Source organism: Pseudomonas sp. PME37.24/025 (assembly GCF_055556615.1).
Window position 1 is genome coordinate 230686 of record NZ_JBVHNK010000005.1, and the last position, 57269, is coordinate 287954.

Below are 57269 nucleotides of genomic sequence, written 5' to 3' on the forward strand. Positions count from 1 at the left end.
GACTGGGTGCAGGCACCGGAGCGCCTGGAACACTGGCTCAGGCAACTGGATCGCGACAGTTACGATTTGCTGCACTGGCTGGCCCAAGCCAGGACCCGACGCCTGGGTCTGTACTACGAGCGCCTGTGGCAATATGCCGTGCGGCATGCGCCGGGTATCGAGCTGATTGCCGCCAACCTGCCGATCCGCCGTGAAGGCCACACTTTGGGTGAGTTGGATATGCTGCTGCGTGATCGCGACGGCGTGCATCACCTGGAACTGGCGATCAAGCTCTACCTTGGGCCACAGAACGGTGACGGCCATGACACCGCGCAGTGGCTCGGACCGGGTTGTCATGATCGGCTCGACCGTAAACTGAAGCACCTGAGCCAGCATCAATTACCGATTTCCGCGCGGGCGGAAAGCCGTGCAGTGCTGGCGTCGCTGGATATCCAGCAGTTCAGTGCGCATCTGTGGCTGGGCGGTTATCTGCTCTATCCGTGGCCGGGACAGTCCGAGCCCCCCAGCGGCGCGCACCCTCAGCATTTGCGCGGTAGCTGGCTGCATCAGAAAGACTGGGCGGACTTTGTCGTGCAGCGCCCGTTCGGTCGCTGGCAACCGCTGCCCCGCCATGCCTGGCTGGCACCGGCGCACTATCCCGAGGAGCAGACCTGGAACACTGAACAGCTGAGTGCATGGCTGAGCGATCTGGACCCGCTGGCACCGGCGCAATTGATGGTTCGGCTGACAGAAAGTACGAATGGGGATTGGGAAGAAGCCGAGCGGTTGTTTCTGGTGTCCGATCTTTGGCCGAATGTGCCGGGTAGTGGTTGAGTTTATGTGGTGAATGGATGGGCCCTATCGCGGGCAAGCCCGCTCCCACAGGGTTTAGTGTGATCCTGTGGGAGCGGCCTTGCCCGCGATAGCGGTATGTCAGGCGACATCAATGTTGACTGTACCGCCGTCTTCGCGAGCAAGTCGAATCGTCGCACCGCCGCTCCCACAGGGATTGTGACTGGCCTCAGGAACTAATTAATGCAACGTAAACGGATCATTGCTTTTTATGCTGCTCAACCCACAACGCATACGCATCGATGAATTTCTGCAAGAACGGCTTCACCGACTCCGACAACTTGCCCGCCTCGTCGAACGCTGAGCCGGCGCCGCCCAGGTAGGCTTCCGGTTGCTGCATGCACGGCACATTGAGAAACACCATGGACTGGCGCACGTTGTGATTGGCCCCAAATCCGCCGACGGCGCCCGGTGAAGCGCTGATCACCGCACCCGGCTTGCCGTTCCAGGCGCTCTTGCCATAGGGGCGCGAACCCACGTCGATCGCATTCTTCAACGGCGCCGGCACCGAACGGTTATATTCCGGGGTCACGAACAGCACCGCGTCGGATGAACTCACTTGTTGTCGGAAAGTGCTGTAGGCTGCCGGCGGTGATTCGCCATCGATGTCTTCGTTGTAAAGCGGCAAATCGCCGATTTCGACGATAGTCAGTTTCAGATTGGCAGGCGCCAGTTCGGCCAGCGCCAGCGCGACTTTGCGGTTGATCGACGCTTTTCTCAGGCTGCCGACCAGAACGGCGATCTCGTAGACATTGCTCATGGAAGATTCTCGACTGTCCGATGGAAAGAGCTTCTAGTTATAGATTTCAAATGACGATTCAACCAGTGAGCGACGGAAATCGCCGCCCCTGACTATTTTTTTCCTGTAGGAAAACTTACCTCGCCCAACCACGGTCTACAGAGCCGCAAATTGAGTGATTTATCTCCAGAGGTTCTAAGCAGATGGCAGCAGTACTCGTCGGTCAGTTCCATGCAAGAGACGCGGAAGGCCGCGTTTATTCCGTGCATGAGTTCCAGGAATCCACCCCGTCGCACGACGGCCTCGCCGGCTCGGCGCCTGTCACCACCTATAAGCTGGCCATTGGCGACCGGCTCAACAAACTCGACGAGAACGAATTTGTGCTGGTGCAATCAGGCGTCACCCTCACTCGCGAACCTGAAACGAACGTAGCCTCATAACCCGCTGTTATGAGCAGAAGTCATATGCACGCACTTGGGTTAGGATTCAGTAACTGACTCCCTCACCTGCTGAACATGGACTTCACGCATGCGTTTACGTCATATCGAAGTAATCCAGGCGCTCCTGCAGACCGGTCACCTTGGCACCGCCGCCGAATGGCTGCAACTGCCGGTGGCCGAGGTTGAACGCACCCTGCGTGATGCCGAGGATCAGTTGGGTTTCATGCTGTTTGCCAGCGTGCGTGGTCGCCTGCAAGCCACGCGCGAGGCGCGGGAGTTGCAGGTCGAGATCGCCCACGTCTACGAAGCCCTCGAGCCGGTCCAGCGACTGGCCAGCAGCCTCAAGCAATATTTGGCCCCGCCCCTGCGAATCATCTGCACCCCGCCTTTGGCGCAACAACTGTTGCCACACAGCATCGCGGCCCTGCGCCGACGCCTCCCAGACGCTCCGTGCTCCCTCCTGAGCCAGCCGACCCGCGAAATTGTCAGAAGCCTGCTGCTGCGTGAAAGCGATCTGGGCCTGAGCCTGCATGACCCGGACCACGCCGATATCCATTGCCAGGTCATCGCTCAAGGCAAGCTCCAGCTGCTGGCGCCCCATGGCTGGCTGCAACCGAAACAGAAGTACATCTCGCTGCAAGACCTGGCCGGCCAGTCGATGGTTGGCCTGGAAGGTCACGATCCGTTAAGCCCGGCGCTGGACAACAAGCTGCACGCGCTTCGCCCTGCCCCGGTCATTCAGACCCGGGTTCAGACTCATCAAATGATGCGCAGCATGGTCGAGGCCGGTGAAGGCCTGGCGATCGTCGACCCGTTTACCGCCCTCGGCGCCAAATCGGCCGGGCTCGATGCCTGCCCGCTGGCGCCTGCCGTGCCGATCAGCGTCTATGCCTTGACGCTGAAGGGTGCCGAGCCCTCTTCGGCGGTTCAGGCGCTGCTGGACATCATCACGGAACAAGCCGTGGCGATGTTGGCGAACTGAGCGGGTTTTCCAGCGGATTATCGAACAGTCGATACCAGAACAGCGCCACTTCGGCGGTGTTCGGGTCGATCCCCCGATAACGCAGATGATCGATCCCGCCGACCGTGTAACCGCTACGCTCATAAAGCCGACAGGCGCCCAGGTTGTTGTTCTGGGTTTCCAGCATGATGCCCGGCAGTTTTTTCTTGCGGCTCCAGAACTGCGCCACGTCCAGCAGCGCCTTGGCCACACCATGACGGCGCGCCGGAGCATGCACCGCCAATTCGTCGATATGGGCGAAGCCGTTCCAGTTGGTGCTGACCACCAAATGCCCCACTGGCTCGTCATCCAGATAGGCCATGAAAATCGCGCTGTCAGCGGCGTCGCGAAAACTGCTGAACTCCTCGGGATCGATGCCGTAACACTTGCGATACGGGGTGATTGGCGTCACCGGCCACTGCGCCACCGGCTTACCAATTTGCGCGGCACCATAGGCGGCGACTTCAAAACTGAAATCACTGCCCCAGATATAAGCCGCAAACCCCTCATCGGCGACACGCACCGAGAGGCCTGGGTATTTGGGATTCATGACTGGTTGCATACTCGGAAAGGTCCTCATTCCTTGATGCAATCGACGGTGTAGTGCCGTCCATTGCCCTCGTCTTCGTGTTGCAAGCCATGCACATCGGCGACAAATCCGGGGAAGCTGCTGTCGAACGTACGGGCAAACTTCAGGTAATCGATGATCGAACGGGTCGACTCGGTGAAACGCTCGCCGGGCATGATCAACGGGATCCCCGGCGGGTATGGCACCAGCATTACCGCTGCGATCCGCCCGTCCAGAGCATCGATCGAAACAGCCTCAACCTCCCCGCGTACCAATTGATCATAGGCGTCCGCCGGCTTCATCGCGACTTCTGGCAGTACGGTGTACATGCGTTTGAGGTGTTTGGCCGTGGCATTGCTGCGATAACAGGCGTGCAATTGATCACACAGATCGCGCAGGCCCATGCCTTGATAGCGGGCAATATTGGGTTGCGCCACGCACGGCAGGCAGCTGGCCAGGCTGACATTGGCGTCATAACTGCGCTTGAACTCCAGCAGCTCGGTCAGCAGCGTGCTCCATTTGCCTTTGGTGATGCCCATGGAGAACAGCACCAGGAACGAATACAGGCCGGTCTTTTCCACGACCAGCCCGCGTTCCCAGAGGAATTTACTGACCACCGCCGCCGGAATCCCCCGCGCGCTCAGGGCTCCGCCCGCCGTCAAACCCGGCATCACCAGCGTGACCTTGATCGGATCGAGCAGCACGTAGTCGTCGGTCACCCCGCCAAAGCCGTGCCAGTCGGCGTCGGGTTGCAGCAGCCAGTCTTCGGTGACCACCTGCTCGATACCTTCGGCCGAGGGTGGTTGCCAGATGGAAAACCACCAGTCGTCGGCAGCGATGTGCTGGCGCAGATTGGCCAGGGCCCGGCGAAAACTCAGGGCCTCGTCGAACATTTCCTGCAACAGCGAACGACCGGCCGGCCCTTCCATCATCGCCGAGGCTACGTCCAGCGAGGCGATGATGCTGTACTGCGGCGAGGTCGAAATGTGCATCATGAACGCTTCGTTGAAACGGTCGCGATCGAGTTGCCGTGCACCACCGTCCTGAACGTGAATCATCGACGCCTGACTGAACGCCGCCAGCAATTTGTGCGTGGAGTGCGTAGTGAACACCAGCGGGCTGTCTTTGCTGCGAGAGGTGCCCATGCCGTAGCGGCCGGCGAAGAACTCGTGGAACGCCGCGTAGGCGTACCAGGCCTCGTCGAAATGCAGCACCTCGACGCTGTTGCCCAGGCTCTGCTTGATCAGCTCAGCGTTGTAACAGAGGCCGTCGTAAGTCGAGTTGGTCACCACCGCCAACTTGACCTTGGGCTCGCGACCCTGGGTCAACGGGCTGGCATCGATCTTGGCCTGGATCGATTCGCGGCTGAATTCACTCAACGGAATTGGGCCGATAATTCCCAGTTCATTGCGCTCCGGGCACAGGTACAGCGGGATCGCGCCGGTCATGATGATCGAGTGCAGCACCGACTTGTGGCAGTTGCGATCTACCAGCACCAGATCATCACGGGCCACCATGGAATGCCAGACGATCTTGTTGGCGGTTGAGGTGCCATTGATCACGAAAAAGGTGTGATCGGCGCCGAAATTGCGCGCGGCTCGCGCTTCCGCCTCGGCCAATGGTCCCGTGTGATCGAGCAGCGAACCGAGTTCCGGTACCGATACCGACAAATCCGAACGCAGCGTATTTTCCCCGAAGAACTGGTGAAACGCCTGCCCCACCGGGCTCTTGTGATACGCCACGCCGCCGCCATGACCGGGGGTGTGCCAGGAATAATTGGAGTCGGCGGTGTGCTGCACCAGCGCCTTGAAGAACGGCGGCAATAGACCGTCCAGATATTTGCGCGCCGCGCGGGCGACCTGACGGGCGAGGAATGGCACGGTGTCTTCGAACAAATAAAGAATGCCGCGCAGCTGATTGAGCTCGGCCATGGCGTCGGCGGGAGCATTTTCCAGGGTGACCTGCTCGCCCAGGGCAAAGATCGGCAGGTCCGGCGCCCGAACCCGTGCCAGGCGGATCAGCTCGGCCATGTTATGCAGAAGATGAGCATGGGTGCTGGCGTCTTCGGCGGCAATCAACATGCAAGAGAGGCCGTGATGAGTCGAGGCGACCAGACGCCCTTCGTTGTAATCGACCGCCGAGACGATGCTGAAGCCTTCCTGCTCCAGCTCCCGGGCAATGCCACGCACACGATCACCGGCAACGGTGTCGGCTTTGATGTCGCGGTGGACGATCAGGACCGGGAATTTCAAATCTTTATACATGGGGCTCGGTGTCCTGAGGCGGCAGACCGTAGCCTGCCAATAACCTCAGGGTAGAGGGTTGGAGCGCATGTGGCGAGCGGGATGCCCTGAAGTGGGTCGGCGGGCGCACCAGCATGTGGCCAGCAAACCCATTGTTCAGAAAGTTTACCTGTGGCGAGGGAGCTTGCTCCCGTTGGGCTGCGAAGCGGCCCCCTGCATTCGCTCAGATACACCGTGCTGGCAGGATTTGCGACTGCTGCGCAGCCGAGCGGGAGCAAGCTCCCTCGCCACAAAAGCCCTTCCGCTCGAAAGGGCTCAGGCCTGAGCCTTGGCCTCAGCCAATTGCTGCCACAGCGACGGAGCGCCGGCGGATTTGGCGATGGCTTCGAGGCGCGCAATGTGCTGGGCCAGATCGTCTTCACTGGCGCGGATGATCCGGATCGGCTGACGATCGGCCGGCAGACGACGGATTTCGGTGGCGGAGTTATCCGCGCCTTCACCTGAACCATTGCCATCTGACGCGTTACCGGCCAGCGACAGACTGGTCTGGCCACCGGTCATGGTCAGGTAAACGTCGGCGAGAATCTCGGAGTCGAGCAAGGCGCCGTGCAGCTCACGGCCGGAGTTGTCGACGCCATAGCGTTTGCACAAGGCGTCGAGGCTGTTGCGCTGCCCCGGGTGACGTTCCCGGGCCATCATCAGGGTGTCGAGGATCGAGCAGTGCTGCGTGATGTCCGCGCGATCGTGGTGGCCCATCAGGGCGAATTCGTTGTTGATGAAGCCAACGTCGAACGCCGCGTTATGGATGATCAGCTGCGCGCCCTTGATGAACTCGAAGAACTCATCGGCCACTTCAGTGAAACGCGGCTTGCCCACCAGGAATTCGTTAGTGATGCCGTGGACGCCGATGGCGCCTTCGTCACTCTCGCGATCCGGTTGCAGGTAAACGTGGAAATGCCGGCCGGTCAGGCGCCGACCGATCAACTCGACACAACCGATTTCGATAATCCGGTGGCCGTCGGTCACCGGCATGCCGGTGGTTTCGGTATCGAGTACAACGGATCTGGTGGCCATCAGTGCTCAGCTCTCAACGGGTCAATCGTGCAAAAGCGGCGATGTTAACACGCTCACCGGGGTCTTTCAGATACACCGTGTTGCCCCCATCGCGAGCAGGCTCGCTCCCACATTGAATTCGGGGGTTCACAGAATTTGTGCTCAGCGAAGATCAAATATGGGAGCGAGCCTGCTCGCGATGGGCCACGACGCCGTACATCAGCAGTCCGGAATCAAGCCTGCTTGTACCCACGCACTTCATCCACGCCACGGTTGGCCAGTTGGTCGGCCCGTTCGTTGCCGTGGTGGCCGATGTGCCCGCGCACCCATTTCCAGGTGACGTTGTGGCGGTTGACCTGCTCGTCGAGCAGTTTCCACAAGTCGGCGTTTTTCACCGGTTCCTTCGCCGCGGTTTTCCAGCCGCGCTTCTTCCAGTTGGCCATCCACTCGTTGATGCCTTTCATCACGTACTGGGAGTCGGTCACCAGCAGTACGTCGCAGGAGCGTTTGAGCTCTTCCAGGCCACGGATCGCGCCCATCAACTCCATGCGGTTGTTGGTGGTATTGGCTTCGCCGCCCCAGAGTTCTTTTTCAACGCCCTTGCACACCAGCAACGCGCCCCAGCCGCCCGGGCCAGGGTTGCCCTTACAGGCGCCATCGGTAAAGAGTTCTACGCTATCGCTCATGCCAATCTATCCAGAAAATGCGGTGGCTCGCCGATCGGTGACCGACGATGCCCGAGGCCGGGGCGAACCCGGCCGGGAAAATAAAATGTGTATTACGGTTCGAGGTGACGACGGTTGACCTTGGCCATCGGCAACGGAATCAGCTTGCCCATCGGTTCGCGCCGCTCCTGACGCACCGGCCGCAGGCCCACGACGATCTTGCGCGCGACCAATAAATAGAAGCCACCACCCGACAATTGCCAGTCACCTGCCTTGCGCTCCCAACCGGTCAGACGGGCCTGCCAGGCGGGCGACGCAAGCGGCGGACGATAGCACCCGAAGCGGCGTTTCTCCAGCGCGAAGCCCAGCAGGTTCAGCCAGTCGCCAACCCGCGACGGCGAAATACAACGGGCCTTGCGCAAGGCGTCATGGGCGAATACATGACGCAGGCCCCAGCTGCTCCAGGGGTTGATCCCGATAATCAGCAGATGCCCGCCAGGCCGCACGCTGCTCGCCGCTTCGCGCAGCAAACCGTGGGGTGACAGGCAGAAATCCAGCCCGTGCTGCAACACCACCACATCGGCGGCGTGCTCGCTCAACGGCCAGGCCTGCTCTTCGCAAACGATCTCGACCCCCGGCAACGGCGCACCGAGCCGCACATTGCGCTGGACCTGCGGTGCCGACGGCGGTGTCTGCGCCGAGGGGCCGTAATGCACCAGGTAGCCGCCGAAGAAGCGCCCCAACTCGTCTTCGAGCATGCGTCGTTCTTCGTCCAGCAGAAATTGCCCGATGGGCCCGGACAGCCATTCACGGGCCGCGCTGATCAATGTCAGCCACTCAGGATCGGCCTGAGCGAACGCTTTATCGGTCATTGCATTCTCCAACGCGCCAGGAAGTTCTAAGATGCGCCAATGTTTTCCGCTTGGCGAATCCGACGATGATACAGATCAGTGCCCTGCCCGCCTTCACCGACAACTACATCTGGTTGTTACAAGACCACAGCACCCAGCGCTGCGCCGTGGTCGATCCGGGCGATGCCGCGCCAGTACAAGCCTGGCTCGCGGCGCACCCGGGTTGGGTGTTAAGCGATATTTTGATCACTCATCACCATCATGACCATGTCGGCGGCGTCGAGCGGCTGAAAAAAGCGACAGACGCGACAGTCTACGGCCCGGCCAGCGAAAGCATTCCGGCGCGGGACGTGGCGCTCAAGGACAATGACCGCATCAACGTGCTGGGCTGGGACTTCGACGTCATGCAGGTGCCGGGCCATACCCTGGGGCACATCGCCTTTTATCACCAAGGCCATTTGTTTTGCGGTGACACCTTGTTCGCTGCCGGTTGCGGACGGTTATTCGAAGGCACGCCCGAGCAAATGCATCACTCGCTGAGCCGCCTCGCAGCGCTCCCCGAAGACACGCTGGTCTACTGCACCCACGAGTACACCCTGAGTAATCTGAAGTTTGCCGCAGCGGTCGAACCGGGCAACCCCGATACCCTCGAACGGCTGGCCAAAGTGACCCGCCAACGTGAAGCCGGAATCATGACGTTGCCTTCGACGCTGGCACTGGAAAAGCTCACCAATCCGTTTTTGCGTGCCGGCGAAACATCCGTTAAAGAAAAAGTGGACGAACGGAACGGAACCGATAACCGGGCTCCGAGTGCGGTTTTTGCTGCCCTTCGAGCTTGGAAAGATACGTTCTAGGGAGACTGCTTGACGATACAAAAATTCTGAATGGTTGACCGCAGGGGGTGCGCTTTCTAGAATCGCCCGACATTTTTGCCCGGAACTTACTTCCAGCCAATGTCGTCACCTATTCGTAAAGCCATCAATTCAGACGCATTGACCCGCTTGGCTCAAGCCATCGCGGTGGCTGTGTCCGCCACTTTGGCGGGCTGTTCCAGCCATGTGCCGCAGACCGAAGCGACGCACACTCCGAATATTGCCGCTCGAGCCAAGCAAAAACCCATTTGGCTCAGCGAAAAACCAACACCGCAAATTCCACAGGACGTCTGGGAGCGCATGCGCCAGGGCTTCCAGTTGCAGGACAACCTGGGCGTCAACCCGCGCATCGAGCAACAGCGCCTGTGGTTCGCCAGTAACCCGTCCTTCCTCGAAAATGCCGGCGAACGCGGCAGCCTCTACATTCACTACATCGTCGAACGCCTTGAAGAGCGCAACATGCCGCTGGAACTGGCGCTGTTGCCAGTGATTGAAAGCGCCTACAACCCGATGGCCTATTCCCGGGCCGACGCGGTGGGTCTTTGGCAATTCATCCCGTCCACCGGGCGTTACTTCAACCTGCGTCAGACCCGCTTCTATGATGGCCGTCGCGACATCACCGCCTCGACCACCGCGGCCATGGATTACCTGAGCCGCCTGCACGACATGTTCAACGGCGACTGGTTGCTGGCCCTGGCGGCCTACAACGCTGGCGAAGGTACGGTCAGCCGGGCCATCGAGCGCAACGAACGACTCGGCCTGCCGACCGACTACTGGAACCTGCCGCTGCCAGCGGAAACCCAGGCCTATGTGCCTAAGTTGCTGGCCCTGTCGCAAGTGGTCCTGGCGCCCGAAGCCTATGGCGTGAACCTCAACCCGATCGCCAACGAACCGTACTTCCAGGTCGTCGAAATCAACCAGCGCATGGACCTGTCCAAGGTTGCCGCGGTGGCCAACATCGACGAAGACGAACTGTTCCAGCTCAACCCGGCCTTCAAGCAGCGCACCACCATCGACGGCCCCCAGCATCTGCTGGTGCCAACGTCCAAGGCGCAACTGCTGACTGCCAGCCTGTCGACCATGCGCCCTGACGAGCTGATCAGTCAGCGATCGCTCAAGCCTGTGTTCGAAGGGGCAGACGAGAGCGAAATCGCCAGCCTCAAGCGCGCCTATCGGGTCAAACGTGGCGACAATCTGGGCACCATCGCCAAGGCCAACAAGGTCGACATCAAGGACCTGCAACGCTGGAACAAACTGACGGGCAAAGACCTCAAGGTCGGCCAGACCCTGGTGATGCAGGACACCACCAAGCGCAAATCCGGGCGCGTCAACACTGTGGTGGCGGCGAACAGCAAGACGAATGGCAAGGTAACCAACAAGACGCAACAGACCCAGTACAAGGTCAAGCAAGGCGATTCGCTGTACATGGTCGCCAAACGCTTCAACGTTGAAATGCAGCACCTCAAGCGCTGGAACCCTCGGGTTGGCCAGGCGCTGAAACCGGGGCAGATGCTGACGGTTGCTTCGCCGAATTAAGCAGCACGCCCTGTCGAGGGGCTTTTGTGGTGAGGGAGCTTGCTCCCGTTGGGTTGCGAAGCAGCCCCAAAACCTGAAACCCGGTGATTTTTGACACACCGCGTATTTCGGTTTGCGACTGCTTCGCAGCCGAGCGGGAGCAAGCCCCCTCGCCACAGGTTCTGCGATCCGCCGGACCTTCACCTGCACAATTAACCACGCATTAACCCTCCGTCTTTTTCCTGTCGATACAAGCTGTTACTGTACGGCCCACAAAGCCCAAGCCGCCTGGATCGGATCTCTGACTTGAAGCGTCCCCTCCTCCTGCTCCTGATCAGCCTGGCCTTGAGCTCCCCCGCAAGCGCGACGATCAGCGAAAGCCATGGTTATGCGCAGTTCGGCACGCTCAAGTACCCGGCCAGATTTACCCACTTCGACTGGGTCAACCCGCTAGCGCCCAAGGGCGGTACGTTGCGGGTGATGGCGTTTGGCACCTTCGATACGCTCAACCCTTACACATTCAAAGGCTCGAGCCCGGTTTCCACCGCCAACTTCCTGCAGTACGGCATCAACGAACTCAATGAACCGTTGATGGTCGGCACCGGCCAATACGCGCCGTCCGGCGATGAGCCGACCTCCAGTTATGGCTTGATCGCCCAATCGGTGGAATACAGCGAAGACCGCAGCTGGGTGGTGTTCAATCTGCGCCCCGAAGCGCGTTTCCACGATGGCACGCCGATCACCGCTTATGACGTAGCGTTCTCTTACCGTTTGCTGCTCAAGGAAGGTCACCCGCAGTACCGCACCAACCTTCAGGAAGTGTCGCGGGTGGATATCCTCAACCCACGGCGCATCCGTTTCGTCTTCAAACGCGCCGGCAATCCGCTGCTGATCCTGCGCCTGGGCGAGTTACCGGTGCTGCCCCAGCATTACTGGGAAGGTCGCGATTTCAAAGCCACCACCTTCGAGCCGCCATTGGGCAGCGGGCCGTATCGCATCACCTTGGTAACGCCCGGGCGGCAGATCGTCTTCGAGCGGGTCAAGGATTACTGGGGCAAGGACCTGCCGGTCAATCGCGGCAAATACAACTTTGATCGCATGGAAGTCGAGTTCTACCGTGACAGCGACGTGGCCTTCGAAGCGTTCAAGGCCGGCGAGTTCGACATCTACATCGAGCATCAGGCGAAGAACTGGGACAACGGTTACAACTTTCCGGCCGTGCGCCGTGGCGATGTGATCAAGGCGCAGATCCAGCACCAGATCCCGACCCAGAGCCAGGGCCTGTTCATGAACACCCGGCGACCAACTTTCGCCGAGGCCAAGGTCCGCGAAGCGCTGGGGCTGATGTTCGACTTCGAGTGGACCAACCGCACGCTGTTCAGCGGCGCCTACAAGCGCGCCATGAGTTACTACCCCAACAGCGAGTTCTCCGCCACCGGGCTACCGGTCGGTCATGAGTGGCTATTGCTCAAGCCCTATCGCGATCAGTTGCCCGCCAAGCTGCTCACCGAGCCGTTCAGCCTGCCGCAGACCGAAGGCCGCGGCATTCCGCGGGAAACCATGCGCAAGGCCCTGGAGCTACTCGCCGAGGCCGGCTGGAAGCTCAACGGTCAACGGCTACAGAACACCATCGGCCAACCGTTGCGTTTCGAGGTTCTGCTGGTCAACCCGAACCTGGAGCGCATCCTTCAGCCTTACGTCGAGAACCTCGCCAGCATCGGCATCGACGCACGGCTGCGCACGGTCGATCGCGCCCAGTACAAACAACGCCTCGATCAGTTCGATTTCGACATGATCCTGATGACCCTCAACCAGACCCTCAGCCCGGGCCTGGAACAATGGCAGTACTTCCACTCCAGCCAGGTCGGGATCAAGGGCAGCAAGAATTACGCAGGTATCGCCAACCCGGTGGTCGACCATTTGCTCGAACAACTGCTCGCCGCCCAGACCCGCGATGCACAGGTCGCCGCCGGCAAGGCGCTCGACCGGGTGCTGCTGTGGCAGCACTACATCATTCCCAACTGGTACCTCAATTATCACCGTCTGGCCTACCGCAACCGGTTCGCCTTCGTCACCACGCCGCCCTACACCCTGGGCCTGAGCGCGTGGTGGCTGAAATCTTCGGAGAAAGATCGATGAAACCCGTACGCGCCCTGCTCTTGCAGGCCAGCGGTTTGTTGTTCGCCGGGCTGGCCTGCGCCGCCCCGCAACATGCCCTGACCCTGTACAACGAGCCGCCGAAATACCCGGCCGATTTCAAACACTTCGATTACGTGAACCCCGACGCGCCCAAGGGCGGGATCTTCCGCCAGGCCGGGTTCGGAGGCTTCGACAGCCTCAACCCGTTCATCAACAAAGGCGTGCCGGCCGACGACATCAGCATGATCTACGACACCTTGGCCAAACAGGGTCTGGATGAGCCGTTCACTCAATACGGTCTGATCGCCGGCAAAATCGAAAAAGCCCCGGACAACAGCTGGGTGCGCTTCTACCTGCGCCCCGAAGCACGTTTCCATGACGGCCACCCGGTGCGTGCCGAAGACGTTGTGTTCAGCTTCCAGACCCTGATCAAGGACGGCACACCGCTCTACCGCGGCTATTACAGCGACGTGGAGGAAGTGGTCGCCGAAAACCCGCTCAAAGTGCTGTTCAAGTTCAAGCACACCAACAACCGCGAACTGCCGCTGATCCTCGGGCAACTGCCGGTACTGCCCAAGCATTGGTGGGCCACCCGCGATTTCAACAAGGGCAACCTGGAACTGCCGCTGGGCAGCGGCCCGTACAAGGTCAGCGAAGTGAAGGCCGGACGTTCGGTGCGCTATGAGCGGGTCAAGGATTATTGGGGCAAGGACCTGCCAGTCAATCGTGGCTTCTACAATTTCGACGTAATGACCACCGACTATTACCGTGACAACACCGTCGCGCTGGAAGCGCTCAAGGCCGGTCAGTTTGACTATTGGCTGGAAATGGCCGCGAAAAACTGGGCCAAGGCCTACAACATTCCGGCGGTGACCGAAGGTCGGCTGATCAAGGAAGAGATCGCCAACGGCAACCCCACCGGCATGCAAGGCTTCGTGTTCAACCTGCGCCGTCCGGTGTTTCAGGATGTGCGCGTGCGCCACGCGCTGACCCTGTTGCTGGACTTCGAATGGACCAACAAACAACTGTTCAACGGCGCCTACGCGCGCACCCGCAGTTTTTTCGAGAACTCGGAAATGGCCGCCACCGGCCTGCCGGACGCCGATCAACTGGCGATCCTCGACCCGTTCCGCGGCAAGATCCCCGAGCAAGTGTTCAGCGAGGCGTTCCAGAACCCGGTGACCGACGCCAGCGGCATGATCCGCGTCCAGCAGCGCCAAGCCTATCAATTGCTGCAAGAGGCCGGCTGGCGGATCGTCGACGACAAAATGGTCGACGCCACCGGCAAACCGGTGACCCTCGAATTTCTGCTGGCCCAGACCGAGTTCGAGCGGATACTGCTGCCGTTCAAGCGCAACCTCAGTGATTTGGGCATTGATCTGGTGATCCGTCGGGTCGACGTCTCGCAATACATCAACCGCGTGCGCTCCCGGGATTTTGACATGATCGTCGGCAGCTTCCCGCAGTCCAACTCGCCGGGTAACGAACAGCGTGAGTACTGGATGACCGACGCCGCCGACAAACCCGGCAGCCGCAACTCCATGGGTTTGAAAGATTCGGTGGTGGACCAATTGGTCGAGCAACTGATCAACGCCGATTCACGCCAAAGCCTGGTGGCCCATGCCCGGGCGCTGGACCGGGTGCTGCAATGGGGCTATTACGTGATCCCCAACTGGCACATCAAGACTTGGCGCGTGGCGTACTGGAACCACATCGGCCACCCGAAGGTTTCGCCCAAATATGACATCGGCATCAATACCTGGTGGGTCAAGCCCAACGCGACATTGCCGATAGAAGTCGAAACCAAACTGCTAGCCGACCCTGCGGGCACGGAGTAATCAGATGCTGGCGTATATTTTTCGGCGACTGCTGCTGATCATTCCGACCCTGCTCGGCATTTTGCTGATCAACTTCGTGATCATCCAGGCGGCCCCCGGCGGGCCGGTGGAACAGATGATCGCCAAGCTCGAAGGCTTCGAAGGCGCCACCAGCCGCATTGCCGGTGGCGGCGCCGAAGTGTCGGTGGCCGGCTCGGCCTATCGTGGGGCGCAAGGCCTGGACCCGGCGCTGGTCAAGGAAATCGAGCACATGTACGGCTTCGATAAATCGGCGCCGGAACGTTTGTGGATCATGATCAAGAACTACGCCACCCTGGATTTTGGCGACAGCTTCTTCCGCGACGCCAAGGTCATCGACCTGATCAAGGAAAAGATGCCGGTGTCGATCTCCCTAGGGCTGTGGAGCACGCTGATCATGTACCTGGTATCGATCCCGCTGGGGATCGCCAAGGCGACGCGACACGGTAGCCACTTCGACGTCTGGACCAGTTCGGCAATCATCGTTGGTTACGCGATTCCGGCGTTCCTGTTCGCCATCCTGCTGATTGTGGTGTTCGCCGGCGGCAGCTATTTCGACTGGTTCCCACTACGGGGCCTGACCTCGAACAACTTCGATGAGCTGAGCACCGGCGGCAAGATCCTCGATTATTTCTGGCACCTGGCGTTACCGGTGACCGCATTGGTAATCGGCAACTTCGCAACCATGACGCTGCTGACCAAGAACAGCTTCCTCGATGAAATCAACAAACAGTATGTGGTCACTGCCAAGGCCAAGGGCCTGACCCGCCACCGCGTGCTCTACGGCCACGTATTTCGCAACGCCATGCTGCTGGTGATTGCCGGTTTCCCTTCAGCCTTCATCGGGATCTTTTTCACCGGCTCGTTGCTGGTGGAAGTGATTTTCTCCCTCGACGGCATGGGCCTGATGAGTTTCGAAGCGGCGATCAACCGTGACTACCCGGTGGTGTTCGGCACGCTATTCATCTTCACCCTGCTGGGGTTGGTGGTGAAGCTGATCGGCGACCTCACGTACACCTTTGTCGATCCGCGCATCGACTTCGAAAGCCGGGAGCATTGAGATGAACTTGTCCCCTCTCAATCGCCGGCGTTTCGAGCTGTTCAAGGCCAACAAGCGTGGCTGGTGGTCGCTGTGGCTGTTTCTGATTCTGTTCGGCGCAAGCCTCGGTGCCGAACTGATCGCCAACGACAAACCGCTGGTGGTGCACTACGACAATGCCTGGTACTTCCCGGCACTCAAGCGCTATCCGGAAACCGCGTTCGGCGGCGAATTCCCGCTGGAAGCCAACTACAAGAGTCCGTACATCCGCGAACTGCTCAAGGCCAAGGACGCTTGGGTCTTGTGGGCGCCGATTCCCTACAGCTACCAAAGCATCAACTACGACCTGAAAGTTCCGGCCCCTGCGCCACCGTCCTCCGATAACCTATTAGGCACCGACGATCAGGGCCGTGACGTGCTGGCCCGGGTGATTTATGGCTTCCGGATTTCGGTGCTGTTCGCTTTGACGCTGACCATTCTCAGCTCGATCATCGGCGTGATCGCCGGGGCCTTGCAGGGCTTTTATGGCGGCTGGGTCGATCTGGCCGGGCAGCGTTTTCTGGAAATCTGGTCCGGGCTGCCAGTGCTGTACTTGCTGATCATCCTCGCCAGTTTCGTGCAGCCGAACTTCTGGTGGCTGCTGGGGATCATGCTGCTGTTTTCGTGGATGAGCCTGGTGGATGTGGTGCGCGCCGAGTTCCTGCGCGGTCGCAATCTGGAATACGTGCGCGCGGCCCGGGCGCTGGGGATGCGCAATGGTGCGATCATGTTCCGCCACATCTTGCCCAATGCCATGGTCTCGACCATGACCTTCATGCCGTTCATCTTGACCGGCGCCATTGGCACCCTGACCGCCCTGGATTTCCTCGGCTTCGGCCTGCCGCCGGGCGCGCCGTCACTGGGTGAACTGGTGGCCCAGGGCAAATCCAACTTGCAAGCGCCGTGGCTCGGTATGAGTGCGTTTGCGGTGCTGGCGCTGATGTTGAGTCTGCTGGTGTTCATCGGCGAGTCTGCTCGCGATGCCTTCGACCCGAGGAAGTGAAATGAATCAGGACAATCTGATCGAAGTGCGCGACCTGGCCGTCGAATTTATCGTCGGCGAGCGTGTTCAGCGGGTGGTCGAAGGCGTGAGCTTCGATATCAAGCGCGGCGAAACCCTGGCGCTGGTGGGTGAAAGCGGCTCCGGCAAATCGGTGACCGCCCACTCGATCCTGCGACTGCTGCCCTACCCGCTCGCCCGGCATCCGTCCGGAACCATCACTTATTCCGACCGGAATCTGCTGGACCTGAAAGAGAAAACCATCCGCCATATCCGCGGCAACCGGATTGCGATGATTTTTCAAGAGCCGATGACCTCGCTCAATCCGCTGCATTCGATCGAGAAGCAGATCAACGAAGTCTTGGGCATCCACAAAGGTCTGACCGGCAAAGTCGCGACCAAACGCACGCTGGAACTGCTGGAAATGGTCGGCATCCCCGAGCCCGAGAAGCGTCTCAAGGCCCTGCCCCACGAATTGTCCGGCGGCCAGCGCCAGCGGGTAATGATCGCGATGGCCTTGGCTAATGAGCCGGAATTGCTGATCGCCGACGAACCGACCACGGCGCTGGACGTGACCGTTCAACTGAAAATTCTCGAACTGCTCAAGGAATTGCAGGCCCGTCTGGGCATGGCGTTGTTACTGATCAGTCATGATTTGAACCTTGTACGAAGAATTGCGCATCGCGTATGTGTCATGCAGCGCGGTTGCATCGTCGAACAGGCATCGTGCGAAGAATTGTTCCGCGCGCCGCAGCATCCGTACACGCGGGAACTGCTGGCAGCGGAGCCCAGCGGCAAACCGGCGACCAACGTGATTGGCCCGCCATTGCTGCAGGTCGAGGACCTGAAAGTCTGGTTCCCGATCAAGAAAGGCTTTCTGAAAAAGACCGTGGACCATATCAAAGCGGTAGACGGCATCAATTTCAGCCTGCCCCAGGGCCAGACTCTGGGGATTGTGGGAGAAAGCGGTTCCGGCAAGTCGACGCTCGGCCTGGCGATCTTGCGGCTGATCGGTAGCAAAGGCACCATCCGTTTTGAAGGCAAGCAGCTAGACTGCCTGACGCAGAGTGAAGTTCGACCGCTGCGGCGGGAGATGCAGGTGGTGTTCCAGGACCCCTTCGGCAGCCTGAGCCCACGGATGTGCGTGAGCCAGATCGTCGGCGAAGGCCTGCGAATCCACAAGATGGGCACTGAGGCAGCACAGGAACAAGCGATTATTGCGGCACTCAAGGAGGTAGGTCTGGACCCGGAAACCCGGCACCGCTACCCCCACGAATTTTCCGGTGGGCAGCGGCAGAGAATCGCCATTGCCCGGGCATTAGTGCTAAAACCGGCGTTGATTCTGCTGGACGAGCCGACTTCGGCCCTCGACCGCACCGTGCAACGCCAAGTGGTGGAGCTGCTACGTTCACTGCAAACCAAGTACAACCTGACGTATTTGTTTATCAGCCATGACCTGGCTGTCGTCAAAGCGCTGAGCCACCAGTTGATGGTGGTCAAGCATGGCCAAGTGGTCGAACAGGGAGACGCGCAAAGTATCTTTGCCGCCCCCCAACATCCGTATACACAGCAGTTGCTGGAAGCCGCTTTTCTGGCACCAGCCACTGCGCAATAAACCTGAAAAGAGGAGCAACACATGGGTTTTCTCGCCGGTAAGCGCGTACTGATCGTCGGTGTCGCCAGCAAGCTGTCCATCGCATCCGGCATCGCTGCCGCCATGCATCGCGAGGGCGCTGAGCTTGCCTTCACTTATCAGAACGACAAACTCAAGGGTCGTGTCGAAGAATTCGCACAAGGCTGGGGTTCGAGCCCTGAGCTGTGCTTCCCGTGCGACGTGGCCAGCGATGAAGAAATCGCCAAGGTCTTCGAAGCACTGAGCCAGAAGTGGGACGGCCTGGACTGCATCGTGCACTCCGTCGGCTTCGCCCCGGGCGACCAACTGGACGGCGACTTCACCGAAGCCACCACCCGTGAAGGTTTCCGCATCGCTCACGACATCAGCGCCTACAGCTTCGTGGCCCTGGCCAAGGCTGGCCGCGAAATGATGAAAGGCCGCAATGGCAGCCTGCTGACCCTGTCGTACCTGGGCGCCGAGCGCACCATGCCGAACTACAACGTGATGGGCATGGCCAAGGCTTCTTTGGAAGCTGGCGTTCGTTACCTGGCCGGCTCCCTGGGCCCGGATGGCACCCGCGTGAACTGCGTATCGGCTGGCCCGATCCGTACCCTCGCCGCTTCCGGCATCAAGAACTTCCGCAAGATGCTGGCCGCCAACGAAGCGCAAACCCCGCTGCGTCGTAACGTCACCATCGACGAAGTCGGCAACGCCGGCGCCTTCCTGTGCTCGGACCTGGCGTCCGGCATCAGCGGCGAAATCATGTACGTAGACGGCGGCTTCAACACCACCGCCATGGGCAACATCGAAGAGTGATCTTCGGTTAGCCAATAAAAAACCCGCCTCTTCAGGCGGGTTTTTTTATGCCCTCAATTCCAGTCTTGATGCGCTCAAATGTGGGAGCGGGCTTGCTCGCGAAGGCGGTGTTCGGCATACAGAAAGTGTCGACTGGCACACCGCTTTCGCGAGCAAGCCCGCTCCCACAGGGGTTAGCGTTTAGTCATCGATCTGTGTCAAACACCTCGCAAACAACTGCTGGATAGGTTGTGTGCGCTGGCTATAGCGCTGCAACAGCACGATCTCCCGGTAGAACGTCAGCTCACCCAACGGGATGATCCGCACCTTCGCCCCATGCTCAAGCCACAGTCCCGCCTCGGGCAATAGCGAAACACCCAGCCCGCATTCGACCATTTTGACGATGGCTTCCAGCTCATCCAGCTCCAGAGCCACCTGCACATCAATCTGCTGCTCACGTAAAAAGCGGGTCACCAGGCGACCACCGAAAGAATTACGGTCGTAGCGTACGTGGGGATGGTTGGCGAGCAACTGCAGCGGGTCGTCGCCCTCAAGATCTGCCGGCACGATCAGCACAAACGGCTCCCGGCGAATGACTTGCACCGACAATTCCTTGGGTAATTCAAACGGCGGCTTGATCAGTATTGCCAAGTCCACTTCGCCGGTGTCCACCTGACTCAACAGATTCAGGGACACCCCGGGCACCAGCTTCGCCTCCAGCAACGGTGCCTGTTGCCGGAGTCGCAATAACGCTCGCGGCAACAACCCGGTCTGGACGGTCGCCACCGCGCCGATCTTCAATTCGCCACGAAACTCGCCGACGCTATCACTGACAGCCATGCGGCTGAAGGTCTCAAGGATTTCCCGAGCCATCGGCAACGCCCGCTGCCCCGCCGCGTTGAGAATCGCCTGACGGCCGGTGCGATCGAACAGGCGAATGCCCAAGGCCTGTTCGAGATTGCGAATCTGCGCGCTGACCGCCGACTGGGTCAGGCCAATATGCATGCCTGCCGCAGCGAACGTGCCATGACGTGTCACGGCAATGAAGGTTTTCAATTCCCGCAGCATGGGCTCTCCAATTGATCGAAATAATTTGAGCTCGCTGCAAAAACTATCGTCTTTCAATCAAAAAGCACAGGACTAAACTCGGTCTTAACTCTCAACCGTCGAGGCACGCCCGATGCAACTGTCCCCTTTTCACTTGGCTATCCCGGTTTACGACTTGGCCGCTGCCCGGCGCTTCTATGGTGAGGTGTTCGGTCTGGAGGAAGGTCGCTCCAGCGACCACTGGGTCGATTTCAACTTTTTCGGCCATCAACTGGTGATTCATCTGGCACCGAAAAACGCTTCTCAGGAAGCCGCTCATACCAACGCCGTCGATGGCCACGACGTACCGGTACCGCATTTCGGTGTGGTTTTGGGGATGGAGGAATGGGAGACGCTGGCCGAGCGCTTGAAAGTCCTTGGCACCCGCTTCGTGATCGAACCGGGTATCCGCTTTCAGGGATTGGTGGGCGAACAAGCGACAATGTTTCTCTTCGACCCCTGCGGCAACGCTCTGGAGTTCAAAGCGTTCAAGAATATCGATCAGTTATTCGCCAAATGATCCGCCCGACCGTTGACGCCAGCTCCATCTTTCAACAATGACGAGCATCGAATTCCCGGGCGCACAGCGCCTTATCGGCCAAAGCCAGCAAGTCTTCCGCCGTCTGGTGCAGCCGAGAATCAAACTCGATCTGCCCGATACTGAAGCGAATGTCATAGCCACGATGCGCCGTGGCATTACGTTCATCGAGTATTTCTTCGAGGCGCGCTCTGATCGCGGCGATTTCCACGGCGTCGGCGCCGGTCAGCAAGGCAGCAAACTCATCGCTGCCGAGCCGGCCGATCACATCGCTTTCACGAAAGGCGATGCGTAGCACATCGGCGAAAGTTTTCAGGGCATCGTCGCCCTCGGCGCGACCGTACAGCTGGTTGATGCGCTTGAAGTCATCAAGGTCGAAAAACAGCAGGGTCGCGGGTTTGCCCAACTGCTGACAGGCCTCCAGCCCTAACTGAGCCAAAGCCTCGAAGCCGTGACGATTGGAGAGCAGCGTCAATTCATCCATGCTCGCCATCTGCACGCCCATCAGCGCTTGTTCGGCCTTGCGCGCCAGATCGCGCAGTACATCGCGATCTGCGCTGTCGAGTGCATTCGGCGAACGCATGTCTGCGCCAGCGCCGGGTTTGAGCGGTTTGCCTGGGGTTAACATCACTCACTCCTTGATGGGTATGAACGTTAGAGTCGCTCATACCCGGTATGACTCCCTATAAACGTGCCGCTGGTCAGCTACCTGCCAGCGGACACGGCCCTCCAGCATCGGCCCAGAGTTTGAACTGGGTGACGAAGATGTCGTGAGGTACCGGCACCGGCGCCCGCCCCTCACCTGGATTCCAGCCCCAAAGCACCAGTTTATCGTCGCTGACGTGCTTGATCAGCGCCGCAAAATCACGGTCGCCATTACTGGAACGGTCCTTGATCATCGCGCACAACTTGTCGGCCGGCAGGCCGATCCAGGCCATTTTGTGCGCGGCCGGCGGCAGGCTCCAATGCGGCGCTCCGGGCGGCGCGTGAGGGCCATAACTGGCCGGCGGATTGCTTTCGGCATGACACGTAGCGCACGGCAAACCGGCCGCGCCCTTGCCATCCATTCCGCGAACCACATTCATTGCGTGAGGAATGCCCGCATTGAACTGCAACGGCGAATCGCCGGGGATATGACAGTTCTGACAACGCGGGCTCTGGAACACTTTCTGCACCGTGTCGAACGCCTTCACCGCCTCTTTATCATCAGCGAACAGGTCCGAGGCATAGCCACTCAGACCGATCAGCACCACCGCGCCCAGAATCAGATGTCGTCTCATCTCACACCCCCGACAGTTGCAGCGGCAGTTCCCGCAGACGCTGCCCGGTCAGGGCAAACACCGCGTTCGCCACGGCCGGTGCCACGGGCGGTACACCGACCTCGCCGATGCCACCGGGCTTGTCGCTGCTGGGGACGATATGCACCTCGACCACCGGCATCTCGTTCAGGCGCAGGACCTGATAATCGTGATAATTGGACTGCTGCACCTGACCGTTCTTGAACGTCAGTTTGCTGTGCAAGGTAAATCCCAGACCGAAGGTGATGCCCGATTCCATCTGCGCGGCGATGCTCTGCGGGTTGACCGCAATGCCGCAATCCACCGCACACACCACCCGATGCACGCGAATCGCCAGGTTATCCTGCGACACCTCGGCCACTTGGGCGACATAACTGCCAAAGGACTCATGCACCGCCACGCCCAATGCGTGACCGTCCGGCAAGGGCGCTTTCCAGTTGGCTTTCTCCACCGCCAGATTCAGCACGCCCAAATGCCGTGGATGCGCCTTGAGCAAGGCACGTCGATACTCCACGGGATCCTTGCCGGCGGCGTCTGCCAGCTCATCGATCAACGACTCCATGACGAATGCAGTGTGGGTGTGCCCAACCGAACGCAACCACAGCACGCTGATGCCGGTTTGCGGTGAATGCAGTTCGACCTGGTGGTTGGCCAGCCCCTCAAGATAGGGGCTGTCGGCCACGCCTTCGACGGAGGTTTTGTCGACGCCATCCTTGACCATGGTCGCCGCGAACGACGTGCCCGTCAGGATCGACTGCCCGACCAGCACATGCTTCCAGGCCATTGGCATGCCGTCGGCACCCAGCCCGATGCGCGCCTGATGCAAGAACGCCGAGCGGTAGTAACCGCCCCGAATGTCATCCTCTCGGGCCCAGACGGTTTTCACCGGCCCGCCCGCTGCCTTGGCGACGTACACGGCTTCGCTGACAAAATCCGAGGTCGGATTGGCCCGACGCCCGAAGCCGCCGCCGAGGAATTGGGTGTGGATCTCGACCTGTTCGGGTTTGAGCCCGGTGATCTTCCCCGCGATCATCTGATCCAGCGTTTGAAACTGCGTGCCGGTCCAGATTTCGCATTTGTCCTTGGATATTTTCACCGTGCAGTTGAGCGGCTCCATCGGCGCGTGAGCCAGATACGGCACGCTGTATTCAGCCTCAATCGTCTTCACCGCTTTGCTTAGCGTCGCCGTCGCATCCCCGGCCTGACTGGCGGAAGTGCCGGGCGTGGCGGCGAGTTTGCGAAAGCTCTCCAGCAACTGTTGGCTATCCAGCCCGGCGTTCGGCCCCAGGTCCCATTCGACCTTCAGCGCATCGCGCCCCAGTTTCGCCGCCCAATAATGATCGGCAATCACCGCGACACCCGTGGGCACCTGCACCACTTTGTGCACGCCCGGCACCGCCAGTGCCTCGGCGCCTTCAAAGGATTTGACGCTGCCGCCGAACACCGGTGGGCGAGCGACCAGCGCCGTCATCAGCCCGTCGAATTGCACGTCCATGCCGAACTTGGCCTGCCCGGTGATTTTCTCCGGGGTGTCGAGGCGCTTGGTGGGTTTGCCGATGACCTTCCAGTCTTTGGCGTCCTTGAACTTGATCGAGGCCGGATCCGGCACCGGCAGCTTGCCGGCGTCATCCGCCAGTTCGCCGTAAGTGGCGCGTTTGTCGCCGGCAATGACCACGCCCGATTCGGTGCGAATCTGTGAAGGCGCCACGTCGAATCGCTTGGCCGCCGCCTCAACCAGCATCAAGCGCGCCGCCGCTCCGGCCTGGCGATAGCGGTCGAACTCCATCCAGGTCGAAGTCGAACCACCGGTGATCTGCATTCCGCCAAACGCCGGCAGGCCATAATCGGCCGCCGAGGCCGGTGCATGTTCGACGCGGATTTTCGACCAGTCGGCGTCCAGCTCTTCGGCGATCAACATGGTCAGGCCAGTCCAGATGCCCTGGCCCATTTCCGAATGGCCGAGCAGCACAGTGATGCTGTTGTCATTGCCAATGCGTAAAAAGGCATTGGGTGCGAAGACGTTTCCTTGATTCTCGGCACCAAGGGCAAAGCGATTGGCACCCGGAATGACAAACGCCACCACCAGACCACCGCCCAACACTGCGCTGCCCTTAAGAAATCCGCGACGCGAGACAGGGTTGATTCTGTTCATGGGTCAGCTCCCTTCGACGTGGTATCAACCGATCTCTGCGGCGCGTTTGACCGCTGCGCGGATTCTTGGGTAGGTGCCGCAGCGGCAGATGTTGCCGGACAGCGCCTGGTCGATGTCGCTGTCGGTGGGCTTGGGGATTTTCGCCAGCAAGGCTGCCGCCGACATGATCTGCCCCGACTGGCAATAACCGCACTGAACCACGTCGAGTTCGGCCCAGGCTTGCTGGACCGGGTGCGAGCCATCGGCGGACAAGCCTTCGATGGTGAGAATTTTCTGCCCGTGGGCCACCGCCGTGGCGGGCGTGATGCAGGAACGCAGCGGCGCGCCGTCGACGTGTACGGTGCAGGCGCCACACTGGGCCATGCCGCAACCGAACTTGGTGCCCGTCAGGTGCGCGACATCGCGCAGCACCCAGAGCAACGGCATGTCCGCCGGGACATCCAGTTCCTGGTCCTTGCCATTGATATTAAGGGTCAGCATTGCGGGTTTCCTCAGACTCACGGTGTTCTGAAGGGGCGCCTCGTGGCGAGGGGGCTTGCCCCGTTCGGCTGCGAAGCAGTCGCAAATCCAGTGCATACGGTGTGCTTGGCAGAACGAGATTGCAGGTTTTAGGACAGCTTCGCAGTCCAACGGGGCGGTGCGGCGTTCCGACAAGCCCCCTCGCCACAGGGTTATCCATACAGCTAAGCGCAATTTGACCCACAAGCCATGTTCATCGACCACCGGTCGCTGCTACGAGCACCTAAAAGCAAACCAATATCATTTGCGAGACTTCCGGCCATTTGCTTTAATCGCGACCAATTCTTATTTGCACCCGCGACGCCGGTCGCCATGGACGTGTGCTCTCAATGACAATCGCCGACTTCTCTTCGGTTCAAAACCTCTATACCTGCCATCACCGATGGCTGTATGAGTTGTTGCGTCGACGCCTCAGTAATGCGATGGATGCCGCTGACCTGGCTCATGACACCTTCATGCGGGTGCTCAAGCGGCCGCAGGCGTTCGACTGCGAGGTTCGCGAGCGCTCCTATCTGGCGACCATTGCTCGCGGTTTGTGCATAGATCACTGGCGTCGTCGGCAGTTGGAGCAAGCCTGGCTGCAGACCCTCGCCACACGCCCTCCCGCCTTGCAACCTTCACCGGAACAACGGGCGATCATCGTCGAGACCCTGCACGAAGTGGACGCCCTGCTGCAGCGCTTGCCCAAGCAGGTCAGCGATGCATTTATCCTGGCTCAGCTGCACGGCATGCCCTATCGACTCATCGCCAGCGAGATCGGCGTGAGCGAGCGCATGGTCAAGAAATACCTGGCCCAGGCCATGATGCATTGCGCGATCCTCGAGGCCGAGCTCGATGGGTTACTGATTGAATAACCCCATGCCCGCCGTCCCCTTGAAAAAACTCAGCCATGCCAGCCTCGAGCAAGCGGCCCAGTGGTATGTGCAACTCCACGACCCACACGTGGCCGATCACGAACGCCTGCGCTGGCAGGCCTGGCTGGCCCAAAGTGCCGACCATCAGGACGCCTGGCGCTACATCGAACGGGTCGGCCAGCGCTTCACTGCGCTGCAACACGAGAGTGAGCAACAGGCTGTAAGTCAAGTCCTGCGCAGCACCGGCCGTTCGCCAATCAGTCGCCGACAGACCCTCAAGAGCTTGCTGATCCTTACTGCTGGGAGCCTGACGGGATGGGCGGCATGGCGCGGCACGCCGCTGCCGGAAACGCTCGGTCGGCTCACTGCCGACCTCGCTACCGGCACCGGGGAAACCCGCGAAACCGTGCTCAATGATGGCAGCCGGATCTGGCTGAATGCACTCAGTGCGCTGAATGTCCGCTTCGATGCCACGCAACGTTTGCTGCAGTTGCAGTACGGCGAAGTGTTGATTGACACGGCCAAGGACCCCGACCGACCGTTTTTACTGGAAACTTCCCAAGGGCGACTGCGGGCGCTGGGTACCCGCTTCAGTGTTCGTCTGGAAGATCGACAGACGTTGCTGAACGTCTATGAAGGCGCGGTCGAAGTTCGCACCCGCCAAGGCGCGGTACAGGTTGTCGAGGCCGGTCGGCAACTGGCCTTCAGCGACAGCGCAATGGCGCTGAGCACCGCCGCCAGCCCCTCACGGGAAGCCTGGCGCCATGGCCTGCTGCTGGCAGACAACCTGCCACTGGGCCAGTTGATCGACGAATTGAACCACTACCGTCCGGGGCATTTGCACTGCGATCCGGCCGTCGCCGAGCTACCGGTCATGGGCTCGTTCCCGCTCAAGGATACTGATCAGGCATTGCGCCTGCTGGAAGCGGCATTGCCGATCCGGGTGCAAAAGACCTTCCCTTGGTGGGTCAGCGTCGGCCCGAAAGTCTGAGCAGCAAACTCTTTTTCGGCAATCGGTTCCCTTTTGCCTTTCTCGTTCGGTTAACCCCTCAGAAGCACCTCACATTGCCGATCGAACTGATTCCAGGGAACGCCATGTCACGCAACGCCTTCACCCGCACTCGTTTTGCCCTGCGCCCCTTGGCGCTGGCCCTCCCGGTCGCATTCCTGAGTTTTTCAGCGCCGTTCGCTCAAGCAGACACCACGGGTGCCAGTGAACAGTCCAGCCCCCGGACACGCCATTACTCGATAGCGGCGGGACCATTGGCCAGCGTACTCAATCGCTTCGCCGAGCAGAGCGGCGTCTTCCTCGCCGGCCACAACGACCTCGCGGCCGGCAAGCGCAGCCCCGGCCTCGATGGCGACTACACCGACTCGCAAGCGTTGCAGCATCTGTTGCAAGGTAGCGGCCTGCAAGCCAGCCCCCAAGGCAACGGCGGTTATGTATTGCAGGCAGTGCCCGCGTCGCAAGGCGCGCTGGAACTGGACGCCACGAACATTTCCGGTCAGGGCCTGGGCGCCACCACTGAAGACACTCATTCCTACACCACCGGCTCAACGTCTTCGGCCACCGGCCTGCCGCTGTCCCTGCGCGAAACGCCGCAGTCAGTGACCGTCATCACCCGTCAGCAAATGGACGACCAGGGCTCCACCAGCATTGCCGACACCCTGCGCCGCGCCCCCGGCATCAGCGTGCAGAACTACGACAGCGAACGCTGGGAGTTTTCCAGCCGTGGCCTGCCGATCACCAATTTCCAGTACGACGGTGTCAACACTGACTATGACGGTGTCTACGATTACGGCACCACCAGCACCGACATGGCGACCTTCGACCGCGTTGAAATCATCAAAGGTGCAACGGGCCTGATGACCGGTTCGGGCGATCCCTCGGCCACCGTCAACCTGATCCGCAAGCGCCCGACCAAAGCATTCAAGGCATCGATTGCCGGCACCGTCGGCTCCTGGGACAACTATCGCAGCGAAGGCGACATTTCCGGCCCGCTGACCGAAAGCGGCAACGTGCGCGGGCGGTTCGTCGGGGTCTATCAGGATCGCAGCGCCTACATGGATCACTACCAGAACACCAAGGACATCGCCTACGGCATCCTCGAAGCCGACCTGACCCCGGACACCCTGCTGACCTTCGGCATGGACCAGCAAAATACCCGTTCGCGCGGCGCCAGCTGGACCGGTTTCCCGATGTACTCCAGCGACGGTTCGCGCACGAACTTCTCCCGCTCTTTCAACCCGGCCACCGACTGGAGCCGTCGCGACTTCACCAACCAGACGATTTTCGCCTCCGTGGAACAACGACTGGACAACGACTGGACGCTGAAAGTCAGCTACGACCGCAAACACCGCCAGCACGACACCCTGCTCGGCTCGGCCAGCGGCGGCAATCCGGACCCGGTCACCGGTAATGGCATGTTCATGTACATGGGCAAGTTCAAAGGCGATCAGGTTCAGGACAACATCGACATCAACCTCACCGGCCCTTTCAGCTTGTTCGGGCGCGAGCATGAGTTGATCGCAGGTTTCATGTCGATGAACGCCCGCCAGGACATTCCGGTTCACGGCTCGGTCTATCCGCCCCTGGACAGCAGCATCTTCGACTGGCGCGGCAAGTTCCCCAAACCGGACATCCCGCGCATCGGCGATAACGACATCGTCCAGCGCCAGACCGGTGCCTACCTGGCCACCCGGCTCAAGCCCACCGATGATCTGTCGGTGATCCTCGGCGGCCGGGTCAGCGACTTCAAGGGCAGCGACCACCTCGACTACAGCGATCCGAACACGCCCGACGTGCGCGACGGTTATCGCCAGACTGGCGTGGTCACCCCTTACGCCGGGCTGATCTACGACCTCAACGATACATACTCGCTGTACACCAGTTACACCAGCATCTATCAGCCGCAAATGAGTAAGGACGCCGCGCGACAACTGCTCGACCCGGTGGAAGGCGACAGCTACGAAGCCGGCATCAAGGCCGAATACTTCGGTGGGCGCCTCAATGCCAGTTTCGCGGTGTTCCGCATTGAACAGGACAACGTCGCCCAGTACATCAGCGGCTTCGAGACCGAGTCGGTGTACAGCGCCGTTCAGGGCGCGACCACCAAAGGCTTCGAGTTCGAACTGGCCGGTGAAGTGATGGAAGGCTGGAACCTGTCGGCCGGTTACACCTACAACCACACCCGCGATGCCAAAGGCGATTACGTCTACGGCTCGGTGCTGCAAACCACCGCCCCGGAACAAGTGGTGCGCGTGTTCAGCACCTATCGACTGCCCGGTGCATGGGAAAACCTGACCGTTGGCGGCGGTGTGAACTGGCAAAGCGAGTTTTTCGGCAACGTGTTCCAGCCCAATCCCTCCGACACCGTCAACTTCGGCCAGTACTCGCGCATCACCCAGGATAGCTACTACCTGGTGGACCTGATGGCACGCTATCGCTTCAACGATCACTTGAGCGCGACCGTCAACGTCAAGAACCTGTTCGACAAGACCTACTACACCGGACTCGGCAATTTCGGCACCGGTTTCTACGGCGAACCGCGCAGCCTGCAACTGACGACCAAGTGGGATTTCTGATCCCGGCCCCAAGCGCTGCCGAAAGATCGGCAGCCGTTTTCTTGCGGGTTATCGATCTACGGCGCCACCGGACCACCACAGGCTGACTACGCTGATAATCCAGAGTGATTAACCCGCAGAGGAGCACCGTCATGCACCGCGTTCAAAAACTCACGCCCTGCCTGTGGTTCGACGATCAGGCCGAGGATGCCGCGAAGTTTTACTGCGCGATCTTCGATCATTCCAAAATCACCGGCATCACCCATTACGGCAAGGCCGGTCAGGAAATCCATGGCCGGCCGGAAGGTTCGGTGATGACCGTCAGTTTCGAACTCGATGGGCAGAGCTTCACCGGCCTTAATGGCGGCCCGGTTTTCAAGTTCAATGAAGCGATCTCATTCCAGGTCAATTGCCACACTCAGGAAGAAGTCGACCATTTCTGGGGACGCCTGTCTGCGGGCGGTCCCGTTGAAGCCCAGCAATGCGGCTGGCTCAAGGATAAATTCGGCGTTTCGTGGCAAATCGTGCCCGTGGCGTTGATGGACATGATGAAAGACCCCGACACAGCCAAATCCCAGCGTGCCATGGCAGCGATGCTGCAAATGAAAAAACTCGACATTGCCACGCTGCAACGAGCCTTTGACGGCGAGAGCTAATACACTCCAAAGCTGAACCGCCGAGGACGCCACGATGAAGCACACCGTCGCCAAAGATGCAGACAAAGCCCCGCGCTTCTGGCGCGACGACGCCCTGCCCTTCATCGAGGCCCGTTCCATCGCCGATGGTCGCTCGGTCTGCTACAGCCGGCATTCCCACGCGCACTTTTCCATTGGCGCAATCACCGCCGGGTGCAGCACCTATATCCACGAGCAATCGGAATTCCAGGTCAATGCCGGCACGGTGGTGCTGATGAATCCCGGCGATGTGCACGCCTGCAACCCAATCGACGACCAGCCGTGGTCGTACCTCATGTTGTACGTCGAGACGCCCTGGCTGACCGATTTGCAGCATCAGCTCGGCTTCAGCCAGGACCTGGCGTTTCGCCGGTTTTCCATCACCCACAATCGTGACGTCGAGCTGTTTGCTGGCCTGAAGAATTTGTACGAGGTGTTGGTCGACCCGCAGCAAGAGGTGCTGCCCAAGCACAGCGCGGCGGTGGAGTTTTTCACCGAGGTGCAACAGCGGCTCAACCCCATCGATCAACCGCTGCGCGAACCCAATTTCAAGCTGGAACGGGCCGCCGACTATATCCGCGACAACTGCACACAGATGCTCAAACTCGAAGACATTTGCGAGGCGGCGCAACTGTCGCCGTCCTATCTGATCCGTGCCTTCAAACAGCATTACGGCATGACGCCTCACGCGTTTCTGATCAACCGGCGCATCCAGTTCGCCCGGGATCGACTGCGCAGTGGCAAGTTGATCGCCGATGTGGCGCTGGAAGCGGGATTTGCCGATCAGGCGCATTTTCAACGCGCGTTCAAACAGCATCTGGCGGCGACACCGGGGCAGTATCGCGGCTAACTCAACGGCCCTCGCCACAAATCTTGATGGGTAGAGCTGCCACACAGATCCCTGTGGGAGCGGGCTTGCCCGCGATGGCGTCTGGTCAGCCAACAATGATGTCGAATGGACTACCGCTATCGCGGGCAAGCCCGCTCCCACAGGGAAAGCATTGGCAACAAGAATTGTGCCGGGAACCACTATTGCAGACCTACGGCAACAGCAAGTACACCGCACTCACCGCCAGCAACAACGCCATGAGCCGATTAAACAAACGCATCCCCGCCGGATTGCTCAGATAGCCGCGCAAAAACGTCCCCGCATATGCCCAGCAACCCACCGACAAGTAGCAGATCACCAGATACACCGCCGCAAACTGCCACACCAACCGCGCCTCGCCATCGGCGACAAACGCGCCCATCCCTGCCACGCAGGCCAGCCAGGCTTTCGGGTTGAGCCATTGCATCACCGCGCCGTAGAGCATCGACGGCGCCCGGCCTGATTCCTTGGCATCGAGCTGACCGTTATCAGTGGCCAACTTGAAAGCCATGAAAAGCAGAAACGCCACTCCCGCCCATTGCACCACCCGCGTCAGCGCCGGCCAACGCTGCAACACCTCATGCAAACCCAACCCCATCAGCACCAATAGCAGAACAAACCCCAAGGTCGCCCCGGCCACATGCCGCTGGCTCGCGCGGAAACCGAACTGCGCCCCCGAGCTCAACGCCACAACATTCACCGGCCCCGGCGTAATAGAGGCGACCAGCGCAAACGCGGCCATGGAAAGAATCAGACTCATCGCACACCTGCTTCAAATCAAGGAATACAGCGTCCACGTTAACCGGAGCATTGCTCGGAGTATTGAAGAAAATTGCTCTCGATCATGTAAAGCCCACCCCGACGGCAAGAAATTAATTTATTTAAAAAAACTATCCGCAACATCCTGAAAAACCATCACATGACTTGAAACCAAGCAATCCAAAACAAGAAAAAAGCAACCGGATATAGTTTCCGTTATTAAAAAGCCAGACCTCAACAAGTTACACAGTGAAAAGCAATCAACCTCAAGGACGGACGATCAATTCATGACAACGCCACCAAACCTCTTCGCCCAACCACTCTCCGGCGATCAAACTGAACGCCGCGCAATCGCTGACACATTAAAGTCAGCCATCGATAAAGCAGTGTCTCAGAATGAAGAATCGACCTATTTCTACACCACCCAACTGATCGATATCAATCAACTGGTCGTCACCACGATCAAAGGCAGCCATTTCGATAGCACCCATCTGTCGGCGAGAATCTTGTTACGCAGACTGATTGCCAATCCACAATTTATAGAAGCGGTTGAAACGCTGAACCTTGATGACAACCACTGGACCTTGATAAACAAAGACGGGGATTTCTGCCAAGTTTATTCATCACCAAAGGACATCGGCACCTATATTGAAAGCAAAAACATCACTCCACTTACAAACAGCCTCACCGAACTGAAAGCCGACATTGAACTACTGGCCAAAGCAGCGGCGTTCACAGGGGGAATTGTTTCGTCAAGCGAGCGTATCCCTTTGATCAACTGGCTTCAATTTCATAATCTGGATGTGCCACGCACTTTCGAGCAAGTAAAAAATCTGATTGGGTATTTAAGTTTTTCGCCACCACCGGCACCAAAATTCGGTAATTACTGGGGTGTCTTAGACGAAACAAATGAAACGAACTTGATTGTGCCTGAGCCGCAGCAGCCGCTTATCAAACAAGAAATCAACAATTTGATATCAAGGGACGGATCCGCTCCTGAACGCCTCATCAACTATTTGGCCGATTCGCTGCCCAGTAAGTACTCTCGGGTTCTTTTAGAGGAAAGTCCCGGGTTTGCCTGGGACGTTCTAATCGACACCGAAGCATCCAGAAATTTTGCCCATTCCTGCTTCAATGCACTAGGTTCGGAGCTTTCAACCCCGGACAAGCCAATGACCAGTGGACAACGCAGCAGGCTTCTTATTGCTGCAATCATGGTGGATCTGGATTTGGGCACAGACGAGCAGAGGGAGCGCTTTCATGACTCTGATCTCTACCTCCCGCACTTCCAGAACATGACTGCTTTCGAGGTAAGGAAAGAGCTGAAAGCCCGTTTCGTGGCCCTCGGTATTAACCCGGATACGGCGACACTGACCCTGGAATTAGTACTTGCCGGTCTGGGACCAGAGTTTCTTGTCAATACGCTTCCCTCAGTGCAAGTCGGCTCTTCGGGGTGGGTGATACTTCACAAGTCGGTCATGCTGGCGGAACACATCGCCCCGGGCTTATCGCGACACATGCGCTATGAGCAATTGTTGGAATTGGGTGCAATATCACCAGTGAGTGCCGAACAGAAAAAGTTACATGAAGTTATCACCTTGCGGTGCATCCTGGATTGGGCATTGATCAATGAGATCCAGTCAAAAGAAGAAGAAAATCTTCCATTGGAAGATATAACACATCGCACTACAACGCCTACATCAATGAGATTGCTGATGCGCTCAAGGCCATTACAGCGCCCCCTGTCAGTCGCAAGAAACTGGCCAAAGAGACCATTCTGAATGAGACATTCCTTCACCCCCAGCAAGAACTTTTCCCGGTAGAAACCAGCAAATGGAACCCTGGGCTTCCTCGAATCGTCCTTGAACTGTACATGAACAATCTTTTAACGAGTCAGGAGTGGGACAGCAAAAAAGGCCCTAGCATTTTCAAGCAAGATCCAGACTTGGTAGAACTTACCCCAATCAACAGGCTGTACAAAAACGAAGTAGAAAAACGCTACAAGGCGTTCACGCCCGGTGTCATCACAATGATTCGCCTCGCCCTGTCACGACTGAACCGCAGAGACAGAGTGGCCATTGAATATGGCAAGCTTGCGCTATACCAAGTATTAGGATTCATGCACGACCCCAGCGCAGACGAAACAGCATCTTTCGGAATAGTCATTACTTCCTGGTTCGACAACGAGCTTCATTGCTACGAACTTTTTCCCCTCCAAGGACTTTGTCTGAAAAACGAAGATCTGGCCCTGGGGTTCATTCGTGGTATTCCATTCGATGAGGCCAATGGTCAATTCGGCGAGTCCCCCAATGGTCACAACGGCAACTTCCAGCGCCTGACTTATTTGCAGTATATCTATGCCGACAATGAAGCATATTTCGCCGGCAGCAAACCGGTGCTCCACGGAGGAAAAAGAACCAGCCAATTATTGCCAGACAACTTCAGATCGCTTGACGAGTACCTCAACCTTAGTCGTACCGGAATGCTATTGGTGCGATTCGGTGAGTTCGACGATCAATCACAATCTGCTCATCGCGATCGAAGCTCGATGGAGAGTTTTAATTCGGAGCGATTCAAGGGTATTGGCAATCTTGTCGCCGAACACAACCCGCCGATTACCTACGACCAGTTCCATAGCATGGGCTATGACAAAACCGCGATTGAAGATAGAGACGAGGCTTTTAAAAAACTGATCGACGGCATTCTTAATGTGATCATTCCGTTCAAAGGGTGCATTGAAGGGCTTCTCTCGGACGATCCGAAGCGCCGAAGTGGTGCCGTATTCAGTTGCGCCATGGATGCAGTTGCTGTTTTGCTGGTATTCGCTGGAGGAGTCGGGCCTTTCTTGAAAGCCGCAGCGAGCAGCACGAAACTGATTAACTTGAGCAGGGTCACCGCAGGTGTCGTCGTGTCCATCTTTAATCCGTTGGATGGCGTGCCACAACTGGTGCACGGCGGTGCCAGACTGGTAGGTAAAGGGGCACTGAAACTGACTAATTTTGGCCAGTCCGTCACCAAAACCGCTGTGAGCCAGTTACGTCATTTGACCAACGCCAGCACTTCTTATGACCTTGTCAAAGCGTTGATTAAAACCGGCTCTGCCGCCGAGATTCGGATGACCCTGCCTACGGTGGCCCATGGGCGTGCGCTGTTTAGGGATGACAGTATTGAAACTGTCGAGCAGATCCTCAAGCGCCTGAGCAACAAAGAACTGCCGCTTGATGGCATCCCTCAAATCGAACTCGAGCACCTGTTCGAGAATGCCTTGATCAAGGCAACCACCCAATTAGTGGCAGCACAGGAACTGGAATCTCTGATTGGCAGACAACCGCTGCGGGACCTGTTAAGCAGCGTCATGTCGACCAACAATATCAATTACGCAGTCGCGCGCGCTGCGCGGCAATCGACGGACTATGCCGAGTTGCTGGAGTGTTTTGTCAAAATAGACTTCGGTAACGCGATGTTCATGAACAAGTATCAACAAACATTACTCAAACAGGATCTGGGCAAAGCACCCTATGACAGCGTCATGGCCGAGTCGCTCTTCAATCCCAAAGGGTTCACCGACGACGTGGATCGGGCAGCGGCCTGGATCCTCAATGCATCCAACTCGCAAGGCAATGACTTTTCCAGATTTACCGCGATGCTGCGCGAGTACTTGGGTAACGACAAATTGTTAAATGATCCTGCCGTGATCCGCGAGCTGCAAAAACGCGTTGTCCCCGCCAATACCAAGAGCCTGCGAGGTCCCCATGCCGATGCTCGCTATCCTTCCTCCACCAGTGGCGGCGCCCTGTTGGATCAACATCTCGCCACGCTGGACATCAACCATGAGCACTTCGGAAAACAGTTGTATGGCGCAGTCACTGGCTTCCACGCCTTTGGAGACGGCAACGGCCGTACTGCTCGCAGCCTTTATGCAATCAGCGAACTGCGTGCCAAACGCTTCAACCCGTTGCCCAAGCCTGTAGAAAGTGCGCTCAGCGGCCTCGCCTGAGTTCGTCAGCGCATAAAAGGGACAGGCCACGATTTCAGGTATGAGCTGATCAATCGTGGACTGTCCCCAGCTTTCCCTTAGTCGTTGCAACCCCGCCACGATGTGCTCTGTGGCGGGCCTATACTTCAAGGGTCGGCACACTCGAAGCGACATGCAATGGTGTTTGATGTACGGGGGTATCGCGTCGAGTGATCGTTCACGCAGGCCACAGCCTGCCTTCATCGTAGGGAGGAGAAGATCATGGCGCGTAAATACATCGACTGCCGCGAGTTTCCAAGCGATACCAAATGCTCGGTCGCGCTGTCCGCAGACTCTGAAAACGAACTGCTCGAGGCCGCCGCGCAGCATGCGGTCAGTGTTCACAAGCACACCGATTCACCGGAACTGCGTGCTCAACTGAAGACGATGTTTCACGACGGCACCCCGCCTGTTGAAGCACCGCGTCCCGCTTGATAAGGAGATCCCCTGCAGGAGCTGCCGAAGGCTGCGATCTTTTGATCTTGATTTTCAGAAGGTCAGGATCAAAAGATCGCAGCCTGCGGCAGCTCCTACGGGGGATTTTGGGAACTGCCCAAAATCCGACGATTTAAGCGCAATCTCTGGAAAACCCTGGAGAGTGCCTCGTTACGCTTGCCCACCGCAGCTATTTGGGTTCACGAGAGGGCACCGGGCCTGTGTTGGATGTCGGGCCTGCGCTCACTCTTGCCTGACAATATCGACCGAGATCTCAACCGCCGGAACCGTTCCTCTATTCTCAAGCCAGTGCATGGTGTTCCGATCCTCGGGCCAGCCCACCCCCGGCCCATAGTCCGTGGCGACTCCATCTCGATGGTCCGTGATCGTACCTTGCAGTATGAAGACGGTGCCGGGTCTGTCTTTATGATGATGAACCGGCCCGAAGACGCCTCCGGGCTCGATGGTCACCATACGCATTCTGAGTTGGCGCCCTGCCATGCCCTCGATCTCAGGGCCAAGGTCCATCGTTGCTAGTAACTTCACCGCAACACCTTTTGTCTCAGGTGCCACCTGTTCGTTGCTCATGGTGCTCTCCTCTGTGTACATACAGGGCCTGATTAGAAGTAAACACCCTAAAAGGCGGGAAAGCTCGTTGGGCAGAAGGCAGAAATTCCTGATTCACCTAAAACGCCTGTATGAACGTCGAAACAGGCGTCTCGCACCGTCGTCACAAGGTCGGATGACCCGCTTCATTACGAATGTCGAGGTCATCCCGAAGCGATGCTGCTGCACCGCTGTGTATCACAGCGTGTCTGGCTAGCCTCTTGATACATGAGTTTTCACCTGGCCTGCGATCCGACACAGGCCAGATACGTCGCCGCGTTCAAATGCAAGCCAGGTTTGAAGGGGATCAGCCAGAACCCCTGGCCAACGGCTTGCAACGGAGACATCACCATGAAGATGGCACTGCAGAACAAAACCGGTAAAACCCGCCGCCGTCTGGTCGGCTCGTCGATCCTCGCACTCACCCTGTTCAGCGCTCTCGGTACGGCCCACGCACAAACGACCGCAGCTGTGCAGCCAGGCGCGATCAGTGCCGGCGCCACGCATGCGGCACCCTCCCCGTTCGGTCCGCTGAAGCATGTCAGCGCCGGAGTGTTGAATGTGGCGTACGCTGAAACAGGCCCGGCCGATGGGCCGGTAGTCATTCTTCTGCACGGCTGGCCGTACGACATTCACAGCTATGACGAGGTCGCGCCATTGCTTGCAGCAAAGGGCTATCGAGTGCTGATGCCGTATGCGCGAGGCTACGGCGATACACATTTTCTGTCCGAGAGAACCGTTCGCAATGGTCAACCGGCCGCGCTGGCAAGTGACATCATCGACTTTATGGATGCGCTGAAGATCAAACAAGCCGTGCTCGGTGGCTATGACTGGGGCGCGCGTTCGGCCGACATCGTCTCGGCGCTGTGGCCAGAACGGGTCAAGGCGCTGGTCTCGGTCAGCGGCTATCTGATCGGTAACCAGGCGGCCGGCAAGAACCCACTGCCACCCAAGGCCGAATTGCAGTGGTGGTATCAGTTTTACTTCGCCACCGACCGCGGTCGCTCCGGGTACGAGAAAAATACCCACGACTTCGCCAAGTTGATCTGGCAACTGGCGTCGCCGAAATGGGCGTTCGATGACGCCACTTTCGACCGCAGCGCCAAAGCTCTGGAGAACCCCGACCATGTCGACATCACCGTGTTCAACTACCGCTGGCGCCTGGGGCTGGTTCAAGGCGAGAGCCAATATGAAGCGCTAGAGCAAAAACTGGCTACGGCGCCGTCCATTAGCGTGCCGACCATCACCCTTGAAGGCGATGCCAACGGCGCGCCGCACCCTGCCCCCGAGGATTACGCCAAGCGCTTCACCGGTAAATACGAGTTCCGGCTGATAAAGGGCGGCATCGGCCACAACCTGCCGCAGGAAGATCCGCAGGCGTTCGCCAAGGCTGTGATTGATGCGGACCACCTTTGAATCCGGTCTGACAACGGTGCACTTCCCCGATAAGCACCGTCACGACAACGACTCGTTCCATTTAAAGTGGCCGATGGTCGTTGCATTTCGCTTGTCGCCAGCGTTTGGCTAAGCTGAATAAATCGGGACGAACTGAAACCTGAGTGATAGCGGCCATCAGCGGATCTGGCTTGGCATCAGGACGGTAACGCCCAAAGGAGACAACTATGTATGCAGTTATAAGAACCTACTTGGGTGCTGGCGCGAAGCAGCTTTTCGATCTTTTAGAACAGCGCAGCGCCGACGTCGAAGCTACCCTGCGGACAGTGCCTGGCCTGGTAAGTTACACACTGCTGAATACGGGTGATGGCGGTACGGCGGTGACTGTTTGCACGGACAAGGCCGGCAGCGATGCGAGCTTGAAAGTCGCGCGCGACTGGATTCAGAAAAATGCCTCGAATATCCACGCGAACCCGCCGATCGTGACGGAAGGTCCGGTGATTGTGCAGATCAAATAGCGTGCCTCTCCAGTTGATCTTGCGTTAGAAGGGACAGGTCGCGATTCAAGGCGAATGCCGAGCAATCGTGGTCTGTCCCCTGTTTTTCTCCCAACCTGAATCACGAAGGAGATCCCTGTGGGAGCGAGCTCGCTCCCACAGGGATTTTGGGTGTTTAGGGGAGCTTGTTTAATGTGGCTGTGCGTTACTTCCTGAAAGCTACAGCGTCTTGCGTCATTGCCTACGACTACGCCAGAATCCGCCGGCTTGTGCGCCTTGGCCCTGGCCTCTATCGTTTCCCTGCCACTGCCCATCAGTGGTCGGGTTTAGTCGCCCGTTGTTGCTAAGTCGCATAAGTGCCATTCAGTCAGGTATCCCATCCCTGCACTTTATGGTGGCTGTGCGCAGGGCACCCTCGGGTGCGCCGATTTCTTAGCTCGTCGGTCGACTAACCTGTGCACAGCTGCCTCCATTCGTTTAGTCGCGAACTGGTCGTAGCCTCACTTTGAGAGTTAAGACATGTTCAAGATCACACCTAATCCACCGGAAACCGACGACGACGTTTCCCCCTACGAATCCATCGATTCAAAAAAGCTCCACGACGCGGCGCAACGCGCGCTCGATCATTACCTCAAGTCCCCCAAAGAACCCGCCGCTGCCCGTAAACCCAGCAGAATGTTCATCGTCGCCCCCGACATGGATACCGAAAGCTTGCTGGCCCATGCCTGCGAATCACTGGCATCAGCCAGTGTCATGCTCAGTGATTTTGCAAACCTTCTGGAAATCCCGCATCGCAACACAATACTGGGGATTCAGCAGAACATCATGCTGGGCGAGTTGGCGGTAAACCGGGCGCTGGATAACATCGATCCGCAGAACTAATCGCTTCGTCTGTTGAAAAAACGGCCTTAGCCAAGGCCGTTTTTTATGGGAGTCCCACTAGCCAACGCAAGTGTACGGCGATTTGCGTCCACCGCTGTACGGGACAGGCCACTGACCCTTCGTGATAAAAATACCGCTCTCGTTCCTGGAGCCCCGTTCATGGACCTCGCCACCCTCACCTTATTTCTCCCGGCCTGCTTCGCCCTGAACATGGCTCCCGGCCCGAACAATCTACTGTCGGTCAGCAACGCCACCCGTTATGGATATCGTCGCGCCTGCGTGGCCGGTGTTGGACGCTTGCTGGCGTTTGCCGGAATGATCGCCCTGGCCGCCGCCGGGTTGTCGGTGGTGCTGCAAACCTCGGAATGGCTGTTCTACGCGATCAAGATCATTGGCGCCGCTTACCTGTTGTACCTGGCCTGGCAACTGTGGCGCGCCAATCCCGAGGCCGAGCAGGTTGTGACCGGCGCGCCAATTGGCATTGTCGCTTTGGCGCGGCAGGAGTTTCTGGTGGCGGCGGGTAATCCCAAGGCCATTTTGCTGTTCACCGCGTTCCTGCCGCAGTTCGTCGACCCGACTCGACCGATTGCCGCGCAATTCGTCGTGCTCGGCGCGTTGTTCCTGCTGCTGGAATGGATCGCCATCAGCGCCTACGCCTACATGGGTTTGCACATGCGCCGCTGGTTCGCCGAACCACGGGGCAAGCGGATTTTCAACCGTTGCTGCGCGGGATTGTTGTCGGCAGCGGCTTCGGTGTTGTTGATGGCGAAACGGGCGTGATCTTTACCCTTGAGACGGCCCTTTCAGTTCGACCTGGTTGCCGTCCGGATCGAAGCAATAGATCGACAGGCCATGGCCTTCAGCGCCGAAACGCACGGCGGCTTTCTCGGGCGTCAGGCCATAGGACTGCAAGTGACTGACCAGGGCTTCCTCGTCGAACGGTTCAATGCGCAGGCAAAAGTGATCGACGTTGCGCCGTTCGTTGCCAGCGGCAGCACCGCCCTTGCGGCCGAGTTCGCCCTGGATGTCGACGAGGTCGATCATCGAGGTGCCCGCACGCAGATGCACCATGCCCAGATCGTCGCGGCGCTTGACCAGTTCGGCGCCGAATACCTCGCGGTAAAAAGTGATGCTTCGTTCGAGATCCTTGACGCGCAGGACGATGTGATCGATGTGTTTGATCGTGAACGGTTGCATTAGGAAGATTCCTGAAAATAGCGTTTACAGGATTATCGGTGACCCGATGACTGTAGCTCAGGGCCACAAAAATTCACTGTCGATTTTCCGGTGGAGGCGCCGGGCGACGCGGCATATGCTCAGCCCATGAACCTACAAAACGCTGTGCTTCCGCCCCACGCCGAGATGGTTCGCGCCATGCTCGAACGCGACACCGCCTACGAGGGGGTGTTCTTTACCGCGGTCAAAACCACTGGCATTTTTTGCCGCCCCGGCTGTACGGCGCGTAAACCGAAGCCGGAAAACGTCGAGTTCTTCGCCCATGCCGATGAGGCGATGTCGGCGGGCTATCGGGCCTGCCTGCGTTGCAAGCCGCTGGACGCCGCGGCCATCGCGCCGGACTGGGTGCAGCGGCTACTCAAATCCGTCGACGCGGATCCCGACCTGCGCTGGACCGATGCCCAGTTGCTCGCCGAGGGCATCGAGCCGCTGAAACTGCGCCGCTGGTTCAAGCAGCATTTCGGCATGACCTTTCACGCCTGGCTGCGCAGCCGGCGCCTGGGCATCGCCCTCGGTGGCATCAAACAGGGCGAATCCATCGACAACGCCGCGTTCGACTCCGGCTACGAATCCCTGAGCGGTTTTCGCGATGCGTTTCAGAAGTCGTTCCACATCACACCCGGCCGCGCCGCCCACAGCGAGCCACTGCTGTTCACTCGACTGACCACACCGCTGGGGCCGATGATCGCGATGGCCGAGCGTCGCGGACTGGTGCTGCTGGAATTTCTCGATCGACCGGCGCTGACCAAAGAAATCGAAGAGTTGCAGAACCGTTATGGCTACGCCGTGGCACCCGGACACAACGAGCATTTGCAGCAGATTGAACAAGAACTGACGCAATACTTCGCTGGTAAACGAACCGAATTCAACGTGCCACTGCACTTGCCCGGCAGCGCTTTCGCCCGACAGGTGTGGGCTGAACTGATGAAGATTCCGTACGGCCGGACCACTACTTATGGCGCCATCGCCGCGCGACTCGGCAAGCCCGGCGCCAGTCGCGCCGTGGGTCTGGCCAACGGACAAAACCGCTTGGCGATTATCCTGCCCTGTCATCGGGTGATCGGCGCAGATGGCTCATTGACCGGCTATGGTGGAGGACAGCCGCGCAAGGCGTTTCTGCTCAGGCTGGAAAGCGCTGCGGTGCAAATCACTCAACAACTCACGTTCTGATCAATCCACCGTTTATTCAAAAAAAATCATAAGGAAGGACATTCGATGGACACACTCGACAACCAATTCCACCAACTGCACCAAAGCGGCCTGCTGATTCTGACCAACGTTGCCGATGCCACCGGGGCGCGATTGGTGGAGCAGCTGGGCAGCAAAGCCGTCGCCACCAGCAGCGCGGCGGTGGCTTGGGTTCACGGTTACCCGGATGGCAACACCTTGCCGCTTGAACGTCTCGTTTCCACCGTCGAATCCATCGCCCGAGTCATCACGGTGCCGTTGACCGTGGACATTGAGGCCGGTTATTCCGATGATCTGGGGCGGGTCGCGGAAGTGATCGACGCCGTCATCGCTACCGGTGCCGTGGGGATCAATATCGAGGACGGTGCTTCGCCGCCCGAGCTGCTGGCGCGCAAGATCGAAATCGCTCGCCAGGTCGCCAATCGCCGGGACGTGAAGCTGTTTATCAACGCTCGCACCGACGTGTATCTCAGGGGCTTGGTACCTGCCGAAGATCGCGTCGCAGAGACACTCAAGCGTGCCGCGTTGTATCAAGCCGCCGGTGCCGACGGGCTGTTCGCGGCGGGCGTCACGGCGGCGTATGAGATCGAAGCGCTATGCCATGGCACGACGCTGCCGGTAAACGTGCTGGGTTTCGCGGGCCTGCCTTCGCCGGAAGAACTGCAAGCCCTCGGCGTGCGCCGTTTGAGCGCCGGCTCGAGCATCGCCGAATTCCTCTACGGCGCCATGGCGTCGGTAGCCAAAAGCTTTCTGGAAACCGGAAAACTCGATAGCAGCGACCTTAAGGCCTTCACTTATGGCCAAGTGAACGCCCTGCTGCCCCCCAACGGCAGAATTTGACCGCAAGCAATGGAGTGCGGCGCTGCGGGGGGACGACTAATCTTCCCGCAGTCACCCGCGTTTCAGGATGTTCCATGCCCGACACCTACCAACTGGCCAGCGAATTTCTCTCGGCCCTCGATGCCGACTGGCAACGCCACATCAGCGCCATCGGCCCCTGCCTGCATCAACCCCATGCAGCTCGCGACCCTTACGAATCGCTGGTGCGGGCGATTGCCTATCAGCAACTGCATGCCAAGGCCGGCGATGCGATTGTCGGCCGACTGCTGGCGTTGTTTCCGGCAAGCACCTTCCCCAGACCCGAGCAGATTCTGGCGACAGACTTCGAACAGATGCGCGGTTGCGGGTTTTCTGCCAGCAAGATCGCGACTATTCAGGGCATCGCTCAGGCGGCTCTGGAAGGCGTGGTGCCGGATTACGCCACAGCGTTGGCCATGGACGATGAAGCGTTGATCGAGCGCTTGATTACCTTGCGCGGAGTGGGTCGCTGGACGGTGGAAATGCTGCTGATCTACAGCCTGGAGCGGCCGGACATTTTGCCGGCCGATGACTTTGGCGTGCGCGAGGGCTATCGGCGGCTGAAGGGGCTGGAGGTACAGCCGACTCGTAAGCAGATGATTGAAATCGGGTTGGCGTGGAGTCCTTATCGGACGGTGGCAGCGTGGTATTTGTGGCGGGTGCCCAGCCGGTAGACCGCGTTATCGTTCATCGCGGGCAAGCCCGCTCCCACAAGGATCGAGGCTGTTCACAGATTTTTGTCCCTCCCACGGAACCTGTGGGAGCGGGCTTGCCCGCAATAGCGGCCGCTCAGCCACCCTGAATTCAACTACCCGGAAACCCTGACAGTCCAGGCTGTCTTGAGCCATCCCAAGACCCGTCGGAGGTTCTCATGCAGCTCGAAGGCTCCTGCCATTGCGGCGCGGTGTCGTTCAGCCTGACCAGCGCCCACCCCTACCCTTATCAACGCTGCTATTGCTCGATCTGTCGCAAGACCCAGGGCGGTGGCGGTTATGCGATCAACCTGGGCGGCGATGCCGACAGCCTCAAGGTGCACGGTCGCAAGCACATATCGATTTACCATGCACGGCTCAAGGACGAAGGAGATAAACGCGCCCGCCGCAGCACCGCCGAGCGGCATTTCTGCTCTCTTTGCGGCTCGGGATTATGGTTGTTCAGCCCTGAATGGCCGGAGTTGATTCATCCGTTTGCCTCGGCCATCGACACTCCATTGCCGGTGCCGCCAGAGCACACGCACCTGATGCTCGGTTCCAAGGCTCCGTGGGTGGAAGTCGAGGCGCATCCGGGCGACCAGCAGTTCGACGTCTATCCCGAAGAGTCCATCGCCCAATGGCATGAGCGCCTGGGGTTGAGCCGTTAGGCTGCTTCTGATTTATGAGGGCCCCAAAAGATCGCAGCCTGCGATCTTTTGATCTTCTGCCTTTATCACGCCGCCACCGGCACACCACTGTGAAAGCGAAACTCCACATCCGGCGACTCGATCAACGCCTGCTCGGCGTCACGAACCTTGTCGATCACCTGAGCGATGTCCTTGGCGTCTCCGTACTGATAGGCCAGTTTCAGATAACCCTGAAAATGCCGCGCCTCGCTTTTCAGCAGACCGAAGTAGAACTTGCCCAGTTCCTCATCCAGATGCGGCACCAACGCCTCGAAACGCTCGCAGCTGCGGGCTTCGATGAAGGCGCCGACCACCAGCGTATCCACCAGCTTCACCGGTTCGTGGCTGCGCACCACTTTGCGCAGCCCCGAGGCGTAACGCCCGGCGGACAGCTGACGCAGCTCGATCTTGCGCTTTTTCATCAGGCGCATGACCTGCTCGTGGTGCACCAGCTCTTCCCGGGCCAGACGCGACATCAGGTTGATCAGATCGACGTGGGAGTGGTATTTGGCAATCAGGCTCAACGCCGTGCTGGCCGCCTTGAATTCGCAGTTTTTGTGGTCGATCAGCAGGGTTTCCTGATCGGCCAGCGCGGCCTGGACCCAGCCATCGGGCGTGCGGCAGCCAAGGAACTCGTGAATTTCGGGAAGGATCATGGGGCTCACGGATAAAAGGTACAGAACGAAGGGCGCCGATTATACCGGCCTGCCGACAGACCACCAGCCGCCAACCGTTGATATGCATCAAGTCGCTGAATGCCGACCAGCAACTATAGTTGTCCAACGCAGTGTTTTTTACCTTCCAGGGAGATTCCGATCATGCAAGCCATTCGCAGCATTCTGGTGGTCATCGAACCCGAGCACTCGGAGAGCCTGGCGCTCAAACGGGCCAAACTGATCGCTGGCGTGACCCAGGCCCATTTGCACCTGTTGGTCTGCGATAAAAAGCATGACCACGCTGGCATGCTGGGAGTGCTCAAGGCGGCCCTGCTGGAGGACGGTTACAGCGTCACCACCGAACAGGCCTGGAACGAGAGCCTGCACGAAACCATCGTCGATGTGCAGCAGGCCGAAGGCTGCGGGCTGGTGATCAAGCAGCACTTTCCCGACAGTGCATTGAAAAAGGCCCTGCTGACCCCGGCGGACTGGAAACTACTGCGCTCCTGTCCTACTCCAGTGTTGCTGGTGAAAACCTCGAAACCCTGGACCGGCGGCGTCATCCTGGCGGCTATCGATGTCGGCAACATCGACGGCGAACACCGCACCTTGCACGCCAGCATCATTGATCATGGCTACGACATCGCCAGCCTGGCCAAAGCCCATTTGCACGTGATCAGCGCTCACCCGTCGCCGATGCTGTCGGCGGCTGACCCGACGTTCCAGCTAAAAGAAACCATCGAGGCCAGTTATCGCGAGCAGTGCAAGGCGTTCCAGGCCGAGTTCGACATTGATGATGACCATCTGCACATCGAGGAAGGTCCGGCGGATGTGTTGATTCCGTATATGGCCCATAAATTGGGGGCATCGGTGACGGTGATCGGCACCGTGGCGCGGACCGGGTTGTCCGGGGCGTTGATCGGTAATACGGCGGAAGTGGTGCTGGATGCGCTGGAAAGCGATGTGCTGGTGCTCAAGCCGGATACGGTCATGGATCATCTGGAAGAGATCGTGACCCAGCATTGAGATTTTCGGCGTCAGGTAGATCGCCATCGCGGGCAAGCCCGCTCCCACAAGGTCGATGAAGAACCTGTGGGAGCGGCGGTGCGACGATTCGACTTGCCCGCGATGCTTTTAAGGGTTACCCGCCAAAGGCATCCTTGAGAAACCCCGGTGCAATGTAGCGCTGGTAATGCGCCTCGGACAGCAGGAAAAATTCCCGATCAATGGCATCGCGCAGCTCCGGCAGGTTCCAGTCGCGGAACTCCGGCAGCAACACCATCCCGTAGGCTTCCAGATTGTTGATGACCCGCGCGCCCCGGGCAATCAGCTGATAAGCCCAGCAATATTCCGACTGATGCGGCACAAAGCGGATCTTGCGCTGCTCCAGCTGCAGACGCAGCAACGCGGGATCGAAAATCTCTACCTTGCTGGCCATCACCTGTGACAACAGTTGCTCAAGACGCAGCCACACCGCGCGTTTTTCTTCTTCGTTGTAACCGTTCCAGTGAATCACTTCATGGTGGAAACGCTTGCAGCCACGGCACACCAGATCACCGTAAACAGTGGAGCAGAGGCCGACGCAGGGGGTCTTGATGGTCTGATTGGGCATAGGTAGGCAAAACACGGGAAAGCAGAACAGGTCAGCATGTTAGCCCTTTGTCTAACATTCATCACCCCTCAAAGTTCAGGGGCTAACTTACCTAAATTTTTTTTTTGCCGTAGAATCAGCCAGCCTTTTAAGGCGCCAATGTCCGTTAGAAGCTGTTTTCAAAGCGTCACGAGCACAGTCGTTCCTTCAGAGCGGTGTTGGCGAAGGGTTTTTCAGCGGTGAAAAACCTGACGCCAACCCTCATCAGCTCCCCGTTCTGCAGGCGTAAAACTTTGAAAGCAGCTTCTGTAAGGAATTGCCGGTAATTCTGGCTAAGCGGCCCACAACGCCACGCAGCGCATGAGTACGGCAATTTCGGGATGAGCGTCCCGGACACCCATTTGGGACCACTGATGAGGGTAATAACTGTGCTTGAAGCCTACCGCAAACATATCGAAGAGCGTGCAGCACTGGGTATCGTTCCCCAGCCGCTAAACGCCGAACAAACTGCAGGCCTGGTCGAGCTGCTGAAGAATCCCCCGGCTGGCGAAGAAGCCTTCCTCGTTGACCTGATCACCAATCGCGTTCCGCCAGGCGTGGACGAAGCTGCCTATGTAAAGGCCGGTTTCCTCTCTGCCCTCGCCAAAGGCGAAGCCAAATCCCCTCTGATCGACAAGAAACGCGCTGTTGAACTGCTCGGCACCATGCAGGGTGGCTACAACATCGTGACGCTGGTCAATCTGCTGGACGACGCCGAACTGGCACCCGTAGCCGCCGAAGAACTCAAGCACACCCTGCTGATGTTCGATGCCTTCCACGACGTCGCTGAACGCGCCAAGAACGGTAACGTTCACGCTAAAGGCGTGCTGCAATCCTGGGCCGACGGCGAGTGGTTCAAGAACCGCCCTGTGCTGGCCGACAAGATCAGCCTGCGCGTGTTCAAGGTGACTGGCGAAACCAACACCGACGACCTGTCCCCTGCTCCTGATGCCTGGTCCCGCCCGGACATCCCGCTGCACGCCCTGGCCATGCTGAAAATGGCTCGCGACGGCATCGTGCCGGACGTGCAAGGCTCCATCGGTCCGATGAAGCAGATCGAAGAAATGCGCAACAGCGGCTTCCCGATCGCCTACGTCGGTGACGTGGTCGGTACCGGTTCGTCGCGTAAATCGGCCACCAACTCGGTGCTGTGGTTCTTCGGCGACGACGTTCCTTTCGTGCCGAACAAGCGTGCTGGCGGCTTCTGCTTCGGCAGCAAGATCGCTCCGATCTTCTACAACACCATGGAAGATGCCGGCGCTCTGCCGATCGAGTTCGACGTTACCAACATCAACATGGGCGACGTGATCGACCTGTACCCGCACGCTGGCAAAGTCTGCAAGCACGGTACCGACGAAGTCCTGACCACCTTCGAAATGAAGACCCCGGTGCTGTTGGACGAAGTCCGTGCCGGCGGTCGTATTCCGCTGATCATCGGCCGTGGCCTGACCGATAAGGCTCGCGCCGAACTGGGTCTGCCAGCGTTCGACCTGTTCAAGAAACCGGATGCCCCGATCGAAAGCACCAAGGGTTTCACCCTGGCGCAGAAAATGGTCGGCAAGGCGTGCGGCGTAGCCGGTGTGCGTCCAGGCACCTACTGCGAACCGAAGATGACCACCGTCGGTTCTCAGGACACCACCGGTCCAATGACCCGTGACGAACTGAAAGACCTGGCGTGCCTGGGTTTCTCCGCTGATCTGGTGATGCAGTCGTTCTGCCACACCGCGGCTTATCCGAAGCCGATCGACGTGACCACCCACCACACCCTGCCTGACTTCATCATGACCCGCGGCGGCGTTTCCCTGCGTCCGGGCGACGGCATCATCCACAGCTGGCTGAACCGCATGCTGCTGCCGGACACCGTCGGCACCGGTGGTGACTCGCACACCCGTTTCCCGATGGGCATTTCGTTCCCGGCCGGTTCCGGTCTGGTCGCATTCGCCGCTGCCACTGGCGTGATGCCGCTGGACATGCCGGAATCGATCCTGGTGCGTTTCAAAGGCGAGATGCAACCGGGCGTCACCCTGCGTGACCTGGTTCACGCCATTCCTTACTTCGCGATTCAGGCTGGCTTGCTGACCGTCGAGAAGAAAGGCAAGAAGAACGCCTTCTCCGGCCGCATCCTGGAAATCGAAGGCCTGGACAACCTGAGCATCGAACAGGCTTTCGAGCTGTCCGACGCCTCGGCCGAACGTTCGGCTGCCGGTTGCACCATCAAGCTGTCGAAAGAGTCGATCACCGAATACCTGCAATCGAACATCACCCTGCTGCGCTGGATGATCGGTGAAGGCTACGGTGATGTGCGCACCCTGGAACGTCGTGCTCAAGCGATGGAAGCCTGGATCGCCAACCCTGAGTTGATGGTTGCCGATGCTGACGCCGAATACGCTGAAGTCATCGAAATCGACCTGGCCGACATCAAAGAGCCTGTGCTCTGCGCGCCAAACGATCCGGACGACGCCCGTCTGCTGTCCAGCGTTGCTGGCGAGAAGATCGACGAAGTGTTCATCGGTTCGTGCATGACCAACATCGGTCACTTCCGCGCTGCCGGCAAGTTGCTGGAACAGGTCAAGGGTCAGCTGCCAACCCGTCTGTGGCTGTCGCCGCCGACCAAAATGGACGCTCACCAGCTGACCGAAGAAGGCTACTACGGCATCTACGGCAAGGCCGGCGCACGCATGGAAATGCCAGGCTGCTCGCTGTGCATGGGTAACCAGGCACGTGTGGAGCCGAACTCGACTGTTGTGTCGACGTCGACCCGTAACTTCCCGAACCGTCTGGGTGACGGCGCGAACGTCTACCTGGCTTCGGCCGAGCTGGCGTCCGTTGCGTCGATCCTGGGTCGCCTGCCGACCGTCGAGGAGTACATGGAATACGCTGGCAAGATCGACAGCATGGCGGCCGATGTTTACCGCTACCTGTCCTTCGACCAGATCGCCGAGTTCCGTGAAGCTGCTGCGAACGCCAACATCCCGGTCGTTCAAGCCTAACGTTACAACGCCATAAAAAACGCCGCCCATCGTGAGATGAGCGGCGTTTTTTTATGCCTTCAGGAAGACCGCGTTATCGTTCATCGCGGGCAAGCCACGCTCCCACAGGGATTTGCGCGAACCATGAATCACATAAAACAAATGTGGGAACGGGCTTGCCCGCTCCCACAGGGTATTCAGCGTGTCTGGAAGATCTATTCTCAAGCAGTCAGCGAATAGATCAACGCCGAAATCGCCACCAGGCCCACTGCCGTCACGAAGACGTTAGAGGCTTGACCACGAAAGCGCGCCATGGCCGGAACCTTGCGGATCGCGTACATCGGCATCAGGAACAGGATCGCCGCGATGACCGGGCCGCCGAGGGTTTCGATCATCCCGAGAATGCTCGGGTTCAGCGTGGCAACGATCCAGCAGACCACCAGCATGAACGCCGCAGTCATGCGGTCCAGCGTCTTCGGTGTCGGGCGTTTGCCGCTCTTGACGATCAGGCCCTTCAAGCCTTCGCTGGCGCCGATGTAGTGACCCAGGAACGACTTGGAAATGGCCACGAAAGCAATCAACGGCGCCGCGAAGGCGATGGTCGGGTTGCTGAAGTGGTTGGCCAGGTACGACAGAATCGACAGGTTCTGCGCCTTGGCTTCCGCCAATTGCGCCGGCGACAAGGTCAGCACGCAACTGAAGACGAAGAACAGCACCATCACCACCATCAAGAGGTGGGCGCGGGAGAGGATCTGCGAGCTGCGCTCTTGGGCATGCACGCCATGGCGACGCTTCTGGTCCACCGCGAACGCCGAGATGATCGGCGAATGGTTGAACGAAAACACCATCACCGGAATCGCCAGCCACAGGGTGTGCAGCAACGCCGAGGGCTCAGGTAGCGTAGTAGCGGTGCTGAGGATGCCGCCATTCCAATGCGGAACCAGGAACACCGCCAGGAACAGCAGCGCGACGATGAACGGATACACCATCAGACTCATGGCCTTGACGATCATCTGCTCACCGCAGCGCACCACTGCCAACAGGCCGAGAATCAATACGAACGACAGCACGGCGCGCGGTGGCGGCATGATGTGCAGTTGATGCTCGAGGAAACTGCCCACGGTGTTGGTCAGGGCCACGCTATAAATCAGCAGGATCGGGAAGATCGCGAAGAAATACAGCAACGTGATCAACGCGCCGGCCTTGATGCCGAAGTGTTCTTCCACCACTTCGGTGATGTCGGCGCCTTCGCGGCCGGACAACACAAAGCGGGTCAGGCCACGGTGTGCGTAAAACGTCATGGGGAACGCCAGCAATGCCAGGATCAGCAGCGGCCAGAAGCCGCCCAGCCCCGCATTGATCGGTAAAAACAGGGTACCGGCCCCAATTGCCGTGCCAAACAGGCCCAGCATCCAGGTGGTGTCATGGCGATTCCAGCTTTCGAGGCTCGCTGGTGTCGCCGCTACATAGCGTTCGTCGACGCTATTGGCCTGATCATTCATCCGGTCGGATCTCCGCTTTCCGGTCACTTGCCACCCGGTCAGGACGAGTCGGAAAAACCCGACAGGCAGCGCCCTGGCCGAAACAGGGGCGCGATTGTCCGGGATTAAGCTACAGAAGCAAAGACTTAGCTGAGCAATGGTTATGCGGATCAGATGCAGCGGGCACCTGCGTTCTCCTGTAGGAGCGTGGCTTGCCCGCGAACCAGTCGCCTCGGTCCATCAGGAATACCGCGTTATCGTTCTTCGCGGGCACGCCTCTCTCCTACGAGCTGCGGACAAATCCTCTCCATCTGCCCCGCTCTGATCTAGTGTTGTCATTAGAAGGATCGCAAGCTTCGCCAGCTCCGACACCGGGAGCCAAAACCCTGGCCATTGCCAAACCGCTCTGAGGTCAGCAATCTGAAGCGACGTTCGAGCCCCCGACATTCCGCTGCCCGCAGGAGCCCAGCATGACCGCAACTGTTCTGGTACTGGTTGAAACCATCAATGAATACCTGCCGATTCTCGAACATCAGGGGTTTCATCTGATTCTGGCCCCAACCCCAGCCGAGCGCGCCGCCGCCATTGCCCGACAGGGCAGTCAGATCGAAGCGGTGCTGACGCGCGGCCCATTGGGCCTGTACGCCAATGAAATTGCCGCCCTGCCCAACCTCAAGATCATCTGCGTGATCGGCGCCGGCTACGAGCACGTCGACCTGCAAGCCGCCGCCGACCGCGGCATCACCGTCACCAACGGGGCCGGCGTCAATGCCTCTTCCGTCGCCGACCACGCCATGGCGCTGCTGCTGGCACTGGTGCGGGATATCCCTCGGGCCGATGCTGCCGTGCGTCGGGGCGAGTGGCCGAAAATCATGCGCCCTTCCCTGGCGGACAAACGCCTGGGCATCCTCGGCCTTGGCGCCGTCGGCATCGCTATCGCCAAACGTGCGGCCAACGGCTTCGACATGAGCGTGAGTTACCACAACCGCCAGCATCGCAGCGACGTGCCCTACAGCTTCTGCTCGACGCCGACCGAACTGGCGCGCCACTCGGATTTTCTGATAGTCGCCGCACCCGGCGGGCTCGGTACCCAACACTTGATCAACAGACAGGTGCTCGATGCCTTGGGCCCCCAGGGGTTCATCGTCAACATCGCGCGGGCCAGCGTTATCGTCACGGCAGACCTGATCAGCGCGCTGGAACAACGACGGATCGCCGGTGCTGCGCTGGATGTCTTCGATAACGAACCCCAGGTGCCGGACGCCCTCAAGGGGTTGGCCAACGTGATTCTGACCCCGCATGTCGCCGGATTGTCCCCGGAGGCCACCCAAGGCACCGTGGAACTGGTTGGCAAAAACCTGACGGCGTTTTTTTCCGGTCAACCGGTCCTGACCCCGATTGCTTTACCGCCGCCGACGGCAGCCACCCTGCACAATCACTAAAGGACGCCCAATAGCAGTTATCGGTACGCTTCTTCACTATTCGCGGGTTCGCTGAGTATTGGGGTGCCGGGATGACTGGCGGCATGGCGGCCGGGGTCGATGCCGCCACCGCGAGCGTATCGACAGGCGCCGGGGTTGGTTTGGCGCTCGACCGATGCTGCCGGAGCTTAAAGCCTTGTATTGACTGAGATCGCCTCATCGCGAGCAGGCTTGCTCCCACATTTTGGATCTCCGTCGTACATAAATACCGTACTCAACCGAGATCCCTGTGGGAGCGAGCCTGCTCGCGATGACGTCGGCACATTCAATATCGATGCTGGCCGACATTCGTCCACCGAGCCTGCGCTCGCACATCAGGAACGCTGATTATCCGGCAACACGCTAACCTATAAGTCCGTGCCGCGCTTGTGGCGACCCCGGCGCACCATTAGATTAGCCAATGATGTCTGGCCTCCAAAATAAGCAGAAGGGATAAGCATGGCGCTTACTGACCAGTCCACCCGTATCCGCTCCGGCGAAGAACTCGATGCCAGCCTGATCGATCCGTACCTCAAGGCGCACATTCCGGGCCTGAGCGGCTTGCCGAAAATCAGCCAGTTTCCGGGCGGTGCGTCGAACCTGACTTACCTGCTGGAATACCCCGAACAGGAATTCGTCCTGCGTCGGCCACCGTTCGGTCACAAGGCCAAGTCCGCCCATGACATGGGCCGCGAATTTCGTATCCTCAATCAGCTGCGGGACGGCTTTCCCTATTGCCCCAAAGCCTATGTGCACTGCACCGACGAATCAGTGATCGGCGCCGAGTTTTATGTGATGGAGCGGGTCAAGGGCATCATCCTGCGCGCCGAACTGCCGCCGGAACTGGGCCTTGATTCAGCGAAGACCGAAGCTCTGTGCAAGAGCTTCATCGACAAGTTCGTGGAACTGCACCAGGTCGACTACAAAGCCTATGGCCTGGGCGACCTCGGCAAACCCGAAGGTTATGTCGCGCGGCAAATCAAAGGCTGGAGCGACCGCTACGAAAAAGCCCTGACCCCGGATGCACCTAAATGGGATGCGGTGAAGGCCTGGCTCAACGACAAGATGCCGGCCGATCACCCGACGTCGAGCATCGTCCATAACGATTACCGCTTCGACAACGTGATCCTCGACCCCGAGAACCCGATGCAGATCATCGGCGTGCTGGATTGGGAACTGACCACCCTCGGCGACCCGCTGATGGACCTGGGCAATACCCTCGCCTACTGGATCGAAGCCGACGACCCTGCGCCGGTGCAATTGATGCGCCGCCAGCCAAGCCACGCTCCCGGCATGCTGACCCGCCGTGAGTTCGTCGATTACTACGCCGAGCGCGCCGGCATCCAGATCGACAATTTCGACTTCTACTACACCTACGGCCTGTTCCGTCTGGCTGGCATCGTGCAGCAGATCTACTACCGCTTCTTCCATGGTCAGACCCAGGACAAACGCTTCGCACAGTTCATTCACATGAACAAACTGCTGGAGCAGATGAGCCTGCAAGTCATCTCGAAATCCAGCCTCTGATCACGGCCGCTGATCGGGCCCAAAAACAAGGAAAAATCATGTCCAAGACTCAGTTGTTCGACCTCGACGGCAAGATCGCTTTCGTCTCCGGCGCGAGCCGTGGCATCGGTGAAGCCATCGCCAAACTGCTGGCGCAACAAGGCGCCCACGTCATCGTTTCGAGCCGCAAACTCGATGGCTGCCAGCACGTCGCTGACGCAATCATCGCCGCCGGCGGCAAGGCTACCGCCATCGCCTGCCACATCGGTGAAATGGAGCAGATCACCCAAGTCTTCGCCGGCATCCGCGAACAATTCGGGCGCCTGGACATTCTGGTCAACAACGCGGCGACCAACCCGCAGTTCTGCAACGTACTGGACACCGACCTCAGCGCCTTCCAGAAAACCGTTGACGTGAACATTCGCGGCTACTTCTTCATGTCGGTGGAAGCCGGCAAGCTGATGCGCGACAACGGTGGCGGCAGCATCATCAACGTTGCCTCAATCAACGGCATCTCGCCGGGGATCTTCCAGGGCATCTACTCGGTGACCAAGGCGGCGGTGATCAACATGACCAAAGTCTTCGCCAAGGAGTGCGCGCAATTCGGCATCCGTTGCAACGCCCTGCTGCCGGGTCTGACCGACACCAAGTTTGCTTCGGCGCTGGTGAAGAACGACGCCATCCTGAAAACCGCGCTGCAGCAGATTCCGCTCAAGCGTGTGGCGGATCCGAGTGAAATGGCCGGTGCGGTGTTGTATCTGGCGAGTGATGCGTCGAGCTACACGACTGGGGTTTCGTTGAATGTGGATGGGGGGTTTCTGTCCTGATCTGGTTCTGTGAATGAACCGAAGGCAGCCAAAAGGCTGCCTTTTTAGTTTTCAGCACTCTCACCACTGACCGTTCCCACGCTCTGCGTGGGAATGCCTCATCGGATGCTCTGCGTCCGCTCTTTGGGACGCGGAGCGTCCCTAGCTGCATTCCCACGCGGAGCGCGGGAACGATCAGACTTCCCGACGATGGCCTGAGTCATGGAAAGAAACAGGATTCAATATAAGAATATTTATTCTACTATTTGCATATTGAGAATATTTATTCCATAAATACTCCTCCTAAAAACAAAAACCCAAAGGACCCCGACTATGCGCGAACTCGGTATCGGACTCATCGGCACAGGTTTCATGGGCCGTGCCCACGCCTTGGCCTTTCGCAACGTCAGCGCCGTTTTTGAATTGCCGCTGAAGCTCAAACTCGCCGCCCTCGCCGACGCCGATCCGCAGCGCGCCCGACATTGCGCCGACGCTTGGGGCTTCGATGCGGCTCACAGCGACTGGCAGCAGTTGATCAATGACCCCAAGGTCAACCTGATCGCCATCACCACCCCTAACCATCTGCACTACCCCATGGCCATGGCCGCCCTCGCCGCCGGCAAGCCGGTGTACTGCGAAAAACCGCTGGCGGTGAACCTCGAACAGGCCAGTGCCATGCGCCTGGCTGCAAAAGCTGCGGGCGTGGTGACGCGGGTCGGTTACAACTATCAACATAACCCGATCATCGGCCTCGCTCGGGATTTGATTCAAAACGGAGAGCTGGGGCAGATCATCAGTTTCCAGGGCGAATTCAGCGAAGACTTCATGGCCGACCCCGTTTCACCCTGGTCCTGGCGCTGCGACGCCGATTACGCCGGTGGTGCCTTGGCGGACTTGGGCAGCCACTTGCTGGCGATGGCTCGTCATCTGCTGGGCGACATCGAGGCGGTGTGCGCGGACACCCAGACCGTACATGCGCAACGCCCCGTAACGTCAGGTGGCCAGGAACGGCGCGAGGTCGCGGTCGACGATCAGGTCCACGCTTTGCTGCGGTTCGCCAACGGCGCGCGCGGGACATTCAGCAGTAGCTGGCTCAAACACGGTTACAAGAATCACCTGAGTTTTGAAATCAGCGGCACCCGAGGCACCCTGGCGTTCGATCAGGAACGCTTGAATGAACTGCGGATGTATCGCGCTGGGCAAGGTGGTTTCCAACGGCTGCTGGCAGGGCCGGATTTACCGGGTTATGCCGCCTTCAGCCCTGCACCGGGGCACCAGTTGGGTTACAACGAACTCAAGACCCTTGAAGTGCATGAGTTGGTGATGGCACTGGCCGGCCTAAGTCAGGATGGGACGGATTTCGAACAGGCATGGGAAGTCGAACGCCTGGCGACGGCGATTCGTTTGGCGGCACAAGAGTCGCGGTGGGTCAGGATCGAGGAAGTCTGACCCGCTACTCAAGCCACACCATTACACCGGAGCAGGCTTACTGAGTGACGCAACGGGTCAGGGTCGTGGTCCGGGTCACCTGCCCTTCAGCTCTCATATCACCCTGCACATCAGTGTTTTCGGAAGTCTGACAGGTACGAACCGGTGGCGGTGGCGGCGCAGCGGGTGGTGGAGGCGGCGGACTGGCGCAACCACCCAGAATCGCCGCGCAGAGTACGAGCGACAGTGGCGAAAAAATACGTATCCCAAAACTGTTCATAGGCTGACCCGCGGTAAGTAATCGACATTTTCCGCGACACAAAAACCACACCGCACACCCGCGGCCCCGTCACAGAAAAAGAATACCCTCGCATTCCTTATAGCCCAGCCACCCGCCAATGCCAGAAAAACACCGGATAGACTGGCTTTGGCTTTTGATCTTGACCTACCCGCCCCTTTCCCAGAGGCCGAACGCAGGCATTGCACAGGGGGCGATGCCGGAGTGAGGGCATGCCGAGCCAGGGCGAGTCACCGAATGGTTGGCATGAAGGGATCAACCACATAGGTAACAGAAGAGTTCAGTCACATAGGTAACACCTGATCACTTATTTCTGATTACTTTGAGCGTCAGATAAGCATCTTTGGCGTCACCGAGCGCAACAGGTCGATGCAGTGCCGGGTGCAAGCGGTGGTAAGCCAGGCGGCCGGCGTGGCAATGGAGGCCCGGTCGGCCTCCAGCCACTTGATGAACAGCTCTTGCACCACATCCTCGGCTTCGGTGCGCGAGCCGAGGATGCGATACGCCAGACCGAGCCAAAAGGGCCTGCGCTGCGCGAATACAGCGGTGGCGTTTTCAGCGGAATTCATCGATCAGTGCCTCGACACCTGCAAACGTGTTCCACAGGTTGATCATGCCGATCTCGGCCGTCAAGGCACCGATCTGAGCATCGTTGAAATGCTCGCGCAGGGTGGCGTAATCGGTCTTTTCATCGAGTACGGTCAGGGCTTCGGTCCAGGCCAGCGCCGCACGTTCGGGTGTTGGACGACATCGTGTTGCTCCGCAATTTTAGGGGGGCAACAGGATGACGATTGAGGATTCGGGTTTGTGACGCGGGGCAATTTTTAATATGTAAAAAGACAAAAGATCGCAGGCTTCGCCAGCATCTACAGGGGTTGCGTACATCCATGGGTGTACACGCTCAATGCAGGAGCTGGCGAAGCCTGCGATTTTTTGATCTTCAGGCAGCAAGTTCACCGCGGGCAATCGCATC

General features: G+C 59.1%; 52 protein-coding genes and 2 pseudogenes (2 of these 54 only partly in view). 34 read left to right on the forward strand and 20 right to left on the reverse strand.

What is annotated here, in order from left to right:
- Positions 1 to 813 carry the 3' portion of a DUF1853 family protein gene (locus tag ACZ3HH_RS11430; RefSeq protein WP_465804640.1) on the forward strand. Its footprint begins 138 nt before the window's first position, so the window shows 813 of its 951 coding nt (coding positions 139–951); the start codon falls outside the window, past its left edge; it ends in the stop codon at positions 811 to 813.
- Between the two features lie 217 nt (positions 814 to 1030).
- Here the strand turns inward: ACZ3HH_RS11430 and ACZ3HH_RS11435 are convergent, their stop codons facing one another.
- A complete protein-coding gene (locus tag ACZ3HH_RS11435) occupies positions 1031 to 1591 on the reverse strand; it encodes an NADPH-dependent FMN reductase (protein WP_465804642.1) in 561 nt (186 codons plus the stop codon).
- A 182-nt stretch (positions 1592 to 1773) separates the two neighbouring features.
- On the opposite strand from ACZ3HH_RS11435, the gene ACZ3HH_RS11440 reads away from it, so the two are divergent.
- Both ACZ3HH_RS11440 and ACZ3HH_RS11445 read left to right on the forward strand, forming a co-directional pair.
- A complete protein-coding gene (locus ACZ3HH_RS11440; protein WP_465804644.1) occupies positions 1774 to 2010 on the forward strand; it encodes a hypothetical protein in 237 nt (78 codons plus the stop codon).
- An 88-nt stretch (positions 2011 to 2098) separates the two neighbouring features.
- A complete protein-coding gene (locus ACZ3HH_RS11445; RefSeq protein ID WP_465804645.1) occupies positions 2099 to 2992 on the forward strand; it encodes a LysR family transcriptional regulator in 894 nt (297 codons plus the stop codon).
- On the opposite strand, the gene ACZ3HH_RS11450 is transcribed toward ACZ3HH_RS11445, so the two are convergent.
- The 5 genes from ACZ3HH_RS11450 to ACZ3HH_RS11470 form a co-directional block, all read right to left on the reverse strand.
- On the reverse strand, positions 2958 to 3572 hold the full coding sequence (locus tag ACZ3HH_RS11450) for a GNAT family N-acetyltransferase (RefSeq protein ID WP_465804647.1): 615 nt from the start codon (positions 3570 to 3572) through the stop codon (positions 2958 to 2960). The genes ACZ3HH_RS11445 and ACZ3HH_RS11450 overlap by 35 nt on opposite strands.
- A gap of 14 nt (positions 3573 to 3586) precedes the next feature.
- Entirely contained in the window at positions 3587 to 5842 is a 2256-nt protein-coding gene (locus ACZ3HH_RS11455; RefSeq protein ID WP_465804649.1) for an Orn/Lys/Arg family decarboxylase, read from the reverse strand.
- Positions 5843 to 6136: 294 nt separating this feature from the next.
- Positions 6137 to 6895 (reverse strand): DNA polymerase III subunit epsilon, encoded by a 759-nt coding sequence (gene dnaQ, locus ACZ3HH_RS11460; RefSeq protein WP_367371757.1) that lies wholly within the window; start codon positions 6893 to 6895, stop codon positions 6137 to 6139.
- A 212-nt stretch (positions 6896 to 7107) separates the two neighbouring features.
- The gene (gene rnhA, locus ACZ3HH_RS11465; RefSeq protein WP_003180633.1) at positions 7108 to 7560 is read right to left on the reverse strand and encodes a ribonuclease HI; all 453 of its coding nucleotides are present in this window, start codon (positions 7558 to 7560) and stop codon (positions 7108 to 7110) included.
- A gap of 92 nt (positions 7561 to 7652) precedes the next feature.
- Complete coding sequence (locus ACZ3HH_RS11470) at positions 7653 to 8411, reverse strand: methyltransferase domain-containing protein (RefSeq protein WP_465804651.1); 759 nt, start codon at positions 8409 to 8411, stop codon at positions 7653 to 7655.
- A 65-nt stretch (positions 8412 to 8476) separates the two neighbouring features.
- Between ACZ3HH_RS11470 and gloB the strand changes: the two genes are divergently transcribed.
- From gloB to fabI, 8 genes are all read left to right on the forward strand, one after another.
- Positions 8477 to 9244: a hydroxyacylglutathione hydrolase gene (gene gloB, locus ACZ3HH_RS11475; RefSeq protein WP_465804653.1), complete on the forward strand. Its 768-nt coding sequence runs from the start codon at positions 8477 to 8479 to the stop codon at positions 9242 to 9244.
- A 99-nt stretch (positions 9245 to 9343) separates the two neighbouring features.
- The gene (locus ACZ3HH_RS11480; RefSeq protein ID WP_465804654.1) at positions 9344 to 10798 is read left to right on the forward strand and encodes a transglycosylase SLT domain-containing protein; all 1455 of its coding nucleotides are present in this window, start codon (positions 9344 to 9346) and stop codon (positions 10796 to 10798) included.
- 285 nt (positions 10799 to 11083) lie between these two features.
- Complete coding sequence (locus tag ACZ3HH_RS11485; protein ID WP_465804656.1) at positions 11084 to 12916, forward strand: extracellular solute-binding protein; 1833 nt, start codon at positions 11084 to 11086, stop codon at positions 12914 to 12916.
- On the forward strand, positions 12913 to 14754 hold the full coding sequence (locus ACZ3HH_RS11490) for an extracellular solute-binding protein (RefSeq protein WP_465804658.1): 1842 nt from the start codon (positions 12913 to 12915) through the stop codon (positions 14752 to 14754). The genes ACZ3HH_RS11485 and ACZ3HH_RS11490 overlap by 4 nt, the downstream gene beginning before the upstream one ends.
- Before the next feature lie 4 nt (positions 14755 to 14758).
- On the forward strand, positions 14759 to 15832 hold the full coding sequence (locus ACZ3HH_RS11495; protein WP_123495110.1) for a microcin C ABC transporter permease YejB: 1074 nt from the start codon (positions 14759 to 14761) through the stop codon (positions 15830 to 15832).
- Position 15833: 1 nt separating this feature from the next.
- Positions 15834 to 16853, forward strand: a complete 1020-nt coding sequence (locus tag ACZ3HH_RS11500; protein WP_465804661.1) for an ABC transporter permease — start codon at positions 15834 to 15836, stop codon at positions 16851 to 16853.
- Position 16854: 1 nt separating this feature from the next.
- Positions 16855 to 18465, forward strand: coding sequence for an ABC transporter ATP-binding protein (locus ACZ3HH_RS11505; protein WP_465804662.1), 1611 nt, complete (start codon positions 16855 to 16857; stop codon positions 18463 to 18465).
- Positions 18466 to 18486: 21 nt separating this feature from the next.
- Positions 18487 to 19281: an enoyl-ACP reductase FabI gene (fabI, locus tag ACZ3HH_RS11510; protein ID WP_095054848.1), complete on the forward strand. Its 795-nt coding sequence runs from the start codon at positions 18487 to 18489 to the stop codon at positions 19279 to 19281.
- Positions 19282 to 19461: 180 nt separating this feature from the next.
- Here the strand turns inward: fabI and ACZ3HH_RS11515 are convergent, their stop codons facing one another.
- The gene (locus ACZ3HH_RS11515; protein WP_465804664.1) at positions 19462 to 20328 is read right to left on the reverse strand and encodes a LysR family transcriptional regulator; all 867 of its coding nucleotides are present in this window, start codon (positions 20326 to 20328) and stop codon (positions 19462 to 19464) included.
- Between the two features lie 112 nt (positions 20329 to 20440).
- On the opposite strand from ACZ3HH_RS11515, the gene ACZ3HH_RS11520 reads away from it, so the two are divergent.
- Positions 20441 to 20866 carry a VOC family protein gene (locus ACZ3HH_RS11520; protein ID WP_465804666.1) on the forward strand — a complete coding sequence of 142 codons (426 nt, stop codon included), beginning with the start codon at positions 20441 to 20443 and terminating at the stop codon, positions 20864 to 20866.
- A 31-nt stretch (positions 20867 to 20897) separates the two neighbouring features.
- Here the strand turns inward: ACZ3HH_RS11520 and ACZ3HH_RS11525 are convergent, their stop codons facing one another.
- From ACZ3HH_RS11525 to ACZ3HH_RS11540, 4 genes are all read right to left on the reverse strand, one after another.
- Complete coding sequence (locus tag ACZ3HH_RS11525; protein WP_465804667.1) at positions 20898 to 21512, reverse strand: GGDEF domain-containing protein; 615 nt, start codon at positions 21510 to 21512, stop codon at positions 20898 to 20900.
- A 73-nt stretch (positions 21513 to 21585) separates the two neighbouring features.
- Positions 21586 to 22164 carry a hypothetical protein gene (locus tag ACZ3HH_RS11530; protein ID WP_465804669.1) on the reverse strand — a complete coding sequence of 193 codons (579 nt, stop codon included), beginning with the start codon at positions 22162 to 22164 and terminating at the stop codon, positions 21586 to 21588.
- A 1-nt stretch (position 22165) separates the two neighbouring features.
- Positions 22166 to 24334: a xanthine dehydrogenase family protein molybdopterin-binding subunit gene (locus ACZ3HH_RS11535; protein ID WP_465804671.1), complete on the reverse strand. Its 2169-nt coding sequence runs from the start codon at positions 24332 to 24334 to the stop codon at positions 22166 to 22168.
- A 24-nt stretch (positions 24335 to 24358) separates the two neighbouring features.
- Positions 24359 to 24814 carry a (2Fe-2S)-binding protein gene (locus tag ACZ3HH_RS11540; protein ID WP_007906916.1) on the reverse strand — a complete coding sequence of 152 codons (456 nt, stop codon included), beginning with the start codon at positions 24812 to 24814 and terminating at the stop codon, positions 24359 to 24361.
- A gap of 368 nt (positions 24815 to 25182) precedes the next feature.
- Here ACZ3HH_RS11540 and ACZ3HH_RS11545 point away from each other — a divergent pair, with 368 nt between their 5' ends.
- From ACZ3HH_RS11545 to ACZ3HH_RS11565, 5 genes are all read left to right on the forward strand, one after another.
- Positions 25183 to 25707, forward strand: a complete 525-nt coding sequence (locus ACZ3HH_RS11545; protein ID WP_465804673.1) for a sigma-70 family RNA polymerase sigma factor — start codon at positions 25183 to 25185, stop codon at positions 25705 to 25707.
- A gap of 4 nt (positions 25708 to 25711) precedes the next feature.
- On the forward strand, positions 25712 to 26698 hold the full coding sequence (locus ACZ3HH_RS11550; RefSeq protein ID WP_465804675.1) for a FecR domain-containing protein: 987 nt from the start codon (positions 25712 to 25714) through the stop codon (positions 26696 to 26698).
- Positions 26699 to 26802: 104 nt separating this feature from the next.
- Entirely contained in the window at positions 26803 to 29292 is a 2490-nt protein-coding gene (locus ACZ3HH_RS11555) for a TonB-dependent siderophore receptor (RefSeq protein WP_465804677.1), read from the forward strand.
- Positions 29293 to 29423: 131 nt separating this feature from the next.
- Entirely contained in the window at positions 29424 to 29927 is a 504-nt protein-coding gene (locus ACZ3HH_RS11560; RefSeq protein WP_465804679.1) for a VOC family protein, read from the forward strand.
- A 34-nt stretch (positions 29928 to 29961) separates the two neighbouring features.
- Complete coding sequence (locus ACZ3HH_RS11565) at positions 29962 to 30795, forward strand: AraC family ligand binding domain-containing protein (protein ID WP_465804681.1); 834 nt, start codon at positions 29962 to 29964, stop codon at positions 30793 to 30795.
- Between the two features lie 190 nt (positions 30796 to 30985).
- Here ACZ3HH_RS11565 and ACZ3HH_RS11570 read toward each other — a convergent pair whose 3' ends face one another.
- A complete protein-coding gene (locus ACZ3HH_RS11570) occupies positions 30986 to 31573 on the reverse strand; it encodes a LysE family translocator (protein WP_465804682.1) in 588 nt (195 codons plus the stop codon).
- A gap of 286 nt (positions 31574 to 31859) precedes the next feature.
- Between ACZ3HH_RS11570 and ACZ3HH_RS11575 the strand changes: the two genes are divergently transcribed.
- The 3 genes from ACZ3HH_RS11575 to ACZ3HH_RS11585 all read left to right on the forward strand — a co-directional run bounded on the left by ACZ3HH_RS11575 (position 31860) and on the right by ACZ3HH_RS11585 (position 36022).
- On the forward strand, positions 31860 to 33353 hold the full coding sequence (locus tag ACZ3HH_RS11575) for a hypothetical protein (RefSeq protein WP_465804684.1): 1494 nt from the start codon (positions 31860 to 31862) through the stop codon (positions 33351 to 33353).
- Between the two features lie 92 nt (positions 33354 to 33445).
- Positions 33446 to 35569: a hypothetical protein gene (locus ACZ3HH_RS11580; protein WP_465804686.1), complete on the forward strand. Its 2124-nt coding sequence runs from the start codon at positions 33446 to 33448 to the stop codon at positions 35567 to 35569.
- A gap of 240 nt (positions 35570 to 35809) precedes the next feature.
- Positions 35810 to 36022, forward strand: coding sequence for a DUF1059 domain-containing protein (locus ACZ3HH_RS11585; RefSeq protein ID WP_465804687.1), 213 nt, complete (start codon positions 35810 to 35812; stop codon positions 36020 to 36022).
- A 243-nt stretch (positions 36023 to 36265) separates the two neighbouring features.
- Here the strand turns inward: ACZ3HH_RS11585 and ACZ3HH_RS11590 are convergent, their stop codons facing one another.
- Positions 36266 to 36610, reverse strand: coding sequence for a cupin domain-containing protein (locus tag ACZ3HH_RS11590; protein ID WP_465804689.1), 345 nt, complete (start codon positions 36608 to 36610; stop codon positions 36266 to 36268).
- Between the two features lie 369 nt (positions 36611 to 36979).
- Here ACZ3HH_RS11590 and ACZ3HH_RS11595 point away from each other — a divergent pair, with 369 nt between their 5' ends.
- From ACZ3HH_RS11595 to ACZ3HH_RS11610, 4 genes are all read left to right on the forward strand, one after another.
- The gene (locus tag ACZ3HH_RS11595) at positions 36980 to 38044 is read left to right on the forward strand and encodes an alpha/beta fold hydrolase (RefSeq protein ID WP_465804691.1); all 1065 of its coding nucleotides are present in this window, start codon (positions 36980 to 36982) and stop codon (positions 38042 to 38044) included.
- 206 nt (positions 38045 to 38250) lie between these two features.
- Positions 38251 to 38541, forward strand: coding sequence for a hypothetical protein (locus tag ACZ3HH_RS11600; protein ID WP_460146253.1), 291 nt, complete (start codon positions 38251 to 38253; stop codon positions 38539 to 38541).
- Positions 38542 to 39039: 498 nt separating this feature from the next.
- Complete coding sequence (locus ACZ3HH_RS11605) at positions 39040 to 39402, forward strand: DUF6124 family protein (RefSeq protein WP_465804693.1); 363 nt, start codon at positions 39040 to 39042, stop codon at positions 39400 to 39402.
- Between the two features lie 159 nt (positions 39403 to 39561).
- Positions 39562 to 40182 carry a LysE family translocator gene (locus ACZ3HH_RS11610; RefSeq protein WP_465804694.1) on the forward strand — a complete coding sequence of 207 codons (621 nt, stop codon included), beginning with the start codon at positions 39562 to 39564 and terminating at the stop codon, positions 40180 to 40182.
- Positions 40183 to 40185: 3 nt separating this feature from the next.
- Here ACZ3HH_RS11610 and ACZ3HH_RS11615 read toward each other — a convergent pair whose 3' ends face one another.
- Positions 40186 to 40599 (reverse strand): VOC family protein, encoded by a 414-nt coding sequence (locus ACZ3HH_RS11615; RefSeq protein WP_465804696.1) that lies wholly within the window; start codon positions 40597 to 40599, stop codon positions 40186 to 40188.
- A 126-nt stretch (positions 40600 to 40725) separates the two neighbouring features.
- Here ACZ3HH_RS11615 and ACZ3HH_RS11620 point away from each other — a divergent pair, with 126 nt between their 5' ends.
- From ACZ3HH_RS11620 to ACZ3HH_RS11635, 4 genes are all read left to right on the forward strand, one after another.
- Positions 40726 to 41808: a bifunctional transcriptional activator/DNA repair enzyme AdaA gene (locus ACZ3HH_RS11620; protein WP_465804698.1), complete on the forward strand. Its 1083-nt coding sequence runs from the start codon at positions 40726 to 40728 to the stop codon at positions 41806 to 41808.
- A 45-nt stretch (positions 41809 to 41853) separates the two neighbouring features.
- Positions 41854 to 42666 carry an isocitrate lyase/PEP mutase family protein gene (locus ACZ3HH_RS11625; RefSeq protein WP_465804700.1) on the forward strand — a complete coding sequence of 271 codons (813 nt, stop codon included), beginning with the start codon at positions 41854 to 41856 and terminating at the stop codon, positions 42664 to 42666.
- 74 nt (positions 42667 to 42740) lie between these two features.
- Positions 42741 to 43358, forward strand: a complete 618-nt coding sequence (locus tag ACZ3HH_RS11630) for a DNA-3-methyladenine glycosylase family protein (RefSeq protein WP_465804702.1) — start codon at positions 42741 to 42743, stop codon at positions 43356 to 43358.
- Positions 43359 to 43555: 197 nt separating this feature from the next.
- Positions 43556 to 44044, forward strand: coding sequence for a GFA family protein (locus tag ACZ3HH_RS11635; protein ID WP_123359712.1), 489 nt, complete (start codon positions 43556 to 43558; stop codon positions 44042 to 44044).
- Between the two features lie 65 nt (positions 44045 to 44109).
- Here ACZ3HH_RS11635 and ACZ3HH_RS11640 read toward each other — a convergent pair whose 3' ends face one another.
- The gene (locus ACZ3HH_RS11640) at positions 44110 to 44718 is read right to left on the reverse strand and encodes a MiaE family protein (RefSeq protein ID WP_008010271.1); all 609 of its coding nucleotides are present in this window, start codon (positions 44716 to 44718) and stop codon (positions 44110 to 44112) included.
- Between the two features lie 162 nt (positions 44719 to 44880).
- Between ACZ3HH_RS11640 and ACZ3HH_RS11645 the strand changes: the two genes are divergently transcribed.
- Positions 44881 to 45744 carry a universal stress protein gene (locus ACZ3HH_RS11645; protein ID WP_465804704.1) on the forward strand — a complete coding sequence of 288 codons (864 nt, stop codon included), beginning with the start codon at positions 44881 to 44883 and terminating at the stop codon, positions 45742 to 45744.
- Positions 45745 to 45859: 115 nt separating this feature from the next.
- Here the strand turns inward: ACZ3HH_RS11645 and ACZ3HH_RS11650 are convergent, their stop codons facing one another.
- Positions 45860 to 46330: a DUF1289 domain-containing protein gene (locus tag ACZ3HH_RS11650; protein ID WP_048394589.1), complete on the reverse strand. Its 471-nt coding sequence runs from the start codon at positions 46328 to 46330 to the stop codon at positions 45860 to 45862.
- 407 nt (positions 46331 to 46737) lie between these two features.
- Between ACZ3HH_RS11650 and acnB the strand changes: the two genes are divergently transcribed.
- Positions 46738 to 49338 (forward strand): bifunctional aconitate hydratase 2/2-methylisocitrate dehydratase, encoded by a 2601-nt coding sequence (gene acnB, locus ACZ3HH_RS11655; protein WP_465804829.1) that lies wholly within the window; start codon positions 46738 to 46740, stop codon positions 49336 to 49338.
- Positions 49339 to 49538: 200 nt separating this feature from the next.
- Here the strand turns inward: acnB and ACZ3HH_RS11660 are convergent, their stop codons facing one another.
- Complete coding sequence (locus tag ACZ3HH_RS11660; RefSeq protein WP_367371783.1) at positions 49539 to 50819, reverse strand: serine/threonine transporter; 1281 nt, start codon at positions 50817 to 50819, stop codon at positions 49539 to 49541.
- 449 nt (positions 50820 to 51268) lie between these two features.
- Between ACZ3HH_RS11660 and ACZ3HH_RS11665 the strand changes: the two genes are divergently transcribed.
- From ACZ3HH_RS11665 to ACZ3HH_RS11680, 4 genes are all read left to right on the forward strand, one after another.
- Positions 51269 to 52240 carry a 2-hydroxyacid dehydrogenase gene (locus tag ACZ3HH_RS11665; RefSeq protein ID WP_465804706.1) on the forward strand — a complete coding sequence of 324 codons (972 nt, stop codon included), beginning with the start codon at positions 51269 to 51271 and terminating at the stop codon, positions 52238 to 52240.
- A gap of 477 nt (positions 52241 to 52717) precedes the next feature.
- Positions 52718 to 53785 carry a phosphotransferase family protein gene (locus ACZ3HH_RS11670; RefSeq protein ID WP_465804708.1) on the forward strand — a complete coding sequence of 356 codons (1068 nt, stop codon included), beginning with the start codon at positions 52718 to 52720 and terminating at the stop codon, positions 53783 to 53785.
- A 38-nt stretch (positions 53786 to 53823) separates the two neighbouring features.
- On the forward strand, positions 53824 to 54591 hold the full coding sequence (locus ACZ3HH_RS11675) for an SDR family oxidoreductase (RefSeq protein ID WP_461972678.1): 768 nt from the start codon (positions 53824 to 53826) through the stop codon (positions 54589 to 54591).
- Between the two features lie 312 nt (positions 54592 to 54903).
- Positions 54904 to 56019 carry a Gfo/Idh/MocA family protein gene (locus ACZ3HH_RS11680; protein ID WP_465804710.1) on the forward strand — a complete coding sequence of 372 codons (1116 nt, stop codon included), beginning with the start codon at positions 54904 to 54906 and terminating at the stop codon, positions 56017 to 56019.
- Positions 56020 to 56649: 630 nt separating this feature from the next.
- On the opposite strand, the pseudogene ACZ3HH_RS11685 reads toward ACZ3HH_RS11680, so the two are convergent.
- The 3 genes and pseudogenes from ACZ3HH_RS11685 to ACZ3HH_RS11695 form a co-directional block, all read right to left on the reverse strand.
- Positions 56650 to 56865 (reverse strand): annotated as a pseudogene (locus ACZ3HH_RS11685) (sigma factor); the annotation flags it as partial.
- A 3-nt stretch (positions 56866 to 56868) separates the two neighbouring features.
- Positions 56869 to 57031 (reverse strand): annotated as a pseudogene (locus ACZ3HH_RS11690) (carboxymuconolactone decarboxylase family protein); the annotation flags it as partial.
- Between the two features lie 205 nt (positions 57032 to 57236).
- Positions 57237 to 57269, reverse strand: the final stretch of a protein-coding gene (locus ACZ3HH_RS11695) for a Zn-dependent hydrolase (protein ID WP_465804712.1). The gene runs 1251 nt beyond the window's last position; the window shows 33 of its 1284 coding nt (coding positions 1252–1284); the start codon falls outside the window, past its right edge; it ends in the stop codon at positions 57237 to 57239.

Coding starts and splice junctions, on each gene's coding strand:
- ACZ3HH_RS11435 (WP_465804642.1), bottom strand. CDS start 1,591: ATGAGCAATGTCTACGAGATCGCCGTTCTGGTCGGCAGCCTGAGAAAA.
- ACZ3HH_RS11440 (WP_465804644.1), top strand. CDS start 1,774: ATGGCAGCAGTACTCGTCGGTCAGTTCCATGCAAGAGACGCGGAAGGC.
- ACZ3HH_RS11445 (WP_465804645.1), top strand. CDS start 2,099: ATGCGTTTACGTCATATCGAAGTAATCCAGGCGCTCCTGCAGACCGGT.
- ACZ3HH_RS11450 (WP_465804647.1), bottom strand. CDS start 3,572: ATGCAACCAGTCATGAATCCCAAATACCCAGGCCTCTCGGTGCGTGTC.
- ACZ3HH_RS11455 (WP_465804649.1), bottom strand. CDS start 5,842: ATGTATAAAGATTTGAAATTCCCGGTCCTGATCGTCCACCGCGACATC.
- dnaQ (WP_367371757.1), bottom strand. CDS start 6,895: ATGGCCACCAGATCCGTTGTACTCGATACCGAAACCACCGGCATGCCG.
- rnhA (WP_003180633.1), bottom strand. CDS start 7,560: ATGAGCGATAGCGTAGAACTCTTTACCGATGGCGCCTGTAAGGGCAAC.
- ACZ3HH_RS11470 (WP_465804651.1), bottom strand. CDS start 8,411: ATGACCGATAAAGCGTTCGCTCAGGCCGATCCTGAGTGGCTGACATTG.
- gloB (WP_465804653.1), top strand. CDS start 8,477: ATGATACAGATCAGTGCCCTGCCCGCCTTCACCGACAACTACATCTGG.
- ACZ3HH_RS11480 (WP_465804654.1), top strand. CDS start 9,344: ATGTCGTCACCTATTCGTAAAGCCATCAATTCAGACGCATTGACCCGC.
- ACZ3HH_RS11490 (WP_465804658.1), top strand. CDS start 12,913: ATGAAACCCGTACGCGCCCTGCTCTTGCAGGCCAGCGGTTTGTTGTTC.
- ACZ3HH_RS11495 (WP_123495110.1), top strand. CDS start 14,759: ATGCTGGCGTATATTTTTCGGCGACTGCTGCTGATCATTCCGACCCTG.
- ACZ3HH_RS11500 (WP_465804661.1), top strand. CDS start 15,834: ATGAACTTGTCCCCTCTCAATCGCCGGCGTTTCGAGCTGTTCAAGGCC.
- ACZ3HH_RS11505 (WP_465804662.1), top strand. CDS start 16,855: ATGAATCAGGACAATCTGATCGAAGTGCGCGACCTGGCCGTCGAATTT.
- fabI (WP_095054848.1), top strand. CDS start 18,487: ATGGGTTTTCTCGCCGGTAAGCGCGTACTGATCGTCGGTGTCGCCAGC.
- ACZ3HH_RS11515 (WP_465804664.1), bottom strand. CDS start 20,328: ATGCTGCGGGAATTGAAAACCTTCATTGCCGTGACACGTCATGGCACG.
- ACZ3HH_RS11520 (WP_465804666.1), top strand. CDS start 20,441: ATGCAACTGTCCCCTTTTCACTTGGCTATCCCGGTTTACGACTTGGCC.
- ACZ3HH_RS11525 (WP_465804667.1), bottom strand. CDS start 21,512: ATGTTAACCCCAGGCAAACCGCTCAAACCCGGCGCTGGCGCAGACATG.
- ACZ3HH_RS11530 (WP_465804669.1), bottom strand. CDS start 22,164: ATGAGACGACATCTGATTCTGGGCGCGGTGGTGCTGATCGGTCTGAGT.
- ACZ3HH_RS11535 (WP_465804671.1), bottom strand. CDS start 24,334: ATGAACAGAATCAACCCTGTCTCGCGTCGCGGATTTCTTAAGGGCAGC.
- ACZ3HH_RS11540 (WP_007906916.1), bottom strand. CDS start 24,814: ATGCTGACCCTTAATATCAATGGCAAGGACCAGGAACTGGATGTCCCG.
- ACZ3HH_RS11545 (WP_465804673.1), top strand. CDS start 25,183: ATGACAATCGCCGACTTCTCTTCGGTTCAAAACCTCTATACCTGCCAT.
- ACZ3HH_RS11550 (WP_465804675.1), top strand. CDS start 25,712: ATGCCCGCCGTCCCCTTGAAAAAACTCAGCCATGCCAGCCTCGAGCAA.
- ACZ3HH_RS11555 (WP_465804677.1), top strand. CDS start 26,803: ATGTCACGCAACGCCTTCACCCGCACTCGTTTTGCCCTGCGCCCCTTG.
- ACZ3HH_RS11560 (WP_465804679.1), top strand. CDS start 29,424: ATGCACCGCGTTCAAAAACTCACGCCCTGCCTGTGGTTCGACGATCAG.
- ACZ3HH_RS11565 (WP_465804681.1), top strand. CDS start 29,962: ATGAAGCACACCGTCGCCAAAGATGCAGACAAAGCCCCGCGCTTCTGG.
- ACZ3HH_RS11570 (WP_465804682.1), bottom strand. CDS start 31,573: ATGAGTCTGATTCTTTCCATGGCCGCGTTTGCGCTGGTCGCCTCTATT.
- ACZ3HH_RS11575 (WP_465804684.1), top strand. CDS start 31,860: ATGACAACGCCACCAAACCTCTTCGCCCAACCACTCTCCGGCGATCAA.
- ACZ3HH_RS11580 (WP_465804686.1), top strand. CDS start 33,446: ATGAACAATCTTTTAACGAGTCAGGAGTGGGACAGCAAAAAAGGCCCT.
- ACZ3HH_RS11585 (WP_465804687.1), top strand. CDS start 35,810: ATGGCGCGTAAATACATCGACTGCCGCGAGTTTCCAAGCGATACCAAA.
- ACZ3HH_RS11590 (WP_465804689.1), bottom strand. CDS start 36,610: ATGAGCAACGAACAGGTGGCACCTGAGACAAAAGGTGTTGCGGTGAAG.
- ACZ3HH_RS11595 (WP_465804691.1), top strand. CDS start 36,980: ATGAAGATGGCACTGCAGAACAAAACCGGTAAAACCCGCCGCCGTCTG.
- ACZ3HH_RS11600 (WP_460146253.1), top strand. CDS start 38,251: ATGTATGCAGTTATAAGAACCTACTTGGGTGCTGGCGCGAAGCAGCTT.
- ACZ3HH_RS11605 (WP_465804693.1), top strand. CDS start 39,040: ATGTTCAAGATCACACCTAATCCACCGGAAACCGACGACGACGTTTCC.
- ACZ3HH_RS11610 (WP_465804694.1), top strand. CDS start 39,562: ATGGACCTCGCCACCCTCACCTTATTTCTCCCGGCCTGCTTCGCCCTG.
- ACZ3HH_RS11615 (WP_465804696.1), bottom strand. CDS start 40,599: ATGCAACCGTTCACGATCAAACACATCGATCACATCGTCCTGCGCGTC.
- ACZ3HH_RS11620 (WP_465804698.1), top strand. CDS start 40,726: ATGAACCTACAAAACGCTGTGCTTCCGCCCCACGCCGAGATGGTTCGC.
- ACZ3HH_RS11625 (WP_465804700.1), top strand. CDS start 41,854: ATGGACACACTCGACAACCAATTCCACCAACTGCACCAAAGCGGCCTG.
- ACZ3HH_RS11630 (WP_465804702.1), top strand. CDS start 42,741: ATGCCCGACACCTACCAACTGGCCAGCGAATTTCTCTCGGCCCTCGAT.
- ACZ3HH_RS11635 (WP_123359712.1), top strand. CDS start 43,556: ATGCAGCTCGAAGGCTCCTGCCATTGCGGCGCGGTGTCGTTCAGCCTG.
- ACZ3HH_RS11640 (WP_008010271.1), bottom strand. CDS start 44,718: ATGATCCTTCCCGAAATTCACGAGTTCCTTGGCTGCCGCACGCCCGAT.
- ACZ3HH_RS11645 (WP_465804704.1), top strand. CDS start 44,881: ATGCAAGCCATTCGCAGCATTCTGGTGGTCATCGAACCCGAGCACTCG.
- ACZ3HH_RS11650 (WP_048394589.1), bottom strand. CDS start 46,330: ATGCCCAATCAGACCATCAAGACCCCCTGCGTCGGCCTCTGCTCCACT.
- ACZ3HH_RS11660 (WP_367371783.1), bottom strand. CDS start 50,819: ATGAATGATCAGGCCAATAGCGTCGACGAACGCTATGTAGCGGCGACA.
- ACZ3HH_RS11665 (WP_465804706.1), top strand. CDS start 51,269: ATGACCGCAACTGTTCTGGTACTGGTTGAAACCATCAATGAATACCTG.
- ACZ3HH_RS11670 (WP_465804708.1), top strand. CDS start 52,718: ATGGCGCTTACTGACCAGTCCACCCGTATCCGCTCCGGCGAAGAACTC.
- ACZ3HH_RS11675 (WP_461972678.1), top strand. CDS start 53,824: ATGTCCAAGACTCAGTTGTTCGACCTCGACGGCAAGATCGCTTTCGTC.
- ACZ3HH_RS11680 (WP_465804710.1), top strand. CDS start 54,904: ATGCGCGAACTCGGTATCGGACTCATCGGCACAGGTTTCATGGGCCGT.